49 protein-coding genes (2 of these 49 only partly in view) are annotated in these 56,412 nt (G+C 75.8%); 24 read left to right on the top strand and 25 right to left on the bottom strand.

Features of this window, described 5'->3' with window-relative positions; genetic code table 11:
• Together ACFPBZ_RS01690 and ACFPBZ_RS01685 are read left to right on the top strand one after the other, a co-directional pair.
• On the top strand, positions 1-291 hold the 3' portion of the coding sequence (locus tag ACFPBZ_RS01690; protein WP_378034237.1) for a hypothetical protein. The gene continues 159 nt to the left of window position 1, outside the view; 291 of the gene's 450 nt are visible here — the last part of the coding sequence; its start codon lies beyond the left edge, outside the window; the stop codon is at positions 289-291.
• A gap of 128 nt (positions 292-419) precedes the next feature.
• On the top strand, positions 420-1,601 hold the full coding sequence (locus ACFPBZ_RS01685; protein WP_378034236.1) for a DUF2399 domain-containing protein: 1,182 nt from the start codon (positions 420-422) through the stop codon (positions 1,599-1,601).
• On the opposite strand, the gene ACFPBZ_RS01680 is transcribed toward ACFPBZ_RS01685, so the two are convergent.
• Entirely contained in the window at positions 1,573-2,346 is a 774-nt protein-coding gene (locus tag ACFPBZ_RS01680; RefSeq protein WP_378034235.1) for an EI24 domain-containing protein, read from the bottom strand. The two genes, ACFPBZ_RS01685 and ACFPBZ_RS01680, sit on opposite strands and share 29 nt — an antisense overlap.
• 169 nt (positions 2,347-2,515) lie before the next feature.
• Between ACFPBZ_RS01680 and ACFPBZ_RS01675 the strand changes: the two genes are divergently transcribed.
• Entirely contained in the window at positions 2,516-3,385 is an 870-nt protein-coding gene (locus ACFPBZ_RS01675) for a TroA family protein (protein WP_378034234.1), read from the top strand.
• A gap of 10 nt (positions 3,386-3,395) precedes the next feature.
• Here ACFPBZ_RS01675 and soxR read toward each other — a convergent pair whose 3' ends face one another.
• The 3 genes from soxR to ACFPBZ_RS01660 all read right to left on the bottom strand — a co-directional run bounded on the left by soxR (position 3,396) and on the right by ACFPBZ_RS01660 (position 5,722).
• Positions 3,396-3,836 (bottom strand): redox-sensitive transcriptional activator SoxR, encoded by a 441-nt coding sequence (soxR, locus tag ACFPBZ_RS01670; RefSeq protein ID WP_378034233.1) that lies wholly within the window; start codon positions 3,834-3,836, stop codon positions 3,396-3,398.
• A gap of 272 nt (positions 3,837-4,108) precedes the next feature.
• Positions 4,109-4,540, bottom strand: coding sequence for a hypothetical protein (locus ACFPBZ_RS01665; RefSeq protein WP_378034232.1), 432 nt, complete (start codon positions 4,538-4,540; stop codon positions 4,109-4,111).
• Between the two features lie 27 nt (positions 4,541-4,567).
• A complete protein-coding gene (locus ACFPBZ_RS01660) occupies positions 4,568-5,722 on the bottom strand; it encodes a DUF2786 domain-containing protein (protein ID WP_378034231.1) in 1,155 nt (384 codons plus the stop codon).
• A gap of 157 nt (positions 5,723-5,879) precedes the next feature.
• Here ACFPBZ_RS01660 and ACFPBZ_RS01655 point away from each other — a divergent pair, with 157 nt between their 5' ends.
• Positions 5,880-7,787 (top strand): hypothetical protein, encoded by a 1,908-nt coding sequence (locus tag ACFPBZ_RS01655; RefSeq protein WP_378034230.1) that lies wholly within the window; start codon positions 5,880-5,882, stop codon positions 7,785-7,787.
• Here ACFPBZ_RS01655 and ACFPBZ_RS01650 read toward each other — a convergent pair.
• The 3 genes from ACFPBZ_RS01650 to ACFPBZ_RS01640 all read right to left on the bottom strand — a co-directional run bounded on the left by ACFPBZ_RS01650 (position 7,784) and on the right by ACFPBZ_RS01640 (position 10,139).
• Positions 7,784-8,611 carry a hypothetical protein gene (locus tag ACFPBZ_RS01650; protein WP_378034229.1) on the bottom strand — a complete coding sequence of 276 codons (828 nt, stop codon included), beginning with the start codon at positions 8,609-8,611 and terminating at the stop codon, positions 7,784-7,786. The two genes, ACFPBZ_RS01655 and ACFPBZ_RS01650, sit on opposite strands and share 4 nt — an antisense overlap.
• A gap of 65 nt (positions 8,612-8,676) precedes the next feature.
• Positions 8,677-9,642, bottom strand: a complete 966-nt coding sequence (locus ACFPBZ_RS01645; protein WP_378034228.1) for an EcsC family protein — start codon at positions 9,640-9,642, stop codon at positions 8,677-8,679.
• Positions 9,639-10,139, bottom strand: a complete 501-nt coding sequence (locus tag ACFPBZ_RS01640; protein ID WP_378034227.1) for a uridine kinase family protein — start codon at positions 10,137-10,139, stop codon at positions 9,639-9,641. The genes ACFPBZ_RS01645 and ACFPBZ_RS01640 overlap by 4 nt, the downstream gene beginning before the upstream one ends.
• A gap of 113 nt (positions 10,140-10,252) precedes the next feature.
• Here ACFPBZ_RS01640 and ACFPBZ_RS01635 point away from each other — a divergent pair, with 113 nt between their 5' ends.
• The gene (locus tag ACFPBZ_RS01635) at positions 10,253-10,927 is read left to right on the top strand and encodes a DUF427 domain-containing protein (protein ID WP_378034226.1); all 675 of its coding nucleotides are present in this window, start codon (positions 10,253-10,255) and stop codon (positions 10,925-10,927) included.
• Between the two features lie 13 nt (positions 10,928-10,940).
• A complete protein-coding gene (locus ACFPBZ_RS01630) occupies positions 10,941-13,457 on the top strand; it encodes an HAD-IC family P-type ATPase (protein WP_378034225.1) in 2,517 nt (838 codons plus the stop codon).
• On the opposite strand, the gene ACFPBZ_RS01625 is transcribed toward ACFPBZ_RS01630, so the two are convergent.
• Both ACFPBZ_RS01625 and ACFPBZ_RS01620 read right to left on the bottom strand, forming a co-directional pair.
• Positions 13,454-13,966, bottom strand: a complete 513-nt coding sequence (locus tag ACFPBZ_RS01625; protein ID WP_378034224.1) for a L,D-transpeptidase — start codon at positions 13,964-13,966, stop codon at positions 13,454-13,456. The genes ACFPBZ_RS01630 and ACFPBZ_RS01625 overlap by 4 nt on opposite strands.
• Before the next feature lie 187 nt (positions 13,967-14,153).
• Entirely contained in the window at positions 14,154-14,570 is a 417-nt protein-coding gene (locus tag ACFPBZ_RS01620) for a nitroreductase family deazaflavin-dependent oxidoreductase (RefSeq protein ID WP_378034223.1), read from the bottom strand.
• Between the two features lie 17 nt (positions 14,571-14,587).
• Here ACFPBZ_RS01620 and ACFPBZ_RS01615 point away from each other — a divergent pair, with 17 nt between their 5' ends.
• From ACFPBZ_RS01615 to ACFPBZ_RS01590, 6 genes are all read left to right on the top strand, one after another.
• On the top strand, positions 14,588-15,220 hold the full coding sequence (locus ACFPBZ_RS01615) for a hypothetical protein (protein ID WP_378034222.1): 633 nt from the start codon (positions 14,588-14,590) through the stop codon (positions 15,218-15,220).
• 66 nt (positions 15,221-15,286) lie between these two features.
• Positions 15,287-15,784, top strand: a complete 498-nt coding sequence (locus ACFPBZ_RS01610) for a hypothetical protein (protein WP_378034221.1) — start codon at positions 15,287-15,289, stop codon at positions 15,782-15,784.
• 52 nt (positions 15,785-15,836) lie between these two features.
• On the top strand, positions 15,837-19,115 hold the full coding sequence (gene recC, locus ACFPBZ_RS01605; RefSeq protein ID WP_378034220.1) for an exodeoxyribonuclease V subunit gamma: 3,279 nt from the start codon (positions 15,837-15,839) through the stop codon (positions 19,113-19,115).
• Complete coding sequence (locus ACFPBZ_RS01600; RefSeq protein WP_378034219.1) at positions 19,112-22,471, top strand: UvrD-helicase domain-containing protein; 3,360 nt, start codon at positions 19,112-19,114, stop codon at positions 22,469-22,471. The genes recC and ACFPBZ_RS01600 overlap by 4 nt, the downstream gene beginning before the upstream one ends.
• A complete protein-coding gene (gene recD, locus ACFPBZ_RS01595) occupies positions 22,468-24,288 on the top strand; it encodes an exodeoxyribonuclease V subunit alpha (RefSeq protein WP_378034218.1) in 1,821 nt (606 codons plus the stop codon). Before ACFPBZ_RS01600 ends, recD begins: the two co-directional genes overlap by 4 nt.
• A gap of 32 nt (positions 24,289-24,320) precedes the next feature.
• Positions 24,321-24,614, top strand: coding sequence for a hypothetical protein (locus ACFPBZ_RS01590; protein WP_378034217.1), 294 nt, complete (start codon positions 24,321-24,323; stop codon positions 24,612-24,614).
• 9 nt (positions 24,615-24,623) lie between these two features.
• On the opposite strand, the gene ACFPBZ_RS01585 is transcribed toward ACFPBZ_RS01590, so the two are convergent.
• Both ACFPBZ_RS01585 and ACFPBZ_RS01580 read right to left on the bottom strand, forming a co-directional pair.
• Positions 24,624-25,310 carry a pentapeptide repeat-containing protein gene (locus ACFPBZ_RS01585; protein WP_378034216.1) on the bottom strand — a complete coding sequence of 229 codons (687 nt, stop codon included), beginning with the start codon at positions 25,308-25,310 and terminating at the stop codon, positions 24,624-24,626.
• Between the two features lie 35 nt (positions 25,311-25,345).
• Positions 25,346-26,878, bottom strand: coding sequence for a carboxylesterase/lipase family protein (locus tag ACFPBZ_RS01580; protein WP_378034215.1), 1,533 nt, complete (start codon positions 26,876-26,878; stop codon positions 25,346-25,348).
• Between the two features lie 139 nt (positions 26,879-27,017).
• On the opposite strand from ACFPBZ_RS01580, the gene ACFPBZ_RS01575 reads away from it, so the two are divergent.
• The 6 genes from ACFPBZ_RS01575 to ACFPBZ_RS01550 all read left to right on the top strand — a co-directional run bounded on the left by ACFPBZ_RS01575 (position 27,018) and on the right by ACFPBZ_RS01550 (position 31,904).
• On the top strand, positions 27,018-27,677 hold the full coding sequence (locus ACFPBZ_RS01575; protein WP_378034214.1) for a hypothetical protein: 660 nt from the start codon (positions 27,018-27,020) through the stop codon (positions 27,675-27,677).
• 270 nt (positions 27,678-27,947) lie between these two features.
• On the top strand, positions 27,948-28,289 hold the full coding sequence (locus ACFPBZ_RS01570) for a hypothetical protein (protein ID WP_378034213.1): 342 nt from the start codon (positions 27,948-27,950) through the stop codon (positions 28,287-28,289).
• A 30-nt stretch (positions 28,290-28,319) separates the two neighbouring features.
• Positions 28,320-28,628: a hypothetical protein gene (locus tag ACFPBZ_RS01565; protein ID WP_378034212.1), complete on the top strand. Its 309-nt coding sequence runs from the start codon at positions 28,320-28,322 to the stop codon at positions 28,626-28,628.
• Between the two features lie 82 nt (positions 28,629-28,710).
• A complete protein-coding gene (locus ACFPBZ_RS01560) occupies positions 28,711-29,397 on the top strand; it encodes a hypothetical protein (protein ID WP_378034211.1) in 687 nt (228 codons plus the stop codon).
• A gap of 196 nt (positions 29,398-29,593) precedes the next feature.
• Positions 29,594-31,051 (top strand): N-acetylmuramoyl-L-alanine amidase, encoded by a 1,458-nt coding sequence (locus ACFPBZ_RS01555; protein WP_378034210.1) that lies wholly within the window; start codon positions 29,594-29,596, stop codon positions 31,049-31,051.
• A 34-nt stretch (positions 31,052-31,085) separates the two neighbouring features.
• Entirely contained in the window at positions 31,086-31,904 is an 819-nt protein-coding gene (locus ACFPBZ_RS01550; protein ID WP_378034209.1) for a SirB1 family protein, read from the top strand.
• A 4-nt stretch (positions 31,905-31,908) separates the two neighbouring features.
• Here the strand turns inward: ACFPBZ_RS01550 and ACFPBZ_RS01545 are convergent, their stop codons facing one another.
• Together ACFPBZ_RS01545 and macS are read right to left on the bottom strand one after the other, a co-directional pair.
• On the bottom strand, positions 31,909-32,556 hold the full coding sequence (locus tag ACFPBZ_RS01545; protein ID WP_378034265.1) for a response regulator: 648 nt from the start codon (positions 32,554-32,556) through the stop codon (positions 31,909-31,911).
• A gap of 29 nt (positions 32,557-32,585) precedes the next feature.
• Entirely contained in the window at positions 32,586-33,776 is a 1,191-nt protein-coding gene (gene macS, locus ACFPBZ_RS01540) for a MacS family sensor histidine kinase (RefSeq protein ID WP_378034208.1), read from the bottom strand.
• A gap of 185 nt (positions 33,777-33,961) precedes the next feature.
• Here macS and ACFPBZ_RS01535 point away from each other — a divergent pair, with 185 nt between their 5' ends.
• On the top strand, positions 33,962-35,677 hold the full coding sequence (locus ACFPBZ_RS01535; protein WP_378034207.1) for a hypothetical protein: 1,716 nt from the start codon (positions 33,962-33,964) through the stop codon (positions 35,675-35,677).
• 7 nt (positions 35,678-35,684) lie between these two features.
• Here the strand turns inward: ACFPBZ_RS01535 and ACFPBZ_RS01530 are convergent, their stop codons facing one another.
• Both ACFPBZ_RS01530 and ACFPBZ_RS01525 read right to left on the bottom strand, forming a co-directional pair.
• A complete protein-coding gene (locus ACFPBZ_RS01530; RefSeq protein ID WP_378034206.1) occupies positions 35,685-36,203 on the bottom strand; it encodes a hemerythrin domain-containing protein in 519 nt (172 codons plus the stop codon).
• 89 nt (positions 36,204-36,292) lie between these two features.
• Positions 36,293-37,609, bottom strand: a complete 1,317-nt coding sequence (locus ACFPBZ_RS01525; protein WP_378034205.1) for a hypothetical protein — start codon at positions 37,607-37,609, stop codon at positions 36,293-36,295.
• Between the two features lie 104 nt (positions 37,610-37,713).
• Between ACFPBZ_RS01525 and ACFPBZ_RS01520 the strand changes: the two genes are divergently transcribed.
• The gene (locus ACFPBZ_RS01520) at positions 37,714-38,034 is read left to right on the top strand and encodes an adhesin (protein WP_378034204.1); all 321 of its coding nucleotides are present in this window, start codon (positions 37,714-37,716) and stop codon (positions 38,032-38,034) included.
• Between the two features lie 47 nt (positions 38,035-38,081).
• Here the strand turns inward: ACFPBZ_RS01520 and valS are convergent, their stop codons facing one another.
• Positions 38,082-40,652: a valine--tRNA ligase gene (gene valS / locus ACFPBZ_RS01515; RefSeq protein ID WP_378034203.1), complete on the bottom strand. Its 2,571-nt coding sequence runs from the start codon at positions 40,650-40,652 to the stop codon at positions 38,082-38,084.
• A 186-nt stretch (positions 40,653-40,838) separates the two neighbouring features.
• On the opposite strand from valS, the gene ACFPBZ_RS01510 reads away from it, so the two are divergent.
• Together ACFPBZ_RS01510 and ACFPBZ_RS01505 are read left to right on the top strand one after the other, a co-directional pair.
• Positions 40,839-41,876: a hypothetical protein gene (locus ACFPBZ_RS01510; RefSeq protein WP_378034202.1), complete on the top strand. Its 1,038-nt coding sequence runs from the start codon at positions 40,839-40,841 to the stop codon at positions 41,874-41,876.
• 107 nt (positions 41,877-41,983) lie between these two features.
• Positions 41,984-44,212: an HNH endonuclease signature motif containing protein gene (locus ACFPBZ_RS01505; protein ID WP_378034201.1), complete on the top strand. Its 2,229-nt coding sequence runs from the start codon at positions 41,984-41,986 to the stop codon at positions 44,210-44,212.
• 6 nt (positions 44,213-44,218) lie between these two features.
• Here ACFPBZ_RS01505 and ACFPBZ_RS01500 read toward each other — a convergent pair whose 3' ends face one another.
• The 5 genes from ACFPBZ_RS01500 to ACFPBZ_RS01480 are packed head-to-tail and all read right to left on the bottom strand — an operon-like array spanning position 44,219 to position 50,342.
• Positions 44,219-44,968, bottom strand: coding sequence for a maleylpyruvate isomerase family mycothiol-dependent enzyme (locus ACFPBZ_RS01500; RefSeq protein WP_378034200.1), 750 nt, complete (start codon positions 44,966-44,968; stop codon positions 44,219-44,221).
• 15 nt (positions 44,969-44,983) lie between these two features.
• Positions 44,984-45,316, bottom strand: coding sequence for a Rieske (2Fe-2S) protein (locus tag ACFPBZ_RS01495; protein WP_378034199.1), 333 nt, complete (start codon positions 45,314-45,316; stop codon positions 44,984-44,986).
• A complete protein-coding gene (gene nirB, locus ACFPBZ_RS01490; protein WP_378034198.1) occupies positions 45,313-47,883 on the bottom strand; it encodes a nitrite reductase large subunit NirB in 2,571 nt (856 codons plus the stop codon). The genes ACFPBZ_RS01495 and nirB overlap by 4 nt, the downstream gene beginning before the upstream one ends.
• Positions 47,884-48,231 carry a molybdopterin oxidoreductase gene (locus tag ACFPBZ_RS01485; protein ID WP_378034197.1) on the bottom strand — a complete coding sequence of 116 codons (348 nt, stop codon included), beginning with the start codon at positions 48,229-48,231 and terminating at the stop codon, positions 47,884-47,886.
• Positions 48,228-50,342, bottom strand: a complete 2,115-nt coding sequence (locus ACFPBZ_RS01480; RefSeq protein ID WP_378034196.1) for a molybdopterin oxidoreductase family protein — start codon at positions 50,340-50,342, stop codon at positions 48,228-48,230. Before ACFPBZ_RS01480 ends, ACFPBZ_RS01485 begins: the two co-directional genes overlap by 4 nt.
• Before the next feature lie 238 nt (positions 50,343-50,580).
• Here ACFPBZ_RS01480 and ACFPBZ_RS01475 point away from each other — a divergent pair, with 238 nt between their 5' ends.
• Positions 50,581-52,113: a Re/Si-specific NAD(P)(+) transhydrogenase subunit alpha gene (locus ACFPBZ_RS01475; RefSeq protein ID WP_378034195.1), complete on the top strand. Its 1,533-nt coding sequence runs from the start codon at positions 50,581-50,583 to the stop codon at positions 52,111-52,113.
• Positions 52,113-53,519, top strand: coding sequence for a Re/Si-specific NAD(P)(+) transhydrogenase subunit beta (gene pntB, locus ACFPBZ_RS01470; protein ID WP_378034194.1), 1,407 nt, complete (start codon positions 52,113-52,115; stop codon positions 53,517-53,519). The genes ACFPBZ_RS01475 and pntB overlap by 1 nt, the downstream gene beginning before the upstream one ends.
• A gap of 65 nt (positions 53,520-53,584) precedes the next feature.
• Here pntB and ACFPBZ_RS01465 read toward each other — a convergent pair whose 3' ends face one another.
• The 4 genes from ACFPBZ_RS01465 to ACFPBZ_RS01450 all read right to left on the bottom strand — a co-directional run.
• Entirely contained in the window at positions 53,585-54,610 is a 1,026-nt protein-coding gene (locus ACFPBZ_RS01465; RefSeq protein ID WP_378034193.1) for an LLM class flavin-dependent oxidoreductase, read from the bottom strand.
• 28 nt (positions 54,611-54,638) lie between these two features.
• A complete protein-coding gene (locus ACFPBZ_RS01460) occupies positions 54,639-54,989 on the bottom strand; it encodes an ankyrin repeat domain-containing protein (RefSeq protein ID WP_378034264.1) in 351 nt (116 codons plus the stop codon).
• A gap of 64 nt (positions 54,990-55,053) precedes the next feature.
• Positions 55,054-55,632 (bottom strand): hypothetical protein, encoded by a 579-nt coding sequence (locus ACFPBZ_RS01455; RefSeq protein ID WP_378034192.1) that lies wholly within the window; start codon positions 55,630-55,632, stop codon positions 55,054-55,056.
• Positions 55,633-55,745: 113 nt separating this feature from the next.
• Positions 55,746-56,412, bottom strand: the 3' portion of a protein-coding gene (locus ACFPBZ_RS01450) for an alkaline phosphatase family protein (RefSeq protein ID WP_378034191.1). It continues 554 nt past the right edge of the window; 667 of the gene's 1,221 nt are visible here — the last part of the coding sequence; the start codon falls outside the window, past its right edge; its stop codon occupies positions 55,746-55,748.

Here is a 56,412-nt window from a genome sequence, read left to right as displayed (position 1 = left end):
CCCGAGACGGCCGACGAGCTCCGCTGGGACCTGCGGGCGCTCGCGGCCGCCGACGAGGTCACCGACGAGCGGGCGCGGGCCCACCACGCCTCGCTCTCGATCGCCGGCTTCTACCCATCGCTGTACCTGAACCTGGGCGACGACTACCGGCGCCTCGGTGATCTCGACGCCGCCCGCCGCTACCTCGACCTCGGCCGGGGCGCGCTCTCCGAGCTGCCCGACGACGAGTACGGCGGGCTGATCCGCCACGGGTTCGAGGTCCTCGCGGAACGCCTCGGAGTGGGCTCATGACATGCGTCCGGTCTGATGGATTCGACCCCGGAGGCGCCGCGTGACCATTCTGCGCTGACCGGGTGCGGGGTCGATCGATCGAACGGTGCGCCGGCCCGGGCGCACCCCGCCCGTGATTCCCTGCGGACGTGCCGATACCGCCCGTGCTCCTCGAGGCCGACTTCCTGCCGCTCTGGCGGCACGTGTCCGCGGTGCTCGACCGGCGCGGGCTCGATCACCGGGGCTGGGTGTCCCTGCCCGACGACGTCCCCACCACGGTCCGCGCGCGCCTCAAGGAGATCGCCAGGGGTCGCTCGAGCGCCCGGCTCCACCTGGCCGCGCTCGACCGCGGGCTCGCCGCCCACCGCACCGACCTGATCGCCCTGCTCGACGAGGCCGGCTGCCCGCCCGCCGGACGCCGGGAGGCCCGCGACGCCGACCGCGACCGTCGTCGGGTCCGCGACGTGGCCCTCGACGCGGAGGCCCGGGCGCGGCTCGGGGACGAGCCGTGGGTGCAGGCCTGGGTCGGCGAGGTCCGCTCGCGGGTCCCCGACGACGAGGCCGCGCGGGACCTCGTCGGGAAGGTCGCGCGGGTGCTGGCGCTCGCCGGCTCCCCGGGGGAGCGCAGCCGCGGGGAGGTCGCGGCCCAGGCGGTCCGCTGGGCGCACGACCTCGACCGTGGTGGGGCCTACCGGCGGCCCGTCGGACTCGCCCTCGCCCTGCGGGCGGGGGCCGGGCACTGGGACGACCCGCAGGTGTGGGCGGCCGCGGGGATGCCCGGCGACCTCGTCGCCACACCGGTCCTCACCTGGGCGCTGCCGCTGCTCGGCGACGGGCTCGCCACCGCGGTCCGGGCGGCGACCGCGGCCGGGGCACCGATGCCGCTCACGGTGCTGAGCCTGCGGGCGATGCCCGTCGAGGTGCCGCCGGGCACCGTCGTGACGAGCGTGGAGAACCCGCGCCTGCTCGAGGCGGCCGTCCAGCAGGGCCGCACCGCCCCGATGCTGTGCACCGCGGGGAACCCGACCTCGGCGCCGTTGCTCCTGATCCGCCGGCTGCTCGCCGCCGGGGCGCAGGTCCGCCACCACGGCGACTTCGACCCCGACGGCGTCGCGATCACCGCCCGGCTGGCCGCGCTCGGCGTCGTGCCGTGGCGGATGACCGCCGCCGACTACACCGCCGCGCTCGCCGCCGCCGACCTCGACGGTGTGGAGCTGCGGCCGGTCGGCGGGCCCGTCCCCGAGACGTCCTGGGACCCCGACCTGCGGCGGGTCATGAGCCGCGGGGTCGACGAGGAGCGGGTCATGGACGGTCTGCTGGGCGAGCTCTGACGCCCGACGGCTCCCCGCGCAGCTCCCGGGCCACCAGCGTCGCCGCGGCCGCTCCGATCGGGACGGCGAGGATGCCGACGAGCGGCACCAGGCACAGCAGGTAGGTCGGGACCCCGACCGCCCAGCCGAGCGTCCGCCGCGACCGCACGAGCCGGCGGCGGGCCGCGAACCCGAGCCCGCGCCGCTCGAGCGCGGGGGCCGCCAGCTCCAGGATCAGCAGCCGCCCGCCCACCAGCGCCGCGACCACCGGCACCACCGTCTGCCCCACCACCGGCAGGAAGCCGGCCGCGAACAGCGGGATCGCCACCAGCACCGACAGCCCCACCAGCAGCAGGCCGTCCCGCACGCCCCGCCACGTCGACGCGGCCCACGAGCGCCGCGGGCCGTCGGGCACCTCGCCCACCGCGTCGTCGACGTGCTCGGAGAGCCGCTCGTAGAACGGCCCGCCGATCGCGAGGGTCACGGCGACGAAGGTCAGCACCGCCACGAGCGCGACCGCCGCGAGCACCGCGATCCCGACGACGACCTGCGTCACCTGCTGTGCGCCGGGCGACCAGCCGTCGGCGAAACCGGTCAGCAGCCCGACGAGGTCGTCGAGGAAGCGCACCAGCACGACGAACGCCGCCGTGTAGAGCAGCGCGGTGACCACGGCCGGCAGGGCACCGAGCCGCAGCAGCCGGGGCGAGCGCAGCACCATCCCGGCGCCGCGGGCGTAGAGGCGCAGGCCGAGCACGAGATCGGACACGCCGGGCATTCTTCTCCGGGCGCCACCCCTGGCATCGTCGTGCCCGTGCTCCGAGCGGCCGACCCCGGCGACGTCGACGTGCTCCGCGACATCGAGCGGGCGGCCGGGGAGCTCTTCCGCCCCCTCGGCATGCGCCGCGACGTCCCCTGACCCGGCGCACCATGGGGCCATGCGCATCGCCTCGCTGCTGCCGGCCACCACGGAGATCGTGGGCGCGCTCGGGCGGGCGGACGACCTGGTCGCGGTGACGTTCGAGTGCGACCACCCGCCGGGCCTCACAGCCCCGGTCGTGGTGCGGTCGGCGCTCGCGGAGGGGATGACCCCGAGCGAGATCGACCGCACCGTGCGCGAGCGCGCCGCGGCGGGCCTGCCGCTCTACGACCTCGACCGCGACGCCCTCCGCGACGCCGCGCCCGACGTCGTCCTCACCCAGGACCTCTGCCAGGTGTGCGCCCTCCCCGGCCGCACCGTGACCGGGGCGCTCGACGAGCTCGGCCTCGCCGACGTCGCGGTGCACTCCTTCGACCCGCACACGCTCGACGAGGTCCTCACCGGCGTCGACGCGCTCGCCGCCGCCGTCGGCGCGGACGCCACGGCCCTGCTGGACGACCTGCGCCGCCGCCTCGCCGCGGTCGAGCGCGCCGTGGCGGGCGAGCCGGCGCCCCGGGCCCTCGTCCTCGAGTGGACCGACCCGCCGTTCCTGCCCGGGCACTGGGTGCCCGAGCTCGTCCGCCGGGCGGGCGCGACCCCGACCGCGGGCGTCGACGGCGGGCGGAGTACCACGGTGGCGTGGGCGGACCTCGAGCCGCCGGAGGTCGTCGTCGTGACCCCGTGCGGCTACGACCTCGACGCCGCGGTGGCGCAGGCGGGCCCGGTGGTCGAGCGGTTCCCCGGGGTACCGGTGATCGCGGTCGACTCGGCCGCGTACGTCGTCCGGGCGGGCCCGCGCCTAGTCGACGGGATCGAGGCGCTCGCCCACGCGCTGCACCCCGACGTGGTGCCGGCGCCGCCCGCGGGCCGGGTCGCACGCGTGGCCTGACGGAGGCCGCTCACCCCAGGCGGCGCGGTCCCGGCCCGCCCGCCCCGAGCTCGTCGCCGGGGTTGACCATCTGGCAGCGGTCGATCGAGAGGCAGCCGCAGCCGATGCAGTCGGCGAAGTCGTCGCGCAGCTGCTGGAGCCGGCGGATGCGCTCGTCGAGCTCGGCCCGCCAGGACTCCGACAGGCGTTCCCAGTCGGCCCGCGTGGGGGTGCGGGCGTCGGGCAGTTGGTCGAGGGCCTCCCGGACCTGGGCCAGGGGGACGCCCACCCGCTGTGCGATCCGGATGAACGCGATCCGCCGCAGCACGTCGCGGCGGAAGCGGCGCTGGTTGCCCGACGTGCGCCGGCTCGCGATGAGCCCCTCGCGCTCGTAGAAGTGCAGCGCGGACACGGCGACGCCGCTGCGGCGCGCCACCTCGCCGACGGTCAGCTCGACGGTCGCCGCACTCATGGTTCCCAGACCGTGGACCCCGGGCGACCCGGAGGTCAACCCGGGAGGACCGGACGCACCACACGCCCGATCCCCCCGGACCCGTCGGGACGGATGCGGACCCCCCGGTCCCACACCCGCCCGACCCCGCCGTCTCCGGCGGAGGTTCCCCCGTGGTGGACCCCCGGGGCGCGGGGGCTCACGGGAGGGTCCAACGCGCCGGCCCGGGGCGGGGCCACGATCTCCGGACTGATCCGCCCCGCGTGGGTGACAGGGGTCGTACGACAGAGGTGTCACACGCTCCGGGAGCGGTGCTCCAGCAGGTGCACCGTCGCCACCGCGGCCTCCTCGGTCCCGACCCCGCCGGCCTCGGCCCACGCCGACACCGCCGTCGGGCCGCCGAGGGCCGCGACGAGACCGGCCGGGACGCCGGGAACATCGGGCACCTCGACCGGTGGCAGGTCGGCGACGACCGCGTCGCACGCCGCGAGGACCTGCGTCCGGCGGCGGGCGAGGTGCTCGGCGAGGAGGTGCCGCAGCTCGGTCAGGGCGTTCTCGCGGCCGGCGGCGAGGTCGGCCGCGGTGCGCCGCAGCAGCTTCTCGAGCGTCTCGGCGGGCAGCCCGCGCCCGAGGTCGTCCCCGCCCGCGGGGCGGGCCGGGACGCCCCGACGCTCGTCGCGCTTACGCTGCTTGGCCGCCCGCCGGTCCCGGTTCGACAGACCCATGCCCGAGATGGTCGCAGCGGCCCGGCCTCACTCCGCGAGGGCGTCCCGCCCGAGGAGCAGGCTCGCGCCGTCGGCCGCCTCCCGCCCGGCGCGCCACCCCGCCGTGTTGCCCACCGAGAAACGCTTCGTGACGAGGCGGGGGAAGAGCTCGGCGACGGTGCGCTCCACCTCCTCGCCGCGGGCGGCCAGCACCGGGAGCAGCGCGTCGCCCGCCTCGGCCCGCGCCGCCTCCTCGGCGGCCGCGCCCGCCTCGCGCAGGCGCTCGCCGATCCGGGTCGCGTAGGAGAGCAGGAAGGCGTGGCGGAACGACCGGGTCCGCGACCCGCCCGACGAGGCCGCCATCGCGCGCCCCGCCTGCACGAGCAGGGACGTGACCAGCAGTTCGACGGTGTCGAGGTCGGTGGGATGCCCGACGAGCGTCACGAGGTCGAGCGCCGCGAGGCCCACGGCCCGGCAGCGGTTCGCGCCCGCCACCTGGTGCACCAGGCTCGACTTCGCCGACGTGTACGGCGCGTCGAGCCACAGCCGGCGCACGGCGGTGGCCGACGGGGCGCCCCCGCGGGTCTCGACGACGGCCGCGGCCAGCGCGTGGCGGGCCATCAGCTCCTGGGCCTTGGCCGAGAGGGCCTCGGCCTCCTCGGCGAACGTCGTCGACTCCGCCTTCGCCAGCAGGCCCCGCACCCGGGCCAGGACCTTCGGGTCGACCCCGGCGGCGGCCTCGTCGGGCTCCGGGGTCGACGGGACCGGCAGGCTCGGCAGCCCGCGCACCAGCCCGACCAGCCGCACCACCCGGTCGAGGACCTCGTCCGGGGCGAGCCCGCGGCCCTCGCGCCACGCCATGACGAGCGGCCGGGCGGTGTCCCACCACCGCGGCGCGTCCACGCCCGCGGTGGAGAACGTGCCGGGGCGCCGGGCCGCGTCGGCGGCCACGAGGTCGGAGACCAGCGGCACCACGGCCGGACCGAGGCGCCGGCGGGCCACCTCGACGAGGTCGCGGGGCGTCCAGCCCCGGAGCCACAGCGGGTCGACGGCCTCGAGGAGGGCCGCGTCGGCCGCCGCGTCGAGCACGGCCTCCCACCCGACGAGGGCCGCGCGCAGTTCGCCGGGGTGCGCGGCGGGCCCGCACGCGAGAGCGGTGATGGCCGCCGCGGCGGCGGTGACCCGGTGGGCGGTGGTGGGCATGAGGACTCCGATCCTCGCGGAGACGGTGCTGTCGTGGACTTGGAGGGTGCGACGGGCCGATCGGTTCCCTCGCGGCGCGACCGGAGGGGGACACTGGTCCGCATCGCACGGGGCGCTGGACCGTTGAGCCCTCGGGAGGTGGGTCACCGTGACCGCGATGGCGGATCGCAGCGAGGTGCCGGGGACGTCGTCCCCCGACGCGCCCGCGGACGCCTCCGTGCCCACCGGGACCCCGGTGCCCCCGGGTCCGGTGTCCCCGACCTCTGGGCCCCCGGCCGCCCCCGTACCGCCGCACCGCACGGTGCTCGCCCGGCTGGACGCCGACACCGACGCCGTGGTGGTCACGGGCACCGACGACGAGGCCCGCGCCGCTCTGGTCCGGGGTCTCGCGGAGGACGGCCGCCGCGTCCGGGTGGTCGCGCCGACCGCCGCGGAGGCGCAGGCGTGGCGGCGGCGCCTCGGCGAGGAGCCCGCGCGCAGCCACCGGGTGGCGCCGGGCATCGTCGGGACCGTCGAGGAGATCGCCGAGCACCTCGCCGCGACGCGGGAGCAGGACGGCTGGCTGATCGACCTGCTCGGGCCCGACGACACCCTGGACGCGCCCACCGCCACCGGGCCCGTCCCGCCGCTCGCGGCGGGCGACCTCGCCACCCTGCGCCGGCTCCTCGTGGCGGAGCACGGGGAACCCGGGTCCGGGGCGCGCCCCCGCCTCGACCCCGCCCGCCGCCACCAGGTGCTCCCGCCGCCCGCGGAGCTCCCGCCCGAGCCGCACGTCGACCAGCTGGCGGGGGAGCTCCTCGACGTGGCCGGCCCGGCCGGCTCCCCGGGACGGGAGGCGGCCCGCCCGCTCATCGCCGCGCTGGCCTGCCTGCCGCCCGACGCCGCGGTGGCGCTCGAGCCCGCGGTGCGCCGCGTGGACGAGACCGTCATGGCGCTCGGGCGCGGCGGGGAGGACGCCCCGTGGGCCCGGCGCGTGATCGACGCCGTGCTCGACGGGTCGGCCGTCGCGGCCTGGGCCCGGTTCACCGCGGCGCTGGCCGTCGTCGACGGGGTCGCCGAGCACGACCGGCTCGCGGGCTCCGCGCAGGTCCGCGTCACCGACGACACGATCGACCTCGAGGCCGCCGCCGTGGCCTTCGAGCGGTTCGCGGCCTTCCTCGCCGGCGGGGGCTCGGTGCGCCGGATGTTCAAGTCCGACGAGCAGCGGGCCGTCGAGGCGGCGCTCCCGGGGCTCGCGGTGAACCGGGTCGAGCCGACCACCCTCGAGGGCGCCACCGCCGTGGCCCACCACCTGCGGCTGCGGCAGGCCGAGGCGACCGTCGCGGCGGCGGCGGCCCCGCTCGGGCGGGTGCTGCGCCCGGCCGAGCAGCGGGCGCTGCTGGTGCACCGGCTGCTGTCGCTGCGCGAGCTCGGCGCGCGTGCCGCCGCGGACCTCGAGGACGTCGACCGGCTGCGCGGGCTGCTCGTCGCCCTGCCCGTCGACGTGCGGCCGCCGACCGAGGGGCTGCCTGCGGTGGGCCGGGTCGTCGCCACGGCCCGGCGCCTGGCCGCCCGGTCGAGCGCCGACCTCGCGCGCCGCGAGCTCGGGGACGTCGTGGCGCGGCTCTCGTCGGGATCGCTGCCCTCGGAGCAGGCCCCGGAACTGCGGGCGGCCGTCGCCGCGCTGCGCCGTCTCGACGTGGCCGGCTACGCCGCGGCGGTCGAGGCGGTGGACGCGGCCCGGGACGAGCAGCGCGACCTGCGCCGCTCCGACACCCTCGCCGCCCGGCTGATCGAGTGGCCCGGCCTGCTCGAGGCCCTCGACGCCGACACCTCCGACGCGACCTGGGAGCCCCGGGAACGGCGTTGGTCGCAGGCCTGGGCGCACCGGCGGGCGGCCGCGTGGCTCCCGCACGCGGAGCTGCCCGACCCGCTCGTCACCACGCGGACCCTGCAGCCGCGCGCCGGCGAGGCCGACCTGGTGGTCGTCCCGCTCGACGAGGGGGCCGAGGTCGACGCCCGGGTGGTCGCCCTGCCGGGTCCCGACGACGGCCGCCGGCTGCTGGTGCGGCGGGCCGGTCCCTAGGCGGCGACGGCCGGCTGGGAGAAAGACATCGGGTCGGGCACCGAATACTTCTCCCGCAGGAACCGCTCCGTGTAGAGGTGCTCGGCGGTCTCGAGGACCCGGCCGATCTGCCGGACGGAGAGCACCACCCCGAGCCCGACGCCGAGGGCCGGGACCGACCGGGCGAGACCGAGGTGGGCGGGCACCGGCCCGACGACCGCCTCGTGCGGGTGCGGCGAGAGCCCGGCGGCCAGGACGGCGAGGGCGAACTCGCGCTCGGAGGGCTCGGCCGGGTCGTAGCCGTAGTGCTGGGCCACCCGCGCCACCGCGCGGGTGCAGGTCGCGGCGGCCAGCACGGTGTCGAGGGCGATCGCGGCGAGCCCGGCCGCGAGCCCGACGGCCGCGCTCGAGGCCCCGGCCGCGGCACCCGCCGCCGCCCCGGACAGCCCGCCGCGCACGCCCGCGGCCGCGGTGTGCACCCGCTCGAGGGACCCGCGGGCGGCGCGGAGGTCGTCGACGTCGAGACGGCGCAGGTCGGCCGGGCCGGTCACCTCGAAGCCCGCCGCGACCAGCGCGGCGAGGACGTGCTCGGCGCCTCCGGCGGTCGCCCAGCCGAGCCGCAGGCCGAGGTCGTGCAGCGGCTCCAGCACGGTGGGGAGCACCACGTCGCCGACGAGGTCGTCCACCAGGTCCGCGCCCGGCAGCCACCGCAGTCCGGTCACGGCCCACGACCCGAGGCGTCCCCACCAGCCCGGGCCGGCCGCGGTCGTCGTCCGCCAGCGCTGCACGGCCTCCCAGGCGCGCGCGTCCCCGGCGGTCATCGCGCTCGAGGTGGTGGCCGACACACGCCGGACGGTAGGCACCCCGGACGGCCGGACCGTGCGGTCCAGGTGGACGGCGGATGAACAGATCAGGCGTCGGCGGCGGCGATCCAGCGCGGGGGCCGATCGGTGAACGGCACGTCGTACTTCTCGTACAGGAACCGCTCCCGGTAGAGGTGCTCCGCGGCGTCGACGACCCGCCCGAGCAGGCGCGCGGAGAGCGCGGCCCCGATCCCGATCCCGACCACCGGGACCAGCTGCGCCAGCTCCCGCTGGCCGATCTGGGAGAGCAGCCGCTGGTGCACGGCGTGGGCGAGGCGGCGGAGCTGGCGCTGCCGGCGCTTCTTCTTGACGCCCTCGGCGGCCTGGGTCAGCAGCGAGGACACCTCCTCGTAGGCGCCGGGGGTGTCCGCCTCGCTGGAGAGCCCCACCGCGAGGATCGCCAGGGCCAGCACCTGCTCGGAGCGCTTCGTGACGTCGTAGCCGTAGTAGGCGCCCACGTGGGCCACCGCGCGGGTGCAGGCGGCGACGGTGAGCAGGGCGTCCCCGGTGAGCGACGCGACGATCACCGCGACGCCCGGGATGCTGCCGAGGCCCACCAGGGACGACCCGCCGGCGGCCGCGGACGCCCCGGTGGTCATCAGCACGCTCGTCGCGCCGCCCTGCACCGCCGCGAAGGCGGGGTAGGCGAGGTCGAGGCGCGGCATCGCGGCCTGCACCTCGGCGACGTCGAGGCGGCGGATGTCCTTGAAGTCGGTGACGTCGTGGCCGAGGGCGCGGTAGCGGGCGAAGACGGCGTCGCGGCGCAGCGTCGCCGCCCCGGCCCCGGCGCCCGCCGCGGCGAGCTGGTGCAGCACCTCGTGGACGCCGTCGTCGACCTGCTGCATCCCGGGCACCCGGCGCAGGCCCGCCTGCACCATCGACCGGACCTCGGTGACGGTGTCGCGCAGCGGGGCGAGCACGGGCGTGGGGGTGCTGACGCGCTCCTTCCACTCCTCGACCTCGCGCCACTGCTCGGCGTCGGTGCGGGTCACTGGCTCGGCGTCGGCCGTCATGCGCCGGACCGTACCCACATCCCACGCTCCCGGCGGAGGACGACGTCCACCGCGTCCCGCGTGCCCTCCTCCGCCGCGAGGGCCTGCTCCTGCCGTTCGAAGGCCGCGCGGCGCGGCCGGTAGTCGGCCCAGTCGGCCCGGCCGGCCAGGCGCCGCTCCCGCTCGTCGGGCTCCGCGTCGACCCACACCGACAGCGAGGCGGCGTCGCGCAGCGGCCGGGCGGCGGCCCCGACGCCCTCGACGACGAGCAGGCCGGACACCACGCGTCGTCGGGCCGGGGCCACCCGGTCGTGGCGCCAGTCCCACGGCGCGACCATCGGCACCTCCCCGCGCGCGAGCGGCTCGACGAGCTGCGCGTACGCCCGGCCCGGGCCGGCGGCGAGCCCGTCCCAGCCCAGGTAGAAGGCCTCGATCGACTGCACCGTGACCGACCGGTCGGCCCGGCGCAGCTCGGTGGCCAGCGTGGTCTTCCCGGCGCCGGAGAAGCCGTCGACCACGAGGAGGACGGTGGCGCCGACCCGCCGGGGCGCGGCGCGGGCGAGCCCGAGCAGGTCGGCCGCGGTGATCGTCTCGATGCGCCCGAGACTACGGCGACCTACCGTCAGCCGGCATGAGCGAGCCCCAGCGGGTCGAGCAGGGCCAGAAGCGCGTCCGGGCGGTGCTCGGCGGGCGGGTCGTCGCCGACACCCGCAGGCCGGTGCTGGTCTGGGAGTGGCCGTACTACCCGACCTACCACCTGCCGGCCGCCGACACCGACCTCGAGGGCGTTCCCGACGAGGCCGTGCGGCGCGTCCGGCTGGAGGTCGGGGGCACCCCCGCCGACCTCGTCCGGATCGACTGGGACGCCGTCGACCAGTGGTTCGAGGAGGACGAGCCGGTCGTCGTCCACGCCCGCGACCCCTACGTCCGCATCGACGCGCTCCCCAGCTCCCGCCACGTGGAGGTGGCCGTGGACGGCGTGGTGATCGCCGACTCGCACCGCCCGACGATCCTGTTCGAGACCCGCCTGCCGCCGCGGTACTACCTGCCGCTCACCGACGTCCGGCTCGACCTGCTGCGCCCGTCGGGCACGGTGACCCACTGCCCCTACAAGGGGAGCGCCGAGTACTGGTCGGTGCAGCTGCCCGACGGCACGGTGCACGACGACCTCCTCTGGACCTACCGCGCGCCGCTGCCGGAGAGTATCCGGGTCGCGGGCCTCGTCGCGGTGTGGACCGAGAAGGTCGACCTCACCCTCGACGGGGAGCCGCAGCCCCGCGTTCAGACCCACTTCAGGGTGCCCTGACACGATCACGACCATGACGACGGTGACGGTCCCGCCCGGTCTGTCCACCGCCGACGCCGCCCGGCTCGCCCGCGAGGGCCGCGGGAACACGCCGGTCCGCGGCTCGAGCCGGACCACCGCGACGATCCTGCGCTCCACCGTCTTCTCCTTCTACAACAACATCCTGTTCGTCATCGGCTTCGCGCTGCTCGCGCTCGGCCGGTACTCCGACGCCCTGGTCAGCGTCGGTCTCGGCATCGTCAACGCGGCCCTGTCGGCGTTCCAGGAGCTCCGGGCGCGCCGCGCGCTCGACCGGCTGCAGCTGCTCGCCCGCGAGCCGGTGACGGTGGTGCGCGACGGCGTCGAGCAGGCGCTCTCCCCGGCCGACGTCGTCGAGGGCGACCTGCTGCGGGTCCGCGGCGGCGACCAGGTCGTCGTCGACGGCCCGCTGGTGGCCGGTGCCGTGGAGGTCGACGAGGCCCTGCTCACGGGCGAGGCCGACCCCGTCGCGAAGGCCGTGGGCGACACCCTGCTCTCGGGCAGCTCGATCGCGTCCGGGGAGGGCCACCAGCGGGCGGAGGCCGTCGGCACGGCGAGCCACGCGGGCCGGCTCACCCTCGCGGCCCGCGCCGACACCACCGACCGGACCCCGCTGCAGTGGCGCATCGAGCTCGTCGTGCGGCTGGTGATCCTGCTCGTGGTGCTGATGAGCGGCGCCATCCTCGCCCAGGCCCTGCTCGACGGCTCGACGGTCCTGCGGTTCGTCCAGACCTCCGCGGTGCTCTCCGGCCTCGTGCCCTACGGACTGTTCTTCCTCATCGCCGTCGCCTACGCGGTGGGCGCCACCCGTATCGCCGGGCAGGGCGCGCTCGTCCAGCAGACCAACGCGGTCGAGGCGATCAGCCGCGTCGACGTGGTCTGCACCGACAAGACCGGCACGCTCACCAGCGGCCGGCTGTCGCTGCAGGAGGTCCTTCCCGACGATGCCCTTCCCGACGATGCCCGGGCCCGCGCGCTGCTCGGGTCGTTCGCCCGGTCGGTGCGCGCCCCCAACGCGACGACCGTCGCCCTGGCGGCCTCCGACCTGCCCGGTGAGCCGGTCGCGGTGACCGACGAGGTCGAGTTCCGGTCGGCGCTGCGCTGGAGCGGGATCGCCACTCCCGGGGGTGTGACCGTGCTCGGCGCGCCGGCGACCCTCGCTCCCCACCTGGCCGAGCCCACGGACCTCGTCGGGAAGGCCCGGGCCCACGCCGAGCAGGGGTTGCGCGTGCTGCTGCTCGCCGAGGGCGACGGCGGCCTGCGCGACGACGCCGGGCGCCCGGCCCTGCCCGCCCTGCGGGCGGTGGCCCTCGTGGTGCTGGGTGACGAGCTCCGTCCCGGGGTGGGCGGGACGCTCGCCGAGCTCGCCGCGGAGGGCGTCGCGGTGAAGGTGATCTCCGGGGACGACCCGGTGACCGTGGCCGCCCTGGCGCGCCGCGCGGGCCTCGACGGCCCGGCGATCGCCGGGCCGGAGCTCGCGGCGCTGGAGCCCGACCGGTTCGACGAGGCGGTCGACGTGCACACCGTGTTCGGGCGGGTGGCGCCCGAGCAGAAGGAGCAGATCGTCGACGCGCTGCGCCGCCGCGGCCGGCAGGTGGCGATGGTCGGCGACGGGGTCAACGACGCGCGGGCGCTCAAGCGGGCGCACGTCGGGGTGGCCATGCGCTCGGGGAGCTCGGTGACCCGCGACGTCGCGGACATCGTCCTGCTCGACGACTCCTTCGCCACGCTGCCGCCCGCGCGCACCGAGGGCCGCCGGATCGTCGCCGGGGTCGGCTCGTCGATGTACCTGTTCCTCGCCCGCGTGGTGACCCAGATGATCGTCATCCTCACGGTCACGCTGCTGGGGCTCGGCTTCCCGTACACGCCGACCCAGGTCGGGCTCACCCTGTTCACCGTCGGGGTCCCGACGTTCTTCCTGACGATGTGGGCGCGGCCGGCGCCGCCGTCGGAGGACCTGCTGGTCTCCCTCGCCCGGTTCGTGCTGCCCGTCGGCATCCTCACCGCGGGCTTCGCGACCGCCGTCTACGCCTATCTGTACCGGCTGGTCAGCGACGGGCTGACCGGCGGCCTCGACCGCGGGGCCGACATCTGGGAGGGCTACACCGGCCTGGCCCGCACCGACCCCGACTTCGTCGTCGCGTCGGCGACCCTCGGCGCTCAGAGCGGCCTGTCGGTGTTCGTCTCGACCACCGCGATCGTCCTGATCCTGTTCCTCGAACCGCCGCACCGGATCTTCACGGCGTGGCGGCCGGTGTCGGTCGACCGGCGGCCCACCTGGCTGGCGATCGGGCTGTTCGCGGCGTTCGCGGTGGTGCTCGCGCTCCCGGCCACGCAGGCCTACTTCGGTCTGACCGCACCCGACCCGCCGGTGCTCTGGGCGAGCGGGGTCGCGCTGGTGGGCTGGTTCGTCGTGCTCACCCTCGCGCTGCGCTACCGCCTGCTGGAGCGCGCGATCGGGCTGACCCCGGAGCCCGGCGCGCGGGCGGGGACCCGCGAGCCGGAGGTCTAGAAGACGGTGACCCCGTCGCCGGGGCGCAGGCGGTCGAAGAAGACGGTCGCGTCGGCGGCGGAGAGGTGGATGCAGCCGTTCGACGAGGTCGTGAGGCTGCCCTCGTGGAAGGCGATGCCGCCCGGGGCGAAGTACACGGCGTGGTTCATGGGCTCGTCGAACTCGGAGCTGACCGCGTCCCTGTCCTTCCACAGCACGCGGAAGGTGCCGGTGGGGGTGGCCGACGAGGTCGGGCCGGGCGGGCGCAGGAACGTCTCCGCGCCCGGGAGCATCGGCACCGGGCCGTCGAGCACCTTCCCGTCCTTCTGCAGCCACGCCTTCCGGGCGACGAGGTCGACGCACGCGGTCGACGCGACGGGACAGCGCGCCTGCTCGGCCGGCGTGACCACCGCGGGGGGCGGCGGGGCCGCGGCCCGCACGGGCACGATGCGGGCCGCGGCCTGCGCGGGCACCGCACTCGGGGGCCCGACGATGAAGAACGCGAGCACCGTGGCCGTCGCCAGGAGCACGCCGACCACGATCAGCACGAGCGGGGCACGGGCCGGACGCGTGGCGTGCGGGGACGCGTGTCGAGCAGCGATGACTGCTCCTCTCCACGCGGACCGGGCCGGACTCACGGTAGCCAGCGCGCGGGACCGCCCCCGACCAGGGGGGACACGGGTCCGCCGATCGGGGGGACGATCCGGACGCCCGTGATCAGCGGCGTTCCAACAGGACCACCGGGATCGTCCGGGAGGTCTTCGACTCGTAGTCGGCGAAGCCCGGGTAGCGCTCCTTCTGGGTCTCCCAGATCGGGTCGCGCTCGTCGCGCGGGAGGTCGCGGGCGCGCACCGGCACCGTGGCGATCTCCTGCCCGTCGCCCACCTCGATCGCGGCGTCCGGGTTCGCGAGGAGGTTGTGGTACCAGTCCGGGTTGTCGGGCGCCCCGGCCTTGGACGCGAAGACCGCCCAGGCGTCGCCCACCTGCTGGTACATCATGGGGCTCAGCCGATCGGTGCCGCTGCGCTTCCCCACGTGGTGCAGCAGGAGCAGCGGGGCGCCCTCGAACTGCCCGCCGACATGTCCGCCGTGGGAACGGAACTCCTCGATGACCCGCTGGTTCCAGTCGCTCATGGCCCCAGTCTGCCGCCGTGCCTGACGTCCTGGCCGCCCCGGTCGAGCCGCGGATCCTCGACGAGCTCGGTCCGCTGGAGCTCTGGACGACGACCGTCACGGTGGCCCGCGCGGCCACGAAGGCGGGGCGGGACCGGCTGGGGCGGCTCTCGGGGCGGTTCAGGGCCGCCGAGCGCATCCGGGCCCACGCGGGCCGGCTGCTCGACCCCGCCTACCTGACCTTCGAGCGCCAGGTGGGGCTCGACCCCACGGTGCCGCCGACCGTCCTCGAGCGCGACGCCCGCGAGGTCGTCGTGACCGGCCAGCTCATGCCGTCGCACCCGGTGGCCGACGTGCGCCTGGCGATCCTCGCCGAGGTCGGGGTGCCGCTCGGGGCCCTCGACGCGGCCCGCACCACCGGACCCTGGTCGCTGCGGACGGTCGTCGGAGGGGAGTCCTACCGCGGGGGCGGCGTCGTCGCGGCGAACGACCTCGTGGTGGCCGACGCGGTGGGGCCGGTGGCGCCCGTCGTCGGGGACCCGCCCGGCGACCTCGCGGCCGGCCCTCGCACCCGGGACGTGGTGCTCTACGCCGTGCGGGTGCCCGGCATCGCGAGCTGGGAGGTCAGCGAGGCCGTCTGGCGGGCGGCCACCTACCTCTCGGCGACGTGACGGTTGGCGCGATCCGCTCCCGTCGCTCAGACTCACCCGCGACACACGCCAGTCGAGGGAGTCGCCGTGACCTCCACCGAGCCGCGTCCCGACCTCGCGCTCGAGCTGATCGAGTCCGCGTTCAGTGAAGCCGAGCTGTTCGGGACCGAGACGCTCGCGTCCCGCCGCGGGCTGCGCGAGCAGGTCACCGACCTGCAGGAACGCCTGCGCGGCGTGCTCGAGGCCGACTGGTCGCCCGAGGTGCTCGCCGCCGCGGGCGTGGCCCCGGTCGCCGAGGCCCCGCGCCTGCTCGACCTCGGCGAGCTCGAGACCGTCCGCGACGACCTCGTCGGCGCCCTCGGCGCGGTGCGCGACGCCGTGCTCGCCCGCCGCGAGCGGCACGCCGCCAACCGGGCGCTGCTCGAGCGGATGTACGCCGACCCCGACTCCCACCGCGGACGCCGGCTCACGACCGACGACCTCGGCCTGCCCGGCTGCTGCCGCTGGTCGGTCAGTCCCGCGCTCGGCGTGGTGGGGCGGCTGTCCGGCTGGTGGCGGGTGAAGGTCTCCTCCGGCTGCCCTTGACGCCCGGGGGCCTTCCCGACGCTGTCGGGGGTCGCGGCTAGCGTCCGCTGCCATGGCGCTCCTGGTCCACCGCGCCGAGCGGGCCGACCTCCTGGCGGAGGCGCTCGCCGGCGTCCTCGCCACGCCCCCCGAGGATCCCTTCACCCCCGACGTGGTCGCCGTGCCCACGCGCGGGGTCGAGCGCTGGCTCGCCCAGCGCCTCTCGCACCACCTCGGCGCCGCGCTCGGTGCCGACGGGGTGTGCGCCAACGTCGAGTTCCCCTCGCCGGCCGAGCTGGTCCGGGCCGCGCGGGGCCTGCGCGACGACGATCCCTGGCGCCCGGAACGGCTGGTCTGGCCCCTGCTCGAGACGATCGACGCGTGCGCCGGCGAGGACTGGTGCGCCGCGCTCGGCACCTACCTCGGCGTCGTCGGCGACACGTCCGGCACCCGCGCGGGCCGGCGCTTCGCCGCGGCCCGGCACCTCGCCCGGCTCTTCGACGCCTACGGCGACCACCGGCCCGACATGCTGCGGGCCTGGGCCGCGAAGGACGACCTCGACGGCGCCGGCGGCGAGGTGCCCGCCGACCTGCGGTGGCAGCCCGAGCTGTGGCGCCGCCTGCGCGACCGGGTGGGCGAGCCCGCCCCGGCCGAGACGCTGGTCGAGGAGGGCGCCCCCGGCGCCGACCTGCCGGCGCGGCTCTCGGTGTTCGGGCCCACCCGCCTGTCGACGAGCGCGCTGCGGACGCTCACCGCCCTCGCGGCCGACCGGGAGGTCCACCTCTGGCTGCCGCACCCCTCGCCCGCGCTGTGGGAGCGGGTGCGGGGCGAGGTCTCCGCGGAGCCGCGTCGCCGCCGGGACGACCCCACGGCCTCCGCGGCCGCGCACCCGCTCCTGCGCTCGCTGGCGCGCGACGCCCGCGAGCTCCAGCTGCGCCTGCCGGCCGACGCCGTCGACGTCCACCACCCGGGCCCCGGCATCCCGCCCGGCACGCTGCTCGAGCGCCTGCAGGACGACCTGCGCCACGACCGCGTGCCCGCCCTCGCCGACCTCACCGGCGACACCAGCGTCGTCGTGCACTCCTGCCACGGGCCCGACCGGCAGGTCGAGGTGCTCCGCGAGGCCGTCCTCGGGCTCCTCGCCGACGACCCGACGCTCGAGCCGCGCGACGTCGTGGTCATGTGCCCCGACGTCGAGACGTTCGCTCCACTGATCACGGCCGCCTTCGGGGCCGGAGAGGGCGAGGCGGGGGAGCACCCCGGCCACCGGCTCGCGGTGCGGGTGGCCGACCGCGCGCTCACCCAGGTCAACCCGGTGCTGGGGCTCCTCGGCACCGTCCTCGACCTCGCCGACGCCCGGCTCACCGCGGGCGAGCTGCTCGACCTCGCCGAGAGCGAGCCGGTGCGGCGCCGCTTCCGGTTCGACGACGACGACCTCGACCGCCTGCGCCGCCTCGTCACCGAGTCGGGCGTCCGCTGGGGTCTCGACCGGGCCCACCGCGCCACCTACAAGCTCGGCGGGGTCGGTGAGAACACCTGGGAGCGCGGCCTCGATCGGCTGCTCGTCGGGGTGGCGATGTCGGGCGACGAGCAGGTCTGGCTCGACACCGCGCTGCCGCTCGACGAGGTCGAGTCCGGCGACGTCGAGCGGGTGGGCCGGCTCGCCGAGCTGGTCGACCGCGTGTCCGAGGTGCTCGACCGGCTGACCGGCGAGCGCCCGCTCGACGCCTGGCTCGACGCCCTCACCCTGGCCGTCGACGCGCTCGCCGCCGCCACGCCCGCCGACGTCTGGCAGCTCACCCAGGCCCGGGCCGTGCTCGCGGAGGTCCGCGGCGACGCCACCGGCGACACGCCCCTGACCCTGCACGACGTGCGGTCGGTCCTGTCCGACCACCTCGCCGGGCGGCCCACCCGGGCCAACTTCCGCACCGGGAGCCTCACGGTGGCCACCCTGCTGCCGATGCGCAGCGTGCCGCACCGCGTGGTGTGCCTGCTCGGGCTCGACGACCAGGTGTTCCCCCGCGAGACCCGGACCGACGGCGACGACGTCCTCGCCCGCGACCCCTGCGTCGGGGAGCGGGACGCCGCCGCCGAGGACCGCCAGCTGCTGCTCGACGCGATCACTTCGGCCACCGAACGGCTCGTCGTCGTCCACTCGGGGGCCGACGAGCGCACCAACGCGCCGCGCCCCCCGGCGGTCCCGGTCGGCGAGCTGCTCGACACCCTCGACGCCACCGCCCGGATCGACGGCGGGAGCACGCGGGCCCACGTGGTGCACCGGCACCCGCTCCAGCCCTTCGCCCCGGCCGAGTTCGTGGCCGACCCGGACACCGGGCGCCCGTTCAGCTTCGACGTCGGGGCGCTCGCGGGAGCCCGGGCCCTGGGGTCGGGGCGGACGCGGCCGCCGGTGTTCCTCGACGGGCTCCTCCCGCCGCGCGACGAGCCCGAGGTCGACCTCGCCGACCTCGTGAAGTTCCTCGAGCACCCGGTGAGGGCGTTCCTGCGCCAGCGGCTCTCGCTCGTCGTGCGCGGGGAGGACAGCGAGCCCGACGAGGCGCTGCCGGTCGAGCCGAACGGCCTGGCGCGGTGGTCGATCGGGCAGCGGCTCCTCGAGGACCGCCTCGCCGGGCACGACGTCGCCGCCTGCATCGAGGCCGAGCGCCGCCGCGGCGAGCTCCCGCCCGGGGCGCTGGGCGCGGCCCTGCTGAAGAAGCTGGGCCGCGAGGTCGAGCTGCTCGTCGCGGCGGCCGGGCCGCACTGGGTCGAGCCGGCGCGCGACCTGACGGTGCGGGTCGCCCTCGACGAGGGGACCACCGTCGTCGGCACGGTCGCCGGGGTCCGGGGCTCCACCCTCGCCTCCGCCACCTACTCCCGGCTCGCCCCCAAGCACCGCCTCGCCGCCTGGGTCCAGCTGCTCGCCCTGGCCGCCGCCCGCCCCGGACCCTGGCGGTCGGCCGCGATCGGCAAGGGGATGGACGGGCCGGCCACCGCGGCCGTCCCGGGCGTCGACCCCGAACACGCGCGGACCGTGCTCGCCGACCTCGTCGCGCTGCGCGCCGAGGGGCTGCGCGAGCCGCTGCCGCTGTTCGGCCGCACCTCCGAGCGCTACGTGTCCGACCGGCCGAAGAAGACCACCCGGCAGGCCTTCGACGCGGCCCGGACCACCTGGACTAAGGACTTCGACGGCTCGCGCGACCCCGCGCACGTCTACGTCTGGGGCGCCGACCGCCCGCTCGACGACGTCGCCGGGAGCCCGGGGATGGTGGAGTCCACCCGCTTCGGCGAGCTCGCCGTCCGGCTGTGGAAGCCGCTGCGCGAGGCCGAGAACGGCCGCGAGGAGCACTACCGATGACCGCCACCGTCACGGACGTCAGCCCGGCCACCGTCGCGGCGCCGGCGTTCGACGTCCTCGGGGCGCTGCCGAGCGGCACCACGGTGCTCGAGGCCAGCGCCGGGACCGGCAAGACGTACACGATCGCCGCGCTCGCGGCCCGCTACGTCGCCGAGGGCCACACCACGCTCGCCGAGCTCATGCTCGTCACCTTCGGCCGCGAGGCCACCCGCGAGCTGCGGGAACGGGTGCGGGAGCGGCTCGTGGCGGTGGAGCGCGCCCTGGTCGACGGCGACGCGCGCGGCGACGCGGTGACGGCGCTGGTCCTCGCCGTCGACGCCGACGAGCGGGCCCGCCGCCGCGCCCGGCTCGCCCACGCCCTCGCCCACTTCGACGAGGCCACGATCGCGACCACCCACCAGTTCTGCCAGGACATGCTGGCCGGCCTCGGCGTGGCCGGGGACACCGACGCCGACGCGCGGTTCGTCGAGCAGATCGACGACGTCGTGGTCGAGGTCGTCGACGACTTCTACGTCCGCGCGTACGCCCCGCCGTCCGCCGGGGCCCCGCCGTTCGACCGGGACACCGCCCTCGCGCTCGGACGGGCCGCGGTCAACGACCCGGGTGCCCGCATCGCCCCGGCCGAGGGCGAGACCACCGGCGAGGCCGACGTCCGCGCCCGGTTCGCCCGCGGGGTGCGCGGCGAGGTGGAGCGCCGCAAGCGCACGCGGCGGCTGTTCACCTTCGACGACATGCTCACCCGGCTGCACGCGGCCCTGACCGACCCCCGGCTCGGGGAGACCGCCTGCGAGCGCCTGCGGTCGCGCTACCGGGTGGTGCTGGTCGACGAGTTCCAGGACACCGACCCCACCCAGTGGGACATCCTGCGGACCGCCTTCCACGGCCACGCCGTGCTCACCGTGATCGGCGACCCGAAGCAGGCGATCTACGCCTTCCGCGGCGCCGACGTCGTCAGCTACCTCACCGCGCGCGGCACCGCCGGGACGCGGGCCACGCTGGGGACCAACCACCGCAGCGACGCGCCCCTGCTCGCCGCGCTCGACCGCGTGCTGGGCGGGGCCGCCCTGGGCGACGACCGCATCGTCGTGCACCCGGTCGCGGCGGCCCACGAGGGCCGGAGGCTGGCGGGGGCCCCGGTCGACACGCCGTTCCGGCTGCGGGTGGTCCCGCGCGGGGGCCTGCGGTCGAACTGGCGGACCGGGCTGCCGGAGATCGGCCCGGTGCGCCGCCGGGTCGCGGCCGACCTCGCCGCCGACGTGGCCGGGCTGCTCGCCGCCCGATCCACGTGGAACGACGAGCCGCTGGCGCCCGGGGACGTGGCGGTCCTGGTGCGCACCAACGCCCAGGCCGACCTCGTCCGGGAGGCGCTCGCCGACACCGGGGTGCCCGCGGTCCTCGCCGGCGCCGCCGGGGTGTTCTCCACCCCCGCCGCCCGCGAGTGGCTGACGCTGCTGGAGGCCCTGGAGCAGCCCGGACGGGTGCTGCGCGTCCGCGCGGCGGCCCTGACGAGCTTCGTCGGGACCCGGGCCGCCGAGCTCGACGCCGACCCCGACGCGGTGCTCGACCGGGTGGGACAGGACCTGCGCCGCTGGGCCGCCGTGCTGCGCGACCGCGGGGTGGCGGCGATGGTCGAGGCCCTCTCGGCGCGCACCGGGCTCGTCCCGCGCGTGCTGGGCCTCGTCGGCGGGGAGCGGCTGCTCACCGACCTCCGCCACGTCGGGCAGCTGCTGCACGCCGAGGGCGCCGCCCACCGCCACGGGGTCGTCGCGCTGACCGAGTGGCTGCGCCTGCGCGTTCTCGAGGCCGAGGGTCGGCGGGCCGAGGCCCGGCCCGAGCGGACGCGGCGGCTGGAGTCCGACGCCGACGCCGTCCAGATCCTCACCGTCCACAAGTGCAAGGGCCTCGAGTTCCCGGTGGTCTACGTGCCGTTCGGGTGGGACCGGTGGGTGCCGGGCGAGCCGCGGGAGGTCCTGCACCACGACGCGTCCGGTGCCCGCGTCCGGGCCGTCGGCGGGCCGGGCGACCCGGCCTGGCTCGACCACCAGCACGCCCAGCGCGCCGAGGACGACGGCGAGGACCTCCGGCTGCTCTACGTCGCGCTCACCCGCGCCCGCAGCCAGGTCGTCGCCTGGTGGGCGCCCTCGTCGCAGACCGCGTCCTCGGCGCTCAACCGGCTCCTGCGCAGCCGGCGCGGCCCCACCGGCTGGGAGCCCGACCCGGCCGTCACCCTCACCGACGACTCCGCGGTGTGGGAGCAGCTCGCCGCGTTCGCGGGCCCCGACCTCGCCGTCGAGCCGGTCGCCGAGCGCACCGCGGTGCCCTACATGCCCGATGCCGTCGCCGCCGGCTCGCTCGCCGTCGCGCGGTTCGACCGGCCGCTCGACCTCGACTGGCGGCGGTCGTCGTACTCCTCGCTCACCGCCGACGCGCACGCCGCCGGGCCCGACGCCACCTCCGAGCCGGAGGAGGCCGTCGTCACCGACGAGGCCGACGTCGAGGTCGAGGCGGCCGACGCCGGCGGTGTCCCCTCCCCGATGGCCGACCTGCCCGTGGGGCCCGCGTTCGGCGTCGTCGTGCACTCCGTCCTCGAGACCGTCGACACCACGGCCGCCGACCTCCGCGAGGCGTTGCGGGTCTCCGCCGCGGCCGAACTCGGCCACCGCCCGGTCGCCGGGCTGGCCGCGGACGGGCTCGCCGCCGCGCTCGAGCCGGCCCTGCGCACCCCGATCGATCCCGCCGGGTGGAGCTACGGCGACGTCGCCCCGCGCGACCGGCTGCCCGAGCTCGGCTTCGAGCTGCCGCTGGCCGGCGGCGACCATCCCGACCGCGACGCGGCCGCGGTCACCCTGGGCGGCGCGGCGGCCCTGCTGCGCGAGCACCTCCCCGCCGACGACCCCCTCGTCGCCTACCCCGACGCGCTGGAGGCGCTCTCCGGGCAGGTCCTGCGCGGCTACCTCACGGGCAGCGTCGACGCCGTGCTGCGGGCCCCCGACGGGCGCTACGTGATCGTCGACCACAAGACGAACTGGCTCGGCCCGGTCAGCGCCACGGGCGTCGCCGACCCCCTGACCAGCGCCCACTACGGCCCCGAGCAGATGCGCACGGCGATGGTGCGGGCGCACTACCCGCTGCAGGCGCTGCTCTACGGCGTGGCGCTGCACCGCTACCTGCGCTGGCGGCTGCGGTCCTACGACCCGGCCACCCACCTGGGCGGCGTGGCCTACCTGTTCCTGCGCGGCATGTGCGGTCCCGACACCCCGGTGATCGCGGGCACCACGTGCGGGGTCTTCCGCTGGACGCCGCCGCCGGCGCTGCTCGTCGCCCTGTCCGACCTGCTGGCGGGAGGACCCTCGTGACGGTGCTGGATCTCGCGGGGGAGGACGGCGTCCGGCACGCGGTGCGCGCCACCGGCCGGCTCGCGCAGTTCACCGCGCGCGGCGTGCTCGACCCGGCCGACGTCGCCGTGGCCCGGCGGCTCGGGCGCCTCGGCGGGGAGGACGACGAGGAGGTGCTGCTGGCGGCGGCGCTGACGGTGCGCTCGCTGCGGGCGGGCTCGGTGTGCCTGGAGCTCGCCGACGTCGACCGCCGCGTCCTCGACGCCGACGACACCCTCGTCCCCACCGACGACCTGCCCTGGCCCGAGCCCGCGGCCTGGACCGCCGCGATCGCCGCGAGCCCGCTGACCGCGCCCGGCGGCCCGCTGCGCCTCGACGACGGCCTGCTGTGGCTCGACCGCTACCGCCGCCAGGAGGACCAGGTCCGCGCCGACCTCGTCACGCGCGCCGACGCCCCCGCGCCCGCCGTCGACCTCGAGGGGCTCCGGGCGAGCCTCGACCGGTACTACGCCGGGACCGGCGCGGACGACCACCAGCGCCTGGCCTGCGCCGTCGCCGCGCTGCGGTGGACGACCGTGGTGGCCGGCGGGCCGGGCACCGGGAAGACGACCACCGTCGCGCGGCTGCTCGCGGTGCTGCGCGAGCAGGACCCCGACCTGCGGGTGGCGCTCGCCGCGCCCACCGGCAAGGCGGCCGCGCGGCTCGGGGAGGCGATCGCCACCGAGGCCGTGACCGGCGGCGAGCCGCAGGCCTCGACGATCCACCGGCTGCTCGGCTACCGGCCCGACAACCCCTCGCGGTTCCGCCACGACCGGCACCGGCGGCTGCCCCACGACGTGGTGGTGGTCGACGAGACCTCGATGGTGTCGCTGACCCTCATGGCGCGGCTGCTCGAGGCGGTGCGCGACGACGCGCGGCTCGTGCTCGTCGGCGACCCCGACCAGCTCGCCTCCGTCGAGGCCGGCGCCGTCCTCGGCGACCTCGTCAACGCGCCCCGGCTGGGCACCGCGGGACCCGACCCGGCGCTCCTCGACGCCGTCGGCTGCTCCGGGCGCCCGGGCGACAACGGGGTGGTCCGCCTCGAGCACAACTACCGCAACAACGACGAGATCGCCGCGCTGGCCGACGCGATCCGCGCCGGGGACGCCGACGCGACCCTGGCGTGCCTGCGCTCCGCGTCCTCGCTGGAGTTCCTGGAGTCGGTCGACCTCACCCAGCGGGAGCCCGCGGGGCTCACGACCCTGCGCGACGACGTCGTCGCGGGCAGCCGCGAGGTGGCCATCGCCGCCCGGGCGGGCGACGCGGAGACCGCCCTGGCCCAGGGCGAGGAGCACCGCCTGCTCTGCGCCCACCGGCGCGGCCCGTACGGGGTGGCGCGGTGGGCCCGGCAGGTGGAGCGCTGGCTCGACGAGGACGGCGGGGTCGACCCCGAGCTGGAGGCCCACCAGGAGTGGTGGCCCGGGCGCCCGCTGCTCGTCACCGAGAACGACCACGAGGCCGGGCTCTACAACGGCGACACCGGGGTGGTCGTCGAGCGGCGCGGCCGGCTCGTGGCGGTGTTCGCCCGCGGCGGCCGGCCCCTCGAACGCGCCCCGGCGCTGCTCGGCGCCGTCGAGACCGTGCACGCGATGACCGTGCACCGAGCCCAGGGCAGCCAGTACGCGCAGGTGAGCGTCCTGCTGCCGCCGCCCGAGTCGCCGCTGCTGACCCGGGAGCTCCTCTACACCGCGGTCACCCGCGCCCGGCACCGCGTCCGCGTGGTCGGCTCGGCCGACGCGGTGCGGGCCGCGGTCGAGCGCCCGGTCAGTCGCGCGTCCGGGTTCGCCCGCAGACGGTGATGCGAGGGACCCGGCGGGGTATAAGAGCAGCCATGGACCCCGCCCAGGCCCGCAACCCCGCCGCCCTGCCCGACACCTCGCCCGAGAAGCAGAGCGAGCTGAAGCTCAACGTCGGGATCGGCGTCATCGGCACGATCCTGTCGCTGTTCAGCGCGGTCATCTTCTTCCTGGTGATCGAGGAGCACATCCTGGGGATCGTCTTCGCGGTGGTCACCCTCGGCGCGGCGGCCCTGACCCTGCGGTTCTACGGCCGGCTCAAGAAGGGCCGGGAGGCGGCCGGCGGGGTGCAGTCGTCGCCCCACGAGCGCACCGACGAGACGCACTGACCGACCGCACTAGCCGACGACGAGCCCCAGCGCCCGGCACACGTCCGCGGCCTGGGCCTCGCTGACGATCGCGCCCCGCAGCGTGCGCGGGGCGTCCTCGGTGAGCCCGCCGAGGTCGGCGCCGCGCAGGTCGGCGCCGGCCAGGCGCGTGTGGGCGAGGTCGACGTCGCGGAGCACGCAGTCGAGCAGGGTGGCCCCCCGCAGGTCGGCGCCGCGCAGGTCGGCCTCCGAGAGGTCCACCCCGCGCAGCGTCACCCCCCGCCACAGGACGTCCTGGAGGTTGGCGAGGCCCAGGGTCGAGCCGTCGAGGGAGTAGGAGACGGCGAGCCCGCGCAGCCCGGACAGGTCCGCGCCGATCATCCGGCAGCCGTCGAACCGGGTCTCGGTGAGCAGCGCGCCGGTCAACCGGATGCGGGAGAGGTCGACCGCGGAGAACACCGCGTCGGTGAGGTCCGCGTCGAGCAGGGTCGCCCCCGCCAGCGACCCGCCGCGCACGGTGACCGCCTCCATCGTCGCGCCCCGCAGGTCGGCCCCCGGGAAGCGGCACTGCTCCAGCGTCGCGCCCGACAGGTCGGCCCCGTGCAGGTCGGGTTCGTCGGCCGTGCAGCGGCGCAGCACCGCCCCGCCGGTCCCGTCGAGCAGTTCCCGCAGGTCGGGACCGGTGAGGACGGCGTCGTCGACGGGAGCGGCAGGCACGGCGTCATCCTCCCGCGCCCGTCCTCCCACGCCGGCTACCGGTAGCCGCGGTAGCCCTGCCAGGCGAGGCGGCGGTCGCGACGCGGGTCGCCCTCGATCCGGTCCTGCGCGTCGATGATCCGCGTGAGCCGGGTGGAGGCGTCGTAGCGCGGCCACGTCCCGGTGGGCGCGCCCGTGTGCGCGAACGCCGTCCAGTCCCGGACGATCCGGCGGGACGCCGCGCGCAGCGCGCCACGGCCACCGAGCATCGTCAGGACCTTCCCGCCGCGGGAGTCGGCGAGCCCGAACACGGAGTAGAGCTCCATGCCGTGCATGGCGTCGAGGCCGAGCAGCCGCAGCAGCCGGGGCGCGAGGTCGTAGCGGTAGGCGTACACCGGGTTCCCCGCGGCGGCGTGGGCCTCCATCACCTGCACCGACGGGTACCAGAACAGGTAGTCCCCGCCGAGGTCGCGGCGGTGCGACGTCCCCCGGTAGGCGGCGAGGACCTGCTCGCGCAGCTCGGGCTGGGTGGCGGCGAAGACGGCGTCGGCGCGCTCGTCGGAGACCAGCAGGTCGAGGCGCAGCCCGGGCAGCTCGAACAGCCGCCCCTCGGTGTCGTTGGTGCCGATGATCAGCGGCACGGGGTGGGCGCGACCCGCGGCGAAGGCGTCGAGCGGGGCCTCCGGGATGAGGTCGCCGTCCACCACCGGAGCGGTCAGCAGGACCCCGGGCGTCTCGTCGGCGACCCGGCGGAAGCGGCGCGCGGCGGTGAGGAGGTCCTCGGTGGAGGCGGTCTCGAGCAGGTCCATCGGGTCGTCGTCGGGTCGCCCGACGACGACGCCGAGGTCGCGGGCGTAGCGGTCGGCCCAGCCGGCCGCGCGCTCGTGGGAGTAGGCCACGCCGGGCGCGGAGCTCTGCGCGATCGCGCGGTGGAAGAGCCCGCGGGCGGACGGAACGGTCATCAGGGTGGTCACCGAGATCGCGCCGGCCGACTCGCCGAACACGGTGACCTGCTCGGGGTCGCCGCCGAAGGCCGCGATGTTGTCGCGCACCCACTCCAGGGCGGCGATCTGGTCGCGCAGCCCGAGGTTCGACTCGATCGGGCGCCCCGGGGTCGAGTGCGCCGAGAAGTCCAGGTAGCCGAGCGCGCCCAGGCGGTAGTTGACGCTGACGTAGACGACGTCGCCGGTGCGGACGAGGTCGTAGCCGCGGTAGGTGGGCGAGGACGAGGCGCCGACCACGAAGGCGCCGCCGTAGAACCACACCATGACCGGGAGCGGGCCCTCCGGCGCCGCCGGGGCGACGACGTTGAGGGTCAGGCAGTCCTCGCCCATGGGTGTGTGCCGGCCCGCGCCGACGAACTCCCCGCTGCGGTCCTGGGGCGGGACCGGCCCGAACTCGACGGTCTCCCGCACCCCGTCCCACGGCTCCACGGGGGCGGGGGCCCGCCAGCGCCGCGGCCCGACCGGCGGCGCGGCGTAGGGGATGCCACGCCAGGTGCGCAGGTCGTCGCGACCGCCGGCGCGCCGCCCCCGCACCACTCCCGCCGTCGTGACGGCCTCCAGGACATCGGTACGCGTGCGTTCCACGAGGACCACTCTGCCACTCCGCGCGGCGCGACGATGCTTCACGCCTGGCCGTACGCGAGAACACGAAGAGTGACACCATCGAGTAGAGAGCGCCCGATCAGTGGGGCGTGTCGGCTTGTCAACCCTCAGTATCGGCAGGGTGCAGGCGGAGGTGGGAGCGGCGTTGTGGCAGGTGGAGGCGGCGTTCGTCGCCCACCCGGTCCGGGACGTGCTGGAGAGTCACACCCCGCGACAGCGCCCGGTCGTCCTCGCCGAGGCGGACCCGCTCTCGCTCGCGCTGAGCCTCGGCACCACGATCGGCGAGCCCGACGACGTGCGGGCCCTCACGCCCTGGCTGCTCCGGGCGGTCGTCACGGACGGCCGGGTCGACCTGCACTCCGTGCTGTCGCGCATCGCCGCGTTCTGGGACGGGTGGGGCACCGCCGAGCGGACCGCCGTGCGGGACTTCGTCGACACCCTCTGGGTCGCCCTGCTCGACCGGCACCCCGGTCCCGGCTCCGACCTCCCGGTGGCCACGGCCACCTCCTTCCTCGACGACGCCTCGGGCCTCGGCGACGGCCCGGCGCGCCTGCTCGCGATCTGGGAGTACAAGGACACGGCGAGCGCCGACCACCACCTCGCCGAGCTCGTCATCGACGCGCACTACGGCGCGCGGATCGACGCCCGCGTCCTCGCCTGGTCGCGGGCCCGCCCGCAGCGCGAGCGCCTCGAGCGGGCCGCGCGCCGCGACCGCGACGAGGCGTGGGCCGGCGACCTGGGCGCCGCGCTCGACCTGTCGTCGGTACCGCCCTCGACCTAGATCCGCCCGCCCGGCCCGATTCCGGAGAGTGAGAGCGGTCCGGGACGGGGAGGACGACTCGCCGTCGAACGGTGACGGTCCGACACCCGTTTCGTGCCCACGGGTCAGGTTGCGCGCGCTCGACTCCCCGACGCGGCGAAGCGGTCACGCCTTCCGGTGGCGCAGGGTGACACCCTCCGTGCGGTCCTCGTTGAGTGGATGACGCCGCCACGCCCGGTTCGCCGGGTTTCCCCGGGCGGCACTCGCTCCCCCTCGACAGGAGAACACCGCATGAGCAAGAAGCTGGGAATCGTGGGTGTCGGCGTCGTCGTCGGCCTCGCCGTCGCCGCCCCGTTCGCGTCCGCCACCGAGTCGCACGGCGGCTCGGGCGGAGGGTCCGCCCCGGCGGGCCCGTCCTCGACCTGCAGCGTGGCGGGCGGCAGCGCCGGCGCCACCAACGGGATCGGCGGCGACTCGCTCGCCAACGTCGTCGCCCAGGCCCCGATCGGCGGCCTGAACGCGGCCAACATCGTCTGCAACTCGATCCTCAACGACAACCTCAGCAACAACGTGCTCGAGCTGTCGGTCCTCGGCGAGGGGCTGCCGGTCCTCGGCGACCTGCTCGGGCTCTGATCCGTCACTCCTGAGAGAAGAGGACCCGACATGTCGACGAAGAAGATCGTCACCGTGACGCTGGGGGTGGCGGCCGGCCTGGTCGCGATCGCGCCGCTGGCGTCCGCGCACGACTCGCAGCCCGGCGGCGGCAACGGCGGCGCGGCGCCGCGCGGCAGCACCGACGTCTGCTCGGTCAAGGGTGGGACGGCCGCCGCCCAGAACGGGATCCAGGGCGACTCGCTCGCGAACGGCGTCGTCCAGGCCCCGGTCGGTGGCGCGAACGCCCTGAACATCGTCTGCAACTCGATCCTGAACGACAACCTCAGCGACAACGTGCTGGGCCTCGAGGTCCTGTAGGCGTCGTCCCGGTGCCGTCCGGCCCGGTCGCCCCGCTCCGGCGGGGTGACCGGGCCGTCGTCGTTCGTGACAGGCTGTCCCCGTGCCGGATCCCGACCTCCCGGAGACCTCACCGGACGCGCAGCGCAGCTCCTCCGCCGCGGTGCCCGTCCCGTGGACCGGCGACCGCCTCGTCGGCGAGCTGCTGCGTCGCGGCATCGACGGCGCCGGTCCCTGGCACCCCGCGCGGAGGGTCGCCGAGGAGCACCTGGCCGAGGCCGAGGGGGACGTCGAGTCGGCCGTCCGCCGCCTCACCACCACCCACGTCCGGCTCGCCGCCAGCTCCGGTCTGCTGACGAGCCTCGGCGGCGCCGCGACGATGCTCGTGACCGCGCCCGCGGGCGTCACCGGGCTCTACCTCGTCTGCACCCGCCTCGCGGCGTCGATCGCCCACGCGCGGGGCCACGACGTCGACGACCCGGTGGTGCGCACCGCGATCCTGCTCTGCGTCCTCGGCCCCGACGGCTCGGAGCTCGCCGAGCGCACGGGGCTCGACCTGCAGGGCGTCTCGCTGCTCACCGGGCTGCGGCGGCTGCCGCCGGAGGTCCGCGAGCAGCTCGACCACCGGATCGCCTACCGGCTCGCCAGCCGGGCCGGTCGCCGCGGCGTGCTCAACCTGACGAAGCTCATCCCCCTGGTGGCCGGCCCGATCGGCGCGGGCGCCGACGGGATCGCCGCCCGGTCGGTGGCCACCTACGCCGACGTCGCCTTCTGGACCCGCCAGCCCTAGAGATCGAATCCCCCACACGGGTGGCGCGTCGTGGGACGGCTGGTGCGCATGTGGGTGTGAGGGTTGCTCCGCGGTTGAGAACGAGCGGAGGCGGACGAGCATGACGCGGTGGACGGCCACGGATTCCCGACGACGGGTCGGTCCGGTGCGCCCACGGCGCGCCGGCCCCCGGAGGATGCGGCGTGTCCTGCTCGGGGTGGGCGCTCTCGCCCTGGTGGCGGGGCTCGCCCCGGCCGCGATCGCCGTCACCGACCAGGCGCCCCGTGCCCCCGAGGCGCGCGCCGTCACCTCCCTGCCCGCGGCGACGCTGCCGCCCGCGGACCCGACGGACCCCTCGATCACCCCGCTCCCGCTGACGCGGCAGGCCCGGGACGGCGAGGGCACGCAGGTCGCGCGGTCGGCGGGCCCGCTGAAGCTCGTCGCCGTGACCTGGACCGGGACCGACCCCGACACCGTCGAACTGCGCTCGACCGACGCCGCGGGACGCTGGGGCGCCTGGCTGCCCCTCGACGCGAACAGCCCGTCCGAGCGCGACGACGCCCCGGCCCGGAGCACCGCGGGCGGCGGGACCGACCCGGTGTGGGTCGGGGACCGCCACGCCGTGCAGGTGCGCGCGACCCGTGGCGGTGCACCGGTCACCGAGGGCCTCGCCGTGCAGCGGATCGACCCCGGCGCCTCGACCAACGACGACGCCATCGGCGCCCGGGCCCGCGAGCGGCAGACCTCGGCCCGCGACGGCGCCCCGCCCGCCCCGGCCTACGTGACGCGGGCGCAGTGGGGGGCCGACGAGCGCCGCATGACCTGGCCGCCGGAGTACTCCCCGACCACCCGCGCCGTGACGATCCACCACACCGCCGAGTCGAACGACTACAGCCCCGAGCAGTCCGCGGCCGTCGTCCGGGGGATCTACGCCTTCCACGTGGAGAGGAACGGCTGGGGCGACATCGGCTACAACGCGCTCGTCGACAAGTACGGCACGATCTTCGAGGGGCGCGCCGGCGGGCTCGACCGCCCGGTCGTCGCGGCGCACGCCGGCGGGTTCAACCGCGACACGTTCGGCATCGCGATGATGGGCAACCTCTCCGACGTCGCGCCCACCCCGGCGGCGCTGACCTCGGTGGAGAACCTCGCGGCGTGGAAGCTCGGCGGCACCTACCGCGACCCGTCGGCCAAGGTCACGCTCACCTCGAACGGCGGAGGCACGTCCAAGTTCGCCAAGGGGCAGACCACCACCGTCGACGCGCTGTTCGCGCACCGCGACGTCGGCAACACCGCCTGCCCCGGCAACGCCGCGTACGCGGCCATGGGGACGATCCGCACCGAGGTCGCCAAGCTCATCGCGGCGGCGGGCACCGACGTCCGCTCGGCGTGGGCGGACCGCCCGGACCTCGGCCAGCCCTACCGCGTCGAGCAGCCCACCGCCGACGGCCGGGGGCGGTACGCCGACTTCGAGCGCGGCTCGATCTACTTCTCGCCCACCACCGGGGCGCACGAGGTCAGCGGGGCGATCCGCGACACCTGGCGCGCCCGCGGCGCCGAGCTCTCGCCGCTCGGCCTGCCGATCGGTGACGCCTACCCGACCTCCGACGGCCGCGCCCAGGAGTTCGAGCACGGCGAGCTCCGCTGGTCGGAGACGACGGGGGCCGTCACGTAGGGCGCGCCGGCGCGAAGCGCGGGAGGATGCGGACGTGCCCGACGACCCCGCGGACCGGACGCCGCCCCCGGACCCGCAGGGCTCGGCGGCCGCCGTCGCCCGGTTCGGGGGCCTCGTGGCCACCGGTCGCCCGCCGCTCGACCGCGCCGCCCTCGAGATCGCGCGGATCGCCCGCCCCGACGCCGACGTGTCGGCCGCGCTCGCCGAGCTCGACCGGCTGGCGGCCGGGGTGACCAGCGTCGACGACCTCGTCGTGCGGCTCTACTCCGAGGAGGGCTTCCGCGGAAACTCCGAGAACTACTACGACCCGCGGAACTCCTCGCTCGTCGAGGTCCTCGAGCGGCGCGTGGGGATCCCGATCAGCCTCGCGGTCGTCGTGATCGAGGTCGGGCGCCGAGCGGGCCTCACCCTCGAGCCGGTGGGGCTGCCGGGGCACTTCCTCGTCCGCCCGGCCGGGTCGGTCTGGCACCTCGACCCGTTCACCGGGACGCTGCTCGACGAGGCCGACTGCCGGGCCCTGTTCGTCGCCGCCACGGGGGCGTCCGGCGCGGGGTTCCGGCCCGAGCTGCTCGAGCCCATCGGCGTCGAGAGCGTGCTCCTGCGGATGCTGACCAACCTGCGGTTCGTCCACCGCGCCGCGGGCCGGCTCCCGGAGCTGCAGCGGGTGCTCGAGGCCCGCCTGCACCTGCCCGGGGTCTCCGGCGAGGAGCTCGTCGAGCTGGCCGCGACGTTCGGGCACCGCGGCGAGTACCTCCACGCGGCCCGCATGCTCGAGGCGTGGGCCGAGCGCCGCCCGCGGGCGGCCGCGCTGCTCGCCCGGCACGCCCGGGCGTGGCGGGCGCACCTCAACTAGGCCCTCACTGCTCGTCCAGCCCCTGCTCGATCGCGTAGCGGGTGAGCTCCACCCGGTTCGTGAGCTGCAGCTTGCGCAGCGAGTTCTGCACGTGGTTCTCGACGGTGCGGTGCGACAGGTCGAGGCGCTCGGCGATCTTCCGGGCGGTCAGGCCCTTCGCGACGAGGCGCAGCACCTCGGTCTCGCGCGGGGTCAGCGCCTGCTCCCCGGAGGGCGGCGACCGCCGCTCCGACCGCGCCGCGGCGTCCCGGCGGCGGAACTCGCCCAGCACCAGCCCGGCGAGCTCCGGCCCGAACACGGCCTGGCCGGCGGCCGTGCGCCGCACGGCGTCGACCAGCTCGGCGGCCTGCGCGGACTTCACGAGGTAGCCGGCCGCGCCCGCCTGCACGGCGCCCAGGACGTCGCCGTGCTCGGCGCTGGCCGAGAGCACGAGGATCCGGGTGGCGGGCAGGGTCGCGAGGATCGCCGCCGTCGCGCCCGCCCCGTCGAGGTGGGGCATCTGGAGGTCCATCACGACGACGTCGGGCCGCACCGCCGGCGCGATCCGCACCGCGGCCGCCCCGTCGGCCGCCGTCGCGACCACGTCGAAGCCCCGCTCGCCGAGGTCGCGGGCAACGCCCTCGCGCCACATCGGGTGGTCGTCGACCACCATCACCCGCACGCCCGCCTTGTCGTCCCCGCTCACCGTCCCGTGCCCTCCTCCCGGCCCGAAGGTCGAGCTCCGCTCCGCTCCGTCTCCCGGGGGAACCGCAGCTCCCACTCCGTGCCCTCGCCCGGTGCCGTGACCAGCTGCGCGGTGCCGCCCAGCTCGGCCACCCGCCCGCGGATCGACGAGGCCACCCCGAGGTGCCCCTCGTCGCGGGCGGCGTCGAGCCGGCCCGCGGGGATCCCGTGCCCGTCGTCGCGCACGCTGACCGTCACCGCCTCGTCGTCGTCCTCCAGCAGCACCCACAGCCCCGAGCCGGGCCCGGCGTGGGCGTCGGCGTTGGCCGCGGCCTCCCGCACCACCGCCACCACCGAACGCGCGAGCCCGCCCGGCACCTCCACCGGCTCCGGCGGCACCGCGAGCACCGCCCGCGCCGGCAGCGTGGCCCCGACCGCGGCGCCCAGGTCGACCGGCTCGTCGTCGGGACCGTCGAGGCCGGGCGGGCCGCGGGTGATGAGGCGGCGCAGCGACACCTCCTGCTCGGCGGCCTCGCGCACCAGTTCGTCGTCGCCCAGCGCGGGCCCGCGCCGCCGGACCAGGGCGAGGACCTGCAGCACCCCGTCGTGGATGTCGCGGGCGAGGCGGTCGCGCTCGGCGGCCGCGGCCTCCGTCGCGATGGCCTCCTGGAGCCGCTGCGCGGAGCGGCGCAGCGCCACCGAGGCGAACCCGACGGCGATCCCCGCGGCCCCCAGCAGCTGCGCGTCGGAGAGCAGGGCGCCGTCGAGGGCGCGGCGCGTGATCCACAGCCCGACGAGCGAGACGAGGACCGCCCCGACCGCGGGACGGATCCCGTGGGCCACGGCGACGGCGAGGACCGCCCCGGCCGACCACACCGTGGTGATGACGGGCTGGCCCGCGGCGATGCGCGCCGGGTCGTCGATCAGCAGCGTGCTCATGGTGGTGAGGACCGTGACGGCGAGGTCGACCACCGCGAGCCGCCGGGCGCCGCGCAGGTAGGCCACGGAGGTCGCGAACGTCCACGCGCCCATGAACACGACCACGGCCACCGCGAGCGCGGGGCGCCGGTACTCGTCGGCGAACCGCACGACGTTCGCGATCGCGTAGGCGAGCGCCACCACGCGGAACAGGACGAGCCCGCGCCAGAGGGGGAGCAACGCGGCATGCACGTCGACGGTGGCGCCGCGGCGTGTGACCGTGCCCGTCACGGTGCTGTTCACCTCCACCCGATCTCGTCGTCCCCGCCCGCGTCATCGCAGCGTGTCGACGCCGTCACGGTGGGGAATGGACGTCGGCGGCCGGTCGGCGTCAGCATGCCGCACGGCTGTGACGGCGACCATGCTCACGCGGGTGTCACCGGTGGACGACGGCGACGGGCGCCGCACTACCGTGGATGCGATTCGTGGACGAGCGGGAGCGCGCGCCGCCCGACCGCGGGCCGGACGAGGAGGACGACGTGGGCAGCTGGGTGATGGCGGTCGAGGTGACGCCGTCGGAACTCGTCGCGGCCGAGGTCGGTCGCGGGACCGGCGCGACGCCGCGTCCGCGCTCCGAGGCCGTCGGATCGGGCCCCGACCCGGTCGACGCCCTCGCCGACGCCTTCGAGCGCGTCCTGCAGGCGCCGCTGCCCGACGACGACCGGCCCGCCCGGCTCGTCGTCGCCACCCCGCCCGACACCGAGCGCCGCCGCTTCGAGGAGATCGCCGAGGCGAGCGCCCTCGTCGGCCTGCCCGCGCCCTCGTGGCTGCCCGGCCCGGTGGCGCTGGTCGGCGACCGGATCGCGGCCGAGGTCGAGATCGGGGGCCGCGCGGTGGTGCTCGACGCGCGCGACGGCGGCCTCACGGCCTGGCCGGTGCTCCGGACCGCCGACGGCGCGGAGGTCGGCGGTCGCGGACCGGTGGCCACCGGGACGCGGCTCGACCAGCTCCTGCTCGGCGTCGTCCGGGCCCAGATGCGCTCGCTCGATCCCACCGCGGTCAGCGGTGCCCCGCGGCCCGACTCGCGCGGCACGGCCGACGCCCGCGGCGACGCCGCCCGGCTCCGGCGCGAGGTGCGGCGCGCCCGCGCCCGGCTGGCCGAGGAGGACGTCGAGGAGGCGCGGGTCCCCACCGGCGGTCCCACGGTGACGATCGACCGCGCGGTCTTCGACCAGCTCGTCGAGCACGCCCTGCGCGAGACCACCGCCGAGCTGGCGGGTCCCGGCGGCGACGACGCCCCGGTGTACGTGCTGGTCGACCACCCCTCGCCCCTGGCGGCCCGCCTCGCCGCCCTCACGCAGAGCCCCGGATCGGCGGGCTCCGAGCCGGTGCTGCCGGGCGACTCCCACGACGGCGTCCTCGGACTCGCCGCCCTGCTCCTGCCGGCCCGGCCGCGCCCCACCCGCGCGGCCTCGGGCGCCCAAGCCATTCGCGCGCGCCGCATCGTCGGCCCGCCCAGCCCGGTGCCGGTCGGCGCGGGCCGTGGGTCCGGCTCCGGCGGCGGCGGGCCGGAGGACCCGGGCTCCGGGGCGGCCGCAGCTCCCGGGGCAGCCGGCACGGTCGCGCCGCTCGAGCCGCCGACCCCGCCCCGCGGCACGCCGCTGCCGGAGAACGGGCACGAGCCCGGGGACGGCGACGCCGAGCCGCGCATCCCGGCGGCCCGGATCCCGTCCACCCCGGTCCAGGCCCAGCACCGGTCCGGGCCGGACGAGGCCGTCGCGCGTCCCGCGAACGGCATCGGCAGCATGATGGCGTTCGGCAGCGGCGCCGCCGGCGAGCACACCGGCGGCCACGCCGTGCTGGCGGAGGCCGCCCCGCACGAGGCCCGGCCGGTGTCCGACGCCCCGCCCGGCGGGTCCGCGCCGTTCCGCCGTGACGAGCCGCAGGCGGAGCAGCGCGACGGGAGCGGCCCGACGGCCGTCCGGCCCGCCCGCCGGGGCCCCGACACCGCCCCCCAGCCGATCCCCGCGCCGCGCCGGACGACGAGCCCCGCGCGCGGGGCGGTCGTCGTGCTCGCCCTGCTCGTGGTGGTCGCCGTCCTCGCCGCGGCCGGGGTCCTGCTGATCGGTCCCGACCAGATCGGGGCCGCCTTCGGCGGCCTCGGGACCGGGACCGCCTGGCTCTCGCCCTAGCGGGAGATCAAGAGGTCACGGCCTTGACGTAGGCCTCCGGGTCCTTGTCCTCGAAGTCGAGGCCCTTGCCGCCGACGTGCTCGGCCTTGAACTGCTCGAACTTGGCGCCGAGCTCCTGGCGGAAGGGCAGCGACGTCACGCGGCGGAAGGGCGCGAGGTCGTCGCTCTCCTCCTCCGACATGTGGTGGTTGTTGGCCTTGTCGGTCTCGTCGATGGCCTCCCACCACGCCTCGCTGCCGTTCTCGGCCTCGAAGGCCTTGCGCGAGCCGTCGCGGATCTCGTCGTGGTCGCCGATGGCGTCCTCGGTGGCGGAGGCGTCCGCGTCGTCGGCGCGGCGCGCCATCGACGGGTAGAAGTGCTGCTCCTCGGCCGACGCGTGCACCTCGAGGTGACGCGAGAGCGTGTCCCAGACCTCGACGGCCTCGTCGAGCCGCTCGGGGTCGTCGCGCAGGTCGGCGAGGCGGAGGAACTGTCGACGGAACCAGTCGTGGTCGTCGAGGATCATCTCGGTGATGTCCGCGGACATGGTCGTACTCCCGGGGAACGCAGGTGTGGTGGTGCCCAGGACCTACCCGCGCCCGGCGGCGGACAACCAGGCCGGGGGTCCCGACCGGGCTACGTGAGGTCGACGCGCCCGGCCGCGTCGACGAACCAGATCTCCGTCCGGGCCGCGCACAGCGTCCCCTGGTCGTCCGCGGCGAGGCTGCGGTAGCGGCGCGTGTCGGGCAGGGCGATGACGACGCGGCTGCGCGGATGTGCCCGCCGCCGCTGGACCGCCGCGCGGCTCGCGGCCGAGTACCAGTCGGCGGCGAGGGTGGTCGGGTGGCTGCGGGCGCCCTCCGGCGGCCAGCCCGTCACCTCCACGTGCACCTCCTCGCCGTCGAGGACGGCGACGAGGTCGAGTGCCGGGCCCTGGTCGCTGACCCGGCGGATCGTGCTGCCGCGCCGGGTCAGCCAGCTCGCGACGGCGGCCGCCACGTTGTGGGTCCGCGACCAGCCGAGGTGCACGTCGCGCGTCGGCACCTCGACGCCGACCGGGGCCTCCGGGGCGATCCGCAGCGCCGCCCGCTGCGCGAACCGCTCGCGCAGCGCCACCGAGGCGGAGGGGGAGACGGGCAGGAACCGCACGGGGGCCTCGTCGGGATCGTCCCCGGCGCGCTCGGAGCGGCGGATGCGGGCGACGTCGTCGCTCGGGGCCTTCGGGCGGTGCCGGGGTCGCGTCGATCCGTTCCCGACGACGAGGGCCGCGGTGGCGTCGTCGTCCTCCGGCAGGGCCTGCGGCAGGGGCTCGGGCTCCGGGACGGGCTCGGGGGCGGGCACGGCGCTCTCCGGGACCACGGTTTCGTCGGGAAGGTCCTCGGCCTCGTCGGGAAGGTTCTCGAGCGCCTCGCGGCCGGCGTCGGTGAGCCGGGTCCGGATCGGGACGTCCTTGGTCCGGGCCGTCCGCTCCACCAGCCCGGCCTTCACGAGCTTGCGGCACTGGTAGTTGAACGCCTTGGGGTCGACGTCGGGGTGCCGGGGCGCCAGCGCGGCGGCGATCCCGACGTCGGTCAGGCCCTCCTCCGAGTCGGCCAGCACCTGCAGGACGCTCACCTGCACCGGGGGCAGCCGGCGGGGCGTCTCCTCCTCGACCGGCCCGACGGGCGCCGCCGCGAGCTGCTCGGCGGCGTCGGCCGGCGCGGTGAGCACCTCGACGGCCAGCGACGCGTCGACCAGCCGCGTGCGCACCGGCTTCGTCCCCACCCGCTCGACGGCGCCGACCGCCACCAGCCGGCGGCACTGGTGGTTGACCGCCTTGTAGTCGATGCCCGGGTGCCGGCCGGCCAGCGCCTCCGCGAGCTCACGGTCCGAGAGCCCCTCCGGCACGTCGGCGAGCATCCGGACGATGCTCTCGCGCGTCCCAGCGGCCGATTCGGGGACCGGGAGTGCCATGTCGCTCTCCTTGAGTGACGAAACGGAGGGCCGGGAGGCCGAGCCGTGTGATGGCAGGCGCGATCACGTGCGTGACCTATCCGTGATCCGTATGGTAACGGGGCATGCTGGCACTGACGGAGACGGCCGCCGAGGCGATCTCGAACATCCTCGAGACCAACGAGATGCCCGAGGGATCCGGTCTGCGGATCGCGGCCACGCCGAACATGGCGGAGGAGGGCCTCGAGCTCTCCGTGGCGCCGAACCCCGCGGCGGACGACACCGTGCTCGAGGGCGGCGGCGCCGTGATCTTCCTCGAGCCGATGGCCGCGTCCGCTCTCGACGACAAGGTGCTCGACGTCGAGCGCATCCCCGAGAACGAGACCGACGGCTCCGGCGACGAGTATCGCTTCGCCATCACGCCGCAGTCCGAGCTGCAGTCCTGACGTAGCGGTTCCGGCGCGGCGGGGGCCGGTCCGGCCCCCGCCCCCGGCTACGCCTGGACGGTCTCGACGGGTCCGCCGACGCGGGTGACGAGTTCGCCGTCCTCCGACGGCAGCAGCTCGATGTCGCGCACGCGCCCGGCCGCCTGCACGTCGCCCAGCACGACGCGCAGCGCGTCCAGCTGGGCCGGCGCCGCCGACACCGAGAGCGACTCGACCTCGGTGCGGATCGACAGCTTCTGGTCGGACTTGCCGCGCCGGATGCCGGAGATGACCTCCGAGGCGATGTCGAGGACGCCCTCGTCGACCCCGTCGACGCCCGGCAGCTCGGCCGTGGTCGGCCACGCGGAACGGTGCACCGACCCGTCCTGCCACCACGACCAGACCTCCTCGGCGACGAACGGCAGCACCGGTGCGAAGAGCCGCTGGAGCACGCGCAGCGCCAGCGCCAGCGAGGTCCGCGCGGAGTCGCGCCCGGCGTCGTCGAACTCGCCGTAGGCCCGCGACTTGACCAGCTCGAGGTAGTCGTCGCAGAAGAACCAGAAGAACTGCTCGGTGACCTCGAGGGCCACCGCGTAGTCGAACCGCTCGAGCGCGTCGGTGGCCTTCGCGACGACGCCCGCGAGGCGCGCGAGCAGCGCGCGGTCGATCGGGGCGGTCACCCGCGACGCGTCCGGCTCCCCGACGGGGACGCCCACCCCGAGGATGAACTTCGAGGCGTTGAGCAGCTTCATCGCCAGCCGGCGGCCGACCTTCATCTGCCCGCGGTCGAACGCGGTGTCGACGCCCGGCCGGCCGTTCGCCGCCCAGTAGCGGACGGCGTCGGAGCCGAACTCCTCGAGCAGCCCCATCGGCGTGACGACGTTGCCCTTGGACTTCGACATCTTCTTGCGGTCGGGGTCGAGGATCCAGCCCGAGAGCGCGGCGTGGGCCCAGGGCAGCTCGCCGAACTCCAGCGAGCTGCGGACCACGGTGGAGAACAGCCAGGTGCGGATGATGTCGTGGCCCTGGGGCCGCAGGTCCATCGGGAAGACCCGGGAGAACAGGTCGTCGTCGACGGTCCAGCCCCCGGCGATCTGCGGGGTCAGCGACGAGGTCGCCCAGGTGTCGAGGACGTCGGGGTCGCCGGTGAACCCGCCCGGGACGTCGCGCTGGTCGGCGGAGAAGCCGGGCGGGACGTCCGTGCTGGGGTCGATCGGCAGGGCGTCGTCGCCCGGCGTCAGGACCTGGTCGACGACCACCTCGCCGTCGGCGTCGAGGGCGTACCAGACCGGGATCGGCACGCCGAAGAACCGCTGGCGGCTCACCAGCCAGTCGCCGTTGAGGCCACCGACCCAGTCCGCGTAGCGGTGGCGCATGTAGTCGGGGTGCCAGATCAGCTCGTCGCCGCGGCGCAGCATCGCCGCGCGCAGGTCGCCGTCGCGGCCGCCGTTGCGCAGGTACCACTGGCGGCTCGAGACGATCTCGAGCGGCTTGTCGCCCTTCTCGAAGAACTTGACCGGCCGCGTGACCGGCCGGACGTCGCCCTCGAGGTCGCCGCTCTCGGCGAGCATCGCGACGATCTTCTCCTTGGCGGAGAACACCGTGGTCCCGGCGATCTCGGCGTACCGCTCCCGGCCCGACGACGAGGTGATCCACTCGGGCGTCTCGCGCAGCAGGCGGCCGTCGCGGGTGATGACGGTGCGGTTGGGCAGGTCGAGTTCGCGCCACCACTGCACGTCGGTCAGGTCGCCGAAGGTGCAGCACATCGCGATGCCGGCGCCGCGGTCCATCTCGGCCGCCGGGTGGGCGAGGACGGGGACCTCGACGTCGAAGAGCGGCGAGGTGACCGTCGTCCCGAACAACGGCCGGTAGCGCTCGTCGTCGGGGTGGGCGATGAGGGCGACGCAGGCCGGGATGAGCTCGGGCCTCGTCGTCTCGATGAAGACCGGGCCCTGGGCGCCGTGGTAGGCGATCCGGTGCCACGCGCCGGTGTGCTCGCGGTCCTCGAGCTCGGCCTGCGCGACGGCGGTGCGGAACGTGACGTCCCACAGCGTCGGCGCCATCGATACGTAGGCCTCGCCGCGCTCGAGGTTGCGCAGGAAGGCGCGCTGGCTGATCGCGCGGGCCCGGGCGTCGATGGTCTGGTAGGTGTGGCTCCAGTCGACCGACAGCCCGCCGCGGCGCCACAGCGCCTCGAAGGCCTTCTCGTCCTCGGCGGTCAGCGTCTCGCAGAGCTCGACGAAGTTGCGGCGCGAGATCGCGATCTGCTGCTTGCCCGGCTTCTCCGGCGGGGTGAAGTCGGGGTCGTAGGGCAGGCTCGGCTCGCACCGCACGCCGTAGTAGTTCTGGACGCGTCGCTCGGTCGGCAGCCCGTTGTCGTCCCACCCCATCGGGTAGAAGACCTGCTTGCCCCGCATGCGCTGGAAGCGCGCGACGACGTCGGTGTGCGTGTAGCTGAAGACGTGTCCGACGTGCAGCGACCCGGAGACCGTCGGCGGCGGGGTGTCGACCGAGAAGACCTGCTCGCGCGTCGCGGTGCGGTCGAACGCGTAGGTGCCCTGCTCGTCCCATACGGCCGCCCATGTGTCCTCGAGGCCGTCGAGCGTCGGCTTCTCGGGAACCCGGGGGGACTGCGTCATACCGACCAGTTTACGGGGGGTGGTCGAGGTGGTTCCGCTGCCGTCCACGATCGGTCTCCCCCGGTCCGGGGGTCGTGCTGGGCCGAGCGGGTGGAAGCGCTAACGCCTGCGGTGCCCCCGGGGTCAGAGTGACGGAGGCCGCGCACACGGCGGCGCAGGTACGTCTGTTCGGGGGAGTGAGTGACGGTGTCTGGGCAGGACCAGCAGCAGGTACGCCATCGGGCGACGAGCGGTCGGGGGTTCGGCCCGCCGCCCGGTCACGAACCGCACCCGTCCGGCCCGCTGCCCGACGCCGCCTCCTACGTCCCCCCACGCCGTGAGGGCGGCCGGCACCGCGCCCCCGACGCGCAGCCGGCCCCGCCGAACGAGTTCGCCGCCGTCCCCCTGCCGCGCCCGGCCGGCCCCGACTCGCCCGCCTCGGGCTTCCGTCCCCTCCCGCCGTTGAACCCCATCCCGACGACGAGTGCCGCGGCTCCCGCCGCTGCGCCGTCCCCCACGAGTGCGTCGACCCCCTGGGTCCCGGCTCCGCGCCTGGCCCCGGGCTCCGGCTCCGGCTCCGGCTCCGGCGATCGCCCGTTCAACGCCGCGGCGACCCCGACCCCCGCGCCCCGTGTCGCCGAGCCCCGTGTCGCCGAGCCCGCCGCGTCCGCGCCCGCCGCGTCCGCGCCCACCGAGGACCCGGAGGACGAGCCGGTGACCGTGCCCGTGCGTCGTCGGGACCTCGACGCGGCCGTGCCACGCCTCCGCGCCGCCGGCGGGTCAACAGTCGCACCGGACGTCGCCGCCCCGTCCCTGCGCCCGCTCGCCGTCCGGCCCGCGCGCGACCGGGCGGTGCACCCCGCGACGTTCGGCACCGGCACCTACGGCTCCCCGTACACCGACTCGGTGGCCTCCCGGCGCGCGCCGGGGCGGACGCCGGCCCCCTGGACCGACCCGACCGCCGCCGGCCGCACCCGCTGGGGCCTGGCCGGCATCGTCGTGGGCCTCGTCGGGATCGTGCTGGGTCTCGCCCCGTGGAGCGGACTGCTCCCGCGGATCCTGCCCCAGACCGCCCTCGGCACGGTGCCGGTGTTCAGTCTCGTCGGGGCGCTGCTCGGCGTGCTGGCTCTCGGGCTCGGGGCGATCGGCATGTTCCGGGCGGAGGGGGTCGGGAAGCCGCTGCTGTTCGGGGTGCTCGGGACGTGTGCCGGAGCCGCCGCGACCCTGGTCGGCCTCGTCGTCTGAACTGCCTGCTCGGAGGGCATTCGGATCTCTACTGCTCCGTTCGGCAGTGATCAAGTTACGGCGGTCGGCTCTCGCCCTGTCCGAACATATGTTCGATACTGGGGGGCATGACCGCCCCGACCGACGACGACCCGGCGACCACCGCCGGCGCCGCTGACGACGGTGGCGTGGCGGCGGTCCTGGAGGCCCGGGTCCCCGGCCCGGAGCTGCTGGCCGCGCTGTCCACCGACCCCGGTCCGGTGATCGGGGAGGTGGCCGAGGCGGGGCTGCGGGCCGGGTTTGCGTTGGAGTGCCACGCCACCTGGCTGCGGTGCCGGTGGCTGCTGGAGGCCTGCCGGGCCCGCGCCGGGACCACGAAGCGGGTCCTCGACGACCCGTACGCCGCGCAGATCGCGGCGGCGACGCTGGGGTGTTCCTCGACGATGGCCGCGATGCGTCTCGAGCTCGCCGCCGGGGTGCTGGAGCGGCTGCCGCGCTTGGGGGAGGAGATGGCCGCGGGCCGGTTGGAGGAACGCAAGGCCTGGCACTTCGTGTCGATCCTGCGGGACCTGGACGACGAGACCGCCCGCGAGGTCGTCGAGGCGCTGCTCGGGCGCGCGGCGGCGACGCCGCACGGGAAGCTGGCGGACCTGATCGAGGCCAAGGCCGGGGAGCTCGACCCCGCCTGGGACGCGGTCCGCCGCGCCGCCGCGGTCGCTCGGGCGCGGGTGGTGGCGCGGCTGCGCAGCACCGGCGCAGGGGAGATCAGCGGCCTGGATCTGCCGTGGGAGACGGCGAAGGAGGCCTACGACCACCTCGTCGCGGTCGCCGACGCCGTCCGCCGGGAACTCGGCATGCGGGGGATCACTGTCGCGGAGGGGCGGGTGCAGTCGCACGTGTTCCTGCGGCTGCTCGGGCGTGGGCATCTCGGGGCCGACGATCCCGACATCGTGGCCCGGCTGGTCGAGGAACTCGCCGCCCTCCCGCACCCCGACGACCCCGACCCCGACGACACCGAGCCCGGCCCAGATGACGACGGGCCCGATGGTGGTCCCGGACCCGACGACGGTCCCGACGCCGGACCCGACGATCCGCGTGGCAGCAGCCCCGACAGCAACCCGGACGACAGCAACCCGGACGACAGCTCTGACGACAGCTCTGACGACAGCGGCCCGGACGACAGCGGCCCCGACGACAGAGGTCCTGACGACAGGGAGCCGACCGATGACTTGCCGACCGACGACGAGCCCGGCCCGAACCTTGACGACCTTGACGGTGCCTCGAGCGGCAGCCCGAGCAACGGGCCGAACAGCGACGGCGACGGCGACGGCGGGCCTGGCCTCGACGACCCGGGCTCGGACGGCGGCCTCTTCGACCCCGAGCCCACCTCCGGTCCCGCGGGCGCAGTGGCGGCGGGTGCAGTGGCGGGGGCGGGTCGTCGGTTGGCCTACCGACGTCGGGTCGCGGTCCGCCTCGGGCTGGCGACCCTGCTCGGCCTCGACCACCACCCCGGGCAGATGACCGGCTGGGGCACCGTCCCCGCCCCCATCGCCCGACACCTCGCCGACCAGCGCCACGCCGCGACCTGGCGACTACTGCTCTACACCACCCTCGGCGCCCTCGAACACGTCCTGCTCGTCCACCCACCCGGCGGCACTGCAGACGTCGCCGCCGACGACCCGCACCGCCGCCAGATCGTCGAACTCACCGCCCAGACCACCGAGCTCGAAGGCCTCGACCCGCTCGACGCGGACGCCTGCCTGCACCCCGACCTGGTCGCGAGCGCCCAGGCCGCACTCGCCGCGGCCCGCGCCCACCCCGAGAACCACCCCGCGAGAAGCCTCGCCGACGCCGCCGAACGTCACCCCCGCACCGCGCTCGACACCTGGATCCGCGCCCGCGACCGGTCCTGCCGCTTCCCCGGCTGCGACCGGCCCGCCCACGCCGCCGACCTCGACCACACCCTCGCCGTCACCGACAGCGGGATCACCGTCGCCGACAACCTCGGCCCCCTGTGCCGCCGGCACCACCGGCTCAAGCACCACCCCGCCTCCGGCTGGACCCTGCACCAGCCCGCACCGGGGACGTTCGTGTGGACCGCCCCCACCGGCACCATCCACGTCGTCGAACCCGATCCCGTGCTCCCGCCGCCCGCGCCGCTCAACACCGACCCGAACCGTCACCTCGGACTGCTCCACGCCCCCGGCGAGTACGAGCCGCGGCCGTGGACCCCCCGCCGCGACCGCCGCGGCCGGATCAGCGACGCCGCCCACCGCACCGCCATCAAGATCGACCAGCACGAACGCCGCCGACAGGCCGCCTCGCCCAACCCCTTCGACGACGAACCCCCGTTCTAGGCGGGATCAGTCCAGCGCGGCGACCCGGATCCAGTCCTCGGCGTGGGCCGGGTCGCCGAACACCTCGAGGTCGTCCAGTCCCCGCCGGCCGGTCACCGCCGCCAGCAGTGCCCGCGCCGGACCGCGAACCGCCACGTCCGCCTTGCCGTGCTCCCGCGTGATGGTCACGCCCTCGGGTCCACGGACGATGAACCACTCGCCGGAGGGCTCGTCCGTCGCGTGCAGGTGGACCGTCTCGCCCGTGCCGCGCAGCCGTCGGGACCCGCTGCGGAAGGCGGTGATCAGGTCGTACCACTCCGCGATCCCGTCGACGGCCAGCTCGGGGGACACGTCGGCGAGGGGCTCGATGCCCACCGCGATCTCCGCGTCGAGCCGGTGCACCAGCAGCTCGTGCAGCTGCCGGCGCTCCCACCACACGACCGGCGTCGGCCCGACGAAGCCGCCGACCTCCCGGTCGGACGGCCCGGCCTCGAACGCCTCCACCAGGGCGGCGGCGCCGGCGAGCACCCAGGTCGCGACCTCGTCGCGCGACTCCGGGGGCTCGCCGTCGGGGATCTCCGCGTCCCGCGCCACCATCCGCTCCGACCCCGACGTGATCGTGGCCGTGACCCGGCGGTGGACCCGCCCGAGATGGCGGACGAGGTCGCGCAGCGTCCAGTCCGGGCAGGTGGGCACCGGCCCCGACAGGTCACCCGCCTTCTCGCTCGACACGGCATCGGCGAAGGCGGTGGCCTGGAGCAGCAGCTGGTCTCGCACGCCGGGGAGCCTGCCCTACGGCGCGACCAGACTCACCACCAGTTCGCCGTCCTCGTCGGTCGCGGTGTAGGCCGCCACGTCCGACATCTCGCCCCCGGAGACGCACTTCCCGGAGTCGAGGCGGAACTGGTGGTTGTGCAGCGGACACATCACCACCTCGGCGTCGACGAGACCGTCGGCGAGCGGGCCGCCGCGGTGCGGGCAGATCGCCCGCAGCGCGTACAGCCCACCCGACCGCGGCCGGAACACCGCCACCGGCTCGTCACCCACCAGGAACGCCCGGCCCTCGCCGAGCGGGATCTGGTCCACCGGCCCCAGCCGGGTCGATACGGCCTCCCCCGCGGTCACGGCGCCGGCTCCTTCTCGCGGACGGGCACCTGGGGCAGCGGGATCAGCGGCAGCGCGTCGTGGAACTGCCCCGGCGTCTGCTCCTGCTGGTCGGTGGCCCACGGGTCGACGTAGGCGTCGACGGCCTCCTGCATCCGCGCGTCCAACCCGGCGGCCAGCCCCTCGACGTCGTCGACGATCACGCCGATGAGGTAGTCGAGGCCCATGCGCGGCACGAAGTCGTACGTGCGCTCGAGCCAGTTGGCGTTCTCCCGGTAATACTGCAGGAAGCGCCCGGTGATCGTCATCGCCTCCTCGTGGGAGTCGACGGTCGCCAGGATGTCGCCCTTCCGGATCGTCGCGCCGGCCGCACCCCCGACGTAGATCTGCCAACGGTCGCCCTCGACGGCCACCAGCCCGACGTCCTTCACCATCGACTCCGCGCAGTTCCGCGGGCAGCCGGAGACGGCGAGCTTCATCTTCGCCGGGCCCTCGATGCCCTTGTACCGCTCCTCGAGGTCGATCCCGAGCTTCGTCGAGTCGCCGAGCCCGAAGCGGCAGAAGTCGGTGCCGACGCACGTCTTCACGGTGCGGAAGCTCTTGCCGTAGGCCCAGCCCGACGGCATGTCGAGGTCGGCCCACACCTCCTGCAGCTTCTCCTTCGGCACGCCGAGCAGGTCGATCCGCTGGCCGCCGGTCAGCTTGACCATCGGGATCTCGTGCTTCTCCGCGACGTCGGCGATGCGCCGCAGCTGGTCCGGCGAGGTCACCCCGCCCGACATCCGCGGCACGACGGAGAAGGTGCCGTCGCGCTGGATGTTCGCGTGCACCCGGTCGTTGATGAACCGGCCGTCGCGCTCGTCGACGTAGTCGTGCGGCCACATCATCCGCAGCAGGGCCGTGAGTCCCATCTTCGAGCCGACGTGGTCGGTGCCCTCGGGCGCGAGCGCCTCGAAGACCGCGGACACCGACGTCAGCTCCCGCGTCCGGATCTCCTCCATCAGCGTCGGCTTGTCGAGCGGGATCGCCGGCACGTAGTACGAATCGGCCGGGTCCTCGACGCCCGCCCCGCCCAGCGCGGCCTCCACGACCTCCTTGACCAGGCCCTTGCACGACCCGCAGCCCTTGCCGGCCCGGGTCGCCGCCATGCAGGCCGACACCGTCTCGGCGCCGTCGTGCACGCACGCCACCAGGTCGCCCTTGGAGACCCCGTTGCAGTTGCAGATCTGGGTGTCGTCCGGGAGGTCGGCGGCCGAGGCCGCGTCGTCGGCCGAGCCGAGGTCGAACAGGAGCTTGACGCGTTCGGAGGGCAGCGCCGAGCGCGAGTCGAACGCCTGGGTGAGGGCCGCAACCTTGGAGACGTCCCCGACGAGCGTCGCGCCGACCAGCGTCCCCTCGCGGATGATCACCGTCTGGTAGACGCCGCGCCCGGTCTCGGAGAACTGGACGAACTCGTCGGTCGGGCGCTCGGGCTCCTTGAGCCCCATCTGCGCGACGTCGACGCCGGCCACCTTGAGCTTCGTCGTGAGGCGCGACCCGTGGTACTCCGCGTGCGGGTCGGCGCCCGTCACGACGTCCGCGAGCACGGCCGCCTGCTCCCACAGCGGCCCGACGACGCCGTAGACCTCGCCGCGGTGCTGCGCGCACTCGCCGACGACGTAGATGTCGTCGTCGTCGACCGAGCGCATCCGGTCGTCGACCACGATCGCGCGCTGGGTCTCGAGCCCGCTGACCATCGCCAGTCCGATGTTGGGGCGGATGCCGGCGGTGACCACGACCATGTCGCAGTCGAGCGTCGAGCCGTCGGTGAACCGCACCCCGGCGACCCGCCCGTCGTCGCCGAGGAGGATCTCCGAGGTCTTCACCCCGAGGTGCATGTGCATGCCCATGTCCTCGAGCTTCGAGCGCAGCACCTTGGCCGCCTCGGCCTCGAGCTGCTGGTTCATCAGCACCTCGGTCGGGTGCACCACGTGCACGGCCACCCCGTGGGCCTGCAGCCCGGCCGCCGCCTCCAGCCCGAGCAGGCCACCGCCGATGACGACCGCGCGCTCGCAGGACCGGACGTGCGCGAGCATCCCCTGGGCGTCGTCGAGCGAGCGGAACCCGAACACGCCGGGCGTCAGTTCGGTCCTCGAGGCCCACATGCCGTCCATCGGCGGGAAGAACGAGCGGCTGCCGGTGGCGAGGACGAGCGTGTCGTACGGCGTCACCGACCCGTCGTCGCCGAGGACGACCTTGGCGTGCCGGTCGATCCGGACGATGCGGACCCCGACGTGCAGCGCGATGCCGTTGTCGGCGTACCAGTCGACGGGGTTGAGGAAGAGCTCGTCGTCGTCCTGCCCGTCCACGTCCTCGTTGTCCGCCACCTCGCCGGCGGCGTTCGCGAGCACCTCGGAGAGCAGGATGCGGTTGTAGTTGCCGTAGGGCTCGTCGCCGAAGACGGTGATCTCGAAGAGCTCCCCGCCGCCGCGGGTGAGGATCTCCTCCAGGGCCCGCGCCCCGGACATCCCGTTCCCGACGACGACCAGCTTCGCGCGGCCCGGCTCCCCGGCCTCCGCCTCGGCAGGACGGTCGTCGACCGCTGTCACCTAGACCTCCACCAGACCGCAGTCGACGACGAGCGTGCCGCTCACGCCCGCGGGCGCCGAGTAGTGGACCTCGACGGTGCTGCCGGCGAGGAGGTCCTCCACCACCCGCAGCGAGACGTGCATGTCGTCCTTGGCGCCGATCGGCAGCCAACGGGCCGGGGCGCCGTCGAAGACCAGGACGATCGTGGCCAGCTCGTCGGAGGAGTTGCCGCCGCGGACGTAGAGGACCTGGCCCGACACGCCCTCGGGCACGGTGTAGGTGAGCGACGGGTGCAGCAGCGCCGGTTTGTCGAGCCCCTGCCCCTCGAACGCGAACGCGCCCTGCAGGAAGCGCGGTGTGGTCATCATGCGGCGGGCTCCTCTCCTGTGGTGGTGGTGCCCGGGACGGCTTCGAGGGCGACGGCGCAGACCTTGAACTCGGGCATCCGCGACGCCGGGTCGAGCGCCGGGTTGGTGAGGGCGTTGGCGGTCTGCTCGCCGCCCCAGTGGAAGGGCGCGAAGACGGTGTCGGACCGGATCGTCGTGGTGAGCCGGGCCCGCATCCGGGCGCTGCCGCGGCGGGTGCGCAGCTGCAGGTCGGCGCCGTCGGCGAGGCCCAGCCGCGCCGCGAGGTCGGGGTGGATCTCGACGACGGACTCGGGCTCGGCGTCGAGCAGCGCCTTCGTCCGCCGGGTCTGGGTGCCCGACTGGTAGTGCGCCCGGGTCCGCCCCGTGGTCAGCCGGTAGGGGTACTCGTCGTCGGGCTCCTCCGCCGCCGCGCGGTGGTGCACCACGTGGAAGCGGGCCCGCCCGTCGGGCGTGGCGAAGCGCTCGCGGAACAGGCGCGGGGTGCCGGCATGAGCGTCGTCGGGACAGGGCCAGAACACGCCGCGCTCGGCCTCGATGCGCTCGTAGGAGATGCCCGTGTAGTCCGCCTTCCCGCCCGACGAGGCCCGGCGCAGCTCGTCGAACACCGTGCGCGGGTCGTCGGAGAAGAACTCGCCGCGGCCCAGCCGCGCCGCGACGTCGGCCAGGACGGCCAGGTCGGAGCGCACGCCCTCCGGAGCCTGCGCGGCCTGCCGGCGGCGGATCACGCGGCCCTCGACGTTCGTCATCGTCCCCTCCTCCTCGGCCCACTGGGCGCACGGCAGGACGACGTCGGCGAGCTCGGCGGTCTCGGAGAGGAAGAGGTCGGAGACGACGAGGAAATCCAGGTCCCGGAGGCGTCGCCGCACGTGGGCGGCGTTCGGGGCGCTCACGACGACGTTCGACGCCATCACCATCAGCGCCCGGACCCCGCCGTCGGTGCCGAGCCGGTCGAGCATCTCGTAGGCGCTGACCCCGGGCTGCGGGAGCTCGTCGGGGTCGAGGCCCCACACGCCCGCGACGTGCTCGCGCGCGGCCGGGTCGGCGAGCATCCGGTAGCCGGGCAGCTGGTCGGCCTTCTGGCCGTGCTCGCGCCCGCCCTGCCCGTTGCCCTGCCCGGTCACGGTGGCCCAGCCCGAGTACGGGCGGCCCGGCAGGCCCAGGGCGAGCGCGAGGTTGATCCACGCCAGCGCGGTGTCCGAGCCCTTCGCGTGCTGCTCGGCGCCGCGGGCGGAGAGGATCATCGTGGCGCGCGACGCGGCGAGCATCCGCACGGTGCGCTCCATGACCTTCACCGGCACCCCGGTGATCCGCTCGACGCGGTCGGGCCAGTACTGGCGCACCGCCCGCCGGACCGCGTCCCAGCCGGTCGTCCGGTCCCGGACGTACGCCGCGTCGACGAGCCGGTGCTTGACCGCGAGGTGCAGCAGCCCGTTGGCCAGCGCGAGGTCGGTGCCGGGAACGGGCTGGAGGTGCACGTCGGCCGCGACCGCCGTCGCGGTGTAGCGGGGGTCGACGACGATGTGCTGCGCCCCGCGCTCGCGCCCGGCGGCGAACCAGCGCATCGCGGGAGGCATCGTGTCGGCCGGGTTCGAGCCGACCAGCAGGACCGTGTCGGCGCGCGCGATGTCGGCGAGCGGGAACGGCATGCCCCGGTCGATCCCGAAGGCCCGGATGCCGGCGTTCGCCGCCGAGGACATGCAGAAGCGGCCGTTGTAGTCGATCGCGGCGCTGCGCAGCGCGACCCGGACGAACTTGCCCGCCTGGTAGGCCTTCTCGTTGGTCAGCCCGCCGCCGCCGAACAGCCCCGCGGCGTCGCGGCCGTACCGCTGCTGGGCGGCGGTGAGCCCGGCGGCCACCCGGTCGAGGGCCTCGTCCCAGGTGGCCTCGCGGAACGGCTCGTCGCGGGAGTCGCGGACCAGTGGGGTGGTCAGCCGGTCGGGGTGGCCGAGCAGCTCGGTGGAGCTGAGGCCCTTCTCGCAGAGCCCGCCGCGGTTCGTCGGGAAGTCGGCGCCCTCGACGTCGTGGCCGCCGCCGGCCGACTCCGGGCGGGGGGTCACCGTCATCCCGCACTGCAGCGAGCAGTACGGGCAGTGGGTGAGGACTCCGGGCACGCACTCCACGCTGCGGGGGCGCCGTTTCGTCGCCGTTACGCGGGCGCTACACCTGCGGGAGCCCTCGTGTGGGACCCGTGAGGTGTGCGATGCCCGTCACCTCGATCGTTCAGCCTGTCTCGAAGAGGTACAGGTCACACGCCCGTCCGGGTGGCCGGGCTACTGTCCGCCACACGGCTGCCGGTGGTCCGGCGGCCGGTCCAGGCCCCCTCGCGGGGCCCGACCAGAAGGGGTGCGCGTGCGCATCGGTGTCCCCCGGGAGACCCGGGAGCGAGAGACGCGGGTGGCGGCCACCCCCGCGACCGTCGTCGGTCTGCAGAACCTCGGCTGGACGGTGACCGTCGAGCCGGGGGCGGGCGAGCGGTCGTCGTTCCCCGACGAGGCCTACGCCCGGGCGGGGGCCGAGCTCGGCGACCCGTGGTCGGCCGACGTCGTGTTCGCCGTCAACACCCCGGCCCCCGACGACCTCGCCCGGCTCGCCCCCGGTGCCACGCTCGTGTGCCGCGTGGCGCCCGCCCAGAACCCGGAGCTCCTCGCCGACCTCGCCGGCCGCGGGATCACCGTCCTCGCCACCGACGCGGTGCCGCGCATCTCGCGGGCCCAGTCGCTCGACGTCCTCTCCTCCATGGCGAACATCGCGGGCTACCGCGCCGTCGTCGAGGCCGCGAACCACTTCGGGCGCTTCTTCACCGGCCAGGTGACCGCCGCGGGCAAGGTGCCGCCGGCGAAGGTCCTGGTCGCGGGCGCCGGTGTCGCCGGCCTCGCCGCGATCGGGACCGCGTCGTCGCTGGGCGCCGTGGTGCGCGCCACCGACCCGCGCCCCGAGGTCGCCGAGCAGGTCGCCTCGCTCGGCGGCGAGTTCCTGACGGTCGACGTCGAGCAGGAGCGCTCCACCGACGGTTACGCCCGAGCGACCTCCGAGGACTACGACCGGCGCGCCGCGGAGATCTACACCGAGCAGGCCGCCGACGTGGACATCGTCATCACCACCGCCCTCATCCCGGGCCGGACGGCGCCGCGCCTGCTCACCGCCGCCGACGTCGCGGCGATGAAGCCCGGCAGCGTCGTCGTCGACATGGCCGCCGGGATGGGCGGCAACGTCGAGGGCTCCGTGCCCGACGAGGTCGTCGTCACCGACAACGGCGTGACGATCCTCGGGGACACCGACCTCGCGGCCCGCCTGCCCACCCAGGCCTCGCAGCTCTACGGGACCAACCTGGTCAACCTGATGAAGCTGCTGACGCCGGAGAAGGACGGCGAGCTCGTCCTCGACCTCGACGACGTGGTGCAGCGCGGCATGACCGTGGCCCGCGAGGGCGAGGTGACGTGGCCGCCGCCCCCGGTGTCGGTGTCCGCCGCCCCCGCGCCCGCCCCCGCGCCGGAGGCCTCGACCCCGGTGGCGGAGCCGAAGAAGCCCGCGTCGCCGGCCCGGCGGTACGCCGCGATCGCGGTCGGCTTCCTGCTGCTGTTCCTCGCGACGGCCTTCGCGCCGGCCGAGCTGGCCACCAACCTCACGGTGTTCGTGCTCGCCGTCGTCATCGGCTACTACGTCATCGGCAAGGTGCACCACGCCCTGCACACCCCGTTGATGTCGGTCACCAACGCCATCTCCGGCGTCGTGGTGGTCGGGGCGCTCCTGCAGTTCGGGCAGCACGGCCTGACGGTGTCGATCCTCGCGTTCGTCGCGATCGTCCTCGCCAGCATCAACATCGTCGGCGGCTTCGCGGTGACCCGCCGCATGCTCGCCATGTTCACGAAGGGTCCGGCCTGATGAGCCCCGAAGCAGCGGCCACCGCCGCCTACATCGTCGCCGCACTGCTCACGGTCATGAGCCTCGCGGGGCTGTCGAAGCACGAGACGGCCCGCAACGGCGTCGTCTACGGCATCGCCGGCATGGCGGTCGCTCTCGTCGCCACCGTCGTCCTCGCCGCCGGCTCGCTCGAGGCGGGCGCCGTGGCGCTGCTCGTCGCGGGCTTCGTCATCGGCGGAGGTGTGGGTCTCTGGCGGGCCCGCGTCGTCGAGATGACCGGCATGCCCGAGCTGATCGCGCTGCTCCACTCGTTCGTCGGGCTCGCCGCGGTGCTCGTCGGCTGGAACGGCTACCTGGAGGTCGAGGCGCTCGGCGCCGCGCAGACCACGGTGGCGCCGGAGCTGCTCGGCATCCACTCGGTCGAGGTCGGCGTCGGCGTGTTCATCGGCGCCGTCACCTTCACCGGCTCGATCGTCGCCTACGGCAAGCTCTCCGGGCGCATGAAGTCGCGCCCGCTGACCCTGCCGGGCAAGAACCTGCTGAACCTCGGCGCGCTCGTGGCCTTCGCCGCGCTCACCGTCGCCTTCACCGTCGCGCCCTCGCTCGGCGTGATGATCGCGATCACCGGGGTGGCGCTCGCCCTCGGCTGGCACCTCGTGGCCTCGATCGGCGGCGGCGACATGCCGGTCGTCGTGTCGATGCTGAACAGCTACTCGGGCTGGGCCGCGGCGGCGTCGGGCTTCCTGCTCAACAACACCCTGCTGATCGTCACCGGCGCCCTCGTCGGCTCGTCCGGTGCATTCCTGTCCTACGTCATGTGCCAGGCGATGAACCGCTCGTTCCTCTCGGTCATCGCCGGGGGCTTCGGCGTCGAGTCGGGGACCGCGGCCGCCGACGTCGAGGGCGAGCACCGGGAGACGACGCCCGACGAGGTCGCGGAGATGCTGCGCGAGGCCTCGTCGGTCGTCATCACCCCCGGGTACGGCATGGCCGTCGCCCAGGCGCAGTACCCGGTGGCCGACCTGACCCGCCGGCTGCGCGACAAGGGCATCGAGGTGCGCTTCGGCATCCACCCCGTCGCGGGCCGGCTGCCCGGGCACATGAACGTGCTGCTCGCCGAGGCGAAGGTGCCCTACGACGTCGTCCTCGAGATGGACGAGATCAACGACGACCTCGCGGCCACCTCGGTGGTCCTCGTGATCGGCGCCAACGACACCGTCAACCCGGCCGCGATGGACGACCCGGGCAGCCCGATCGCCGGCATGCCGGTGCTGCGGGTGTGGGAGGCGAAGAACGTCATCGTCTTCAAGCGCTCGATGGCCGTCGGCTACGCGGGCGTGCAGAACCCGCTGTTCTTCCGCGAGAACACCTCGATGATCTTCGGGGACGCGAAGAAGCGGGTCGAGGACATCCTCGCGGCGCTCTGACCGCTGGAGCGAACGGCACTTCCGCTGCTTCTCTGTGAGCGGAAGTGCCGTTCGCTCCAACCGGGTCAGGCCCCGACGAGCGCGGACGCCCCCAGCGCCTCGGCCACCAGACGCAGCGACTGCCGGCGCTCCTCGGGGTCGTGGATCGCGGTGGTGATCATGAGCTCGTCGGCGTCGGCCTCGCGGGCCTTCCGGACGAGGTCCTCGGCGACCTGCTCGGGCGTCCCCACCGACACCTTCGGGGCCATCGAGCGGGCCACCTGCTCCTCGGCGGCACTCCAGTCGTGGGCGAGCGCCTCCTCCGGGCTCGGCAGCGGGCCGGGACGCCCGGTGCGCAGCCGGGCCATCGACAGCGCGTTGGCGCGGCCCAGGGCCCGGGCGCGCTCGGCGTCGGGATGCGCGATCGCGGCGGCCCCCAGGATCACGTGGGGCTCCTGCGACCCGGCCGCGGTGCTCGGGCGGAACGACCGCCGGTAGATGCGGGTGGCCTCCCCCGCGTCGGCGCCGCCGAAGTGGCCCGCGTAGGCGAAGCCGGTGCCGAACGCCGCGGCGGCCTGCGCGCCGTAGTAGCTCGACCCGAGGATCCAGACCGGCGGCAGCGGGACGTCGTCGGGCGAGGCGGTGATCCCGGCGAAGGGGTGGTCGGCGTCGAACCCGTCGACGTAGCCGCGCAGCTCGGTGAACTGGTCGGGGAAGTCGTCGGCGGTGAGCGCCTCGTGCGAGCGGCGCAGCGCGATCGCGGTGCGCGGGTCGGTGCCGGGCGCGCGGCCGATGCCGAGGTCGATCCGCTCCGGGAACAGCCCACCGAGCGCCCGGAACGTCTCGGCCACCTTCAGCGGGCTGTGGTTGGGCAGCATGATGCCGCCGGAGCCGACCCGGATCGTGCGGGTGGCGCTCGCGACGGCGGCGATCATCACCTCGGGGGCGGAGCTCGCGACGGACGCGATGCCGTGGTGCTCGGCGAGCCAGAAGCGCCGGTAGCCGGCGGCCTCGGCGGTGCGGGCGAGCTCGACGGTGTCGTGCAGGGCCTGCGAGGCGGGCGCCCCGGAGGGGACCGGGGAGAGGTCGAGGACCGAGATCGGGATGCCCATACGGGGGCAACGCGGCACCGGCCCGAGGTCATCCCGCCGGGTCGGGGGACCGCAGGACCCCGAGCAGGTCCTCCCGGCCGAACATCCGCGCGGTGTCGACCGCGGTGGGGTGCCCGGCCGTCGGGTCGGCGCCGCCCTCGACCAGCGCGCGCACCACGTCGTCCTCGCCCTTGAACACCGCCCCGGCCACGGGCGCCTGGCCGCGGTCGTTGAGCCGGTTCACGTCGGCGCCGCGGGCGACGAGGACCCGGACCGCGTCGGCGTGCCCGTGGTAGGCCGCGAGCATGACGAGCGTGTCGCCGGAGTCGTTCGTCAGGTTCACCGGGACCCCGGCGTCGACGTAGGCGGCCAGGGAGGCGGCGTCGCCGTCCCGGGCCATCGTGAAGACACGGCCGGCGAGCTCGGCGACCTCGGGGGAGGGCTGGTCGGACACTCGCGCGAGGCTAGGTCCGCGAGAGCGGCGCCGCGACGTCCGGGTCGGGCGTCGGGTCGGGGGTGTCCTCGCCGTCGTCGTCGCGACCCCAGCCGCAGTACGGGCACCACGGCTCCACCCGGCGGTGCAGCACGGTGAGGACCATCGTGCCCAGCGGCAGGAGCAGCACCAGGTCGCCCCAGCCGGGCCTGATGAACAGGCCCGCCGCGACTCCCACGGCGGCGATCCCGACGAGCGTCGCGATGCCGGCGCCGGTGGTCGCGGAGTGGAACAGGCGCAGCAGGGGCCGGCGGCGTTCGACGACGAGCGCCGGGTCGGCCGGGCTGTCGGCGATGCAGCGCAGGCAGAGGCGGTCGTCGTGGGCGAGCGTGAACAGCTGCACGACGATGAAGACGACGACCGCGGCGAGGGAGACCACGCTGCTCTCCCGCACGTCGCGGAACCCCGCGACGATCGCGACGGCGATCAACGGTCCGCCGACCAGCAGCGGGTGGTGGGCGATCGAGGCGCGCAGACGCACCAGGAGCCGGTCGCGCTCCTCGTCGTCCCTGCTGCCGCTCGCGTCCCCGTCGTGCGCGTGTCGGTCCACGGGTGTTCCCCCTCCCACGTGCACTCGTGAGGGCAGCGTATGGCCCGGGTCGCGCGGATGCGCACCGCCCACCCCGGATCGGCCCCCGATGCGGCCCGAACGGAGGAACGGGGTCAACCGCGCGCGACGAGCAGGGGCACCAGCTGCTCGGCGGACGTCAGCGACCCGTGGTGTCCCACCAGCGACGTCTCGCGCGGCTCGATGCGCGAGCGGACCAGCGTCCACTGGTCGCGCGCGGCCGCCACCACCTCGCCGATGCGGCCGCGGGCCGTGTCGCTGACGGTGGGACCGAACCAGCCCTGCTCGATCGCCTCCTCGCGGGAGACCACCCAGGCGGCGTCGGCGAGCTCGGCGGTCCACGCCGCGAGCACGTCGTCGGCCGCGCCGGGCATCGCGTACACGTGGCGGACCCGCGTCTCCCCGGCCAGGCGTCGCACCCCGGTGAGCAGGGAGGGGGTGAGGTCGAGGTCGACGTGCCAGCCCCGGTCGGTGGTCACCATCCCGTGGTCGGCCACCACCAGCAGCACCGCCCCGGGCCGCAGGCACTCCGCGATCGCCGCGACCAGCCGGTCGACGATCTGCAGCTGCATCCGCCAGGGCAGGCTGCCGGGCCCGTGCTCGTGGCCGATCGCGTCGAGGTCCCCGTGGTAGGCGTAGGCCAGGGCCCGCTCCTCGGGTTCCACCGCGAGACCGTGCAGGAACTCCGCGGCCAGGTCGCCGAGCGCCGAGACGCCGTGGAAGCGCCCGCCCCGCAGGGCGGCCCGCGTGAGGCCCGAGCGG

Source organism: Actinomycetospora atypica, assembly GCF_042653685.1.
GTDB lineage: Bacteria > Actinomycetota > Actinomycetes > Mycobacteriales > Pseudonocardiaceae > Actinomycetospora > Actinomycetospora atypica.
Note: the sequence above shows the minus strand (reverse complement) of the source record. Positions and strands in the feature narration are given on the sequence as shown.

What these genes read in the sequence shown, in the direction of transcription:
- ACFPBZ_RS01675 (WP_378034234.1), top strand. Translation starts at nt 2,516, where the DNA reads ATGCGCATCGCCTCGCTGCTGCCGGCCACCACGGAGATCGTGGGCGCG.
- soxR (WP_378034233.1), bottom strand. Translation starts at nt 3,836, where the DNA reads ATGAGTGCGGCGACCGTCGAGCTGACCGTCGGCGAGGTGGCGCGCCGC.
- ACFPBZ_RS01665 (WP_378034232.1), bottom strand. Translation starts at nt 4,540, where the DNA reads ATGGGTCTGTCGAACCGGGACCGGCGGGCGGCCAAGCAGCGTAAGCGC.
- ACFPBZ_RS01660 (WP_378034231.1), bottom strand. Translation starts at nt 5,722, where the DNA reads ATGCCCACCACCGCCCACCGGGTCACCGCCGCCGCGGCGGCCATCACC.
- ACFPBZ_RS01655 (WP_378034230.1), top strand. Translation starts at nt 5,880, where the DNA reads ATGGCGGATCGCAGCGAGGTGCCGGGGACGTCGTCCCCCGACGCGCCC.
- ACFPBZ_RS01645 (WP_378034228.1), bottom strand. Translation starts at nt 9,642, where the DNA reads ATGACGGCCGACGCCGAGCCAGTGACCCGCACCGACGCCGAGCAGTGG.
- ACFPBZ_RS01635 (WP_378034226.1), top strand. Translation starts at nt 10,253, where the DNA reads ATGAGCGAGCCCCAGCGGGTCGAGCAGGGCCAGAAGCGCGTCCGGGCG.
- ACFPBZ_RS01630 (WP_378034225.1), top strand. Translation starts at nt 10,941, where the DNA reads ATGACGACGGTGACGGTCCCGCCCGGTCTGTCCACCGCCGACGCCGCC.
- ACFPBZ_RS01620 (WP_378034223.1), bottom strand. Translation starts at nt 14,570, where the DNA reads ATGAGCGACTGGAACCAGCGGGTCATCGAGGAGTTCCGTTCCCACGGC.
- recC (WP_378034220.1), top strand. Translation starts at nt 15,837, where the DNA reads ATGGCGCTCCTGGTCCACCGCGCCGAGCGGGCCGACCTCCTGGCGGAG.
- ACFPBZ_RS01600 (WP_378034219.1), top strand. Translation starts at nt 19,112, where the DNA reads ATGACCGCCACCGTCACGGACGTCAGCCCGGCCACCGTCGCGGCGCCG.
- ACFPBZ_RS01590 (WP_378034217.1), top strand. Translation starts at nt 24,321, where the DNA reads ATGGACCCCGCCCAGGCCCGCAACCCCGCCGCCCTGCCCGACACCTCG.
- ACFPBZ_RS01570 (WP_378034213.1), top strand. Translation starts at nt 27,948, where the DNA reads ATGAGCAAGAAGCTGGGAATCGTGGGTGTCGGCGTCGTCGTCGGCCTC.
- ACFPBZ_RS01565 (WP_378034212.1), top strand. Translation starts at nt 28,320, where the DNA reads ATGTCGACGAAGAAGATCGTCACCGTGACGCTGGGGGTGGCGGCCGGC.
- ACFPBZ_RS01545 (WP_378034265.1), bottom strand. Translation starts at nt 32,556, where the DNA reads ATGGTGGTCGACGACCACCCGATGTGGCGCGAGGGCGTTGCCCGCGAC.
- ACFPBZ_RS01535 (WP_378034207.1), top strand. Translation starts at nt 33,962, where the DNA reads ATGCGATTCGTGGACGAGCGGGAGCGCGCGCCGCCCGACCGCGGGCCG.
- ACFPBZ_RS01530 (WP_378034206.1), bottom strand. Translation starts at nt 36,203, where the DNA reads ATGTCCGCGGACATCACCGAGATGATCCTCGACGACCACGACTGGTTC.
- ACFPBZ_RS01525 (WP_378034205.1), bottom strand. Translation starts at nt 37,609, where the DNA reads ATGGCACTCCCGGTCCCCGAATCGGCCGCTGGGACGCGCGAGAGCATC.
- ACFPBZ_RS01520 (WP_378034204.1), top strand. Translation starts at nt 37,714, where the DNA reads ATGCTGGCACTGACGGAGACGGCCGCCGAGGCGATCTCGAACATCCTC.
- valS (WP_378034203.1), bottom strand. Translation starts at nt 40,652, where the DNA reads ATGACGCAGTCCCCCCGGGTTCCCGAGAAGCCGACGCTCGACGGCCTC.
- ACFPBZ_RS01505 (WP_378034201.1), top strand. Translation starts at nt 41,984, where the DNA reads ATGACCGCCCCGACCGACGACGACCCGGCGACCACCGCCGGCGCCGCT.
- ACFPBZ_RS01485 (WP_378034197.1), bottom strand. Translation starts at nt 48,231, where the DNA reads ATGATGACCACACCGCGCTTCCTGCAGGGCGCGTTCGCGTTCGAGGGG.
- pntB (WP_378034194.1), top strand. Translation starts at nt 52,113, where the DNA reads ATGAGCCCCGAAGCAGCGGCCACCGCCGCCTACATCGTCGCCGCACTG.
- ACFPBZ_RS01465 (WP_378034193.1), bottom strand. Translation starts at nt 54,610, where the DNA reads ATGGGCATCCCGATCTCGGTCCTCGACCTCTCCCCGGTCCCCTCCGGG.
- ACFPBZ_RS01460 (WP_378034264.1), bottom strand. Translation starts at nt 54,989, where the DNA reads ATGGCCCGGGACGGCGACGCCGCCTCCCTGGCCGCCTACGTCGACGCC.